At 27.7% G+C, this 57,671-nt stretch carries 48 protein-coding genes; 39 read left to right on the top strand and 9 right to left on the bottom strand.

Features of this window, described 5'->3' with window-relative positions; genetic code table 4:
* Positions 1–259 precede the first annotated feature (259 nt).
* A complete protein-coding gene (locus ACW95P_RS00855) occupies positions 260–439 on the bottom strand; it encodes a hypothetical protein (RefSeq protein ID WP_457961337.1) in 180 nt (59 codons plus the stop codon).
* Positions 440–631: 192 nt separating this feature from the next.
* On the opposite strand from ACW95P_RS00855, the gene ACW95P_RS00850 reads away from it, so the two are divergent.
* The 14 genes from ACW95P_RS00850 (at position 632) to ACW95P_RS00785 (ending at position 23,903) form a co-directional block, all read left to right on the top strand.
* Positions 632–2,056 carry a hypothetical protein gene (locus tag ACW95P_RS00850; protein WP_457961336.1) on the top strand — a complete coding sequence of 475 codons (1,425 nt, stop codon included), beginning with the start codon at positions 632–634 and terminating at the stop codon, positions 2,054–2,056.
* Between the two features lie 312 nt (positions 2,057–2,368).
* A complete protein-coding gene (locus tag ACW95P_RS00845; RefSeq protein ID WP_457961335.1) occupies positions 2,369–3,064 on the top strand; it encodes a hypothetical protein in 696 nt (231 codons plus the stop codon).
* A gap of 116 nt (positions 3,065–3,180) precedes the next feature.
* Positions 3,181–4,461, top strand: a complete 1,281-nt coding sequence (locus ACW95P_RS00840; RefSeq protein WP_457961334.1) for an amidohydrolase — start codon at positions 3,181–3,183, stop codon at positions 4,459–4,461.
* Between the two features lie 224 nt (positions 4,462–4,685).
* Positions 4,686–5,099 carry a 30S ribosomal protein S12 gene (gene rpsL, locus ACW95P_RS00835; protein WP_457961333.1) on the top strand — a complete coding sequence of 138 codons (414 nt, stop codon included), beginning with the start codon at positions 4,686–4,688 and terminating at the stop codon, positions 5,097–5,099.
* Positions 5,100–5,149: 50 nt separating this feature from the next.
* Positions 5,150–5,620, top strand: coding sequence for a 30S ribosomal protein S7 (gene rpsG / locus ACW95P_RS00830; RefSeq protein ID WP_457961332.1), 471 nt, complete (start codon positions 5,150–5,152; stop codon positions 5,618–5,620).
* A gap of 3 nt (positions 5,621–5,623) precedes the next feature.
* The gene (gene fusA / locus ACW95P_RS00825; protein ID WP_457961331.1) at positions 5,624–7,717 is read left to right on the top strand and encodes an elongation factor G; all 2,094 of its coding nucleotides are present in this window, start codon (positions 5,624–5,626) and stop codon (positions 7,715–7,717) included.
* A gap of 166 nt (positions 7,718–7,883) precedes the next feature.
* Complete coding sequence (locus ACW95P_RS00820) at positions 7,884–8,534, top strand: LemA family protein (protein WP_457961330.1); 651 nt, start codon at positions 7,884–7,886, stop codon at positions 8,532–8,534.
* A gap of 98 nt (positions 8,535–8,632) precedes the next feature.
* A complete protein-coding gene (locus tag ACW95P_RS00815) occupies positions 8,633–9,652 on the top strand; it encodes a DUF3137 domain-containing protein (RefSeq protein ID WP_457961329.1) in 1,020 nt (339 codons plus the stop codon).
* Positions 9,653–10,395: 743 nt separating this feature from the next.
* Positions 10,396–15,807, top strand: coding sequence for a PDxFFG protein (locus ACW95P_RS00810; RefSeq protein WP_457961328.1), 5,412 nt, complete (start codon positions 10,396–10,398; stop codon positions 15,805–15,807).
* Positions 15,808–15,819: 12 nt separating this feature from the next.
* On the top strand, positions 15,820–19,230 hold the full coding sequence (locus ACW95P_RS00805; protein ID WP_457961327.1) for an ABC transporter substrate-binding protein: 3,411 nt from the start codon (positions 15,820–15,822) through the stop codon (positions 19,228–19,230).
* 3 nt (positions 19,231–19,233) lie between these two features.
* Positions 19,234–20,277 (top strand): ABC transporter permease, encoded by a 1,044-nt coding sequence (locus ACW95P_RS00800; protein WP_457961326.1) that lies wholly within the window; start codon positions 19,234–19,236, stop codon positions 20,275–20,277.
* 4 nt (positions 20,278–20,281) lie between these two features.
* Positions 20,282–21,328: an ABC transporter permease gene (locus ACW95P_RS00795; RefSeq protein ID WP_457961325.1), complete on the top strand. Its 1,047-nt coding sequence runs from the start codon at positions 20,282–20,284 to the stop codon at positions 21,326–21,328.
* A 45-nt stretch (positions 21,329–21,373) separates the two neighbouring features.
* Positions 21,374–22,528 carry an ABC transporter ATP-binding protein gene (locus ACW95P_RS00790; RefSeq protein ID WP_457961324.1) on the top strand — a complete coding sequence of 385 codons (1,155 nt, stop codon included), beginning with the start codon at positions 21,374–21,376 and terminating at the stop codon, positions 22,526–22,528.
* Positions 22,518–23,903 carry an ABC transporter ATP-binding protein gene (locus ACW95P_RS00785; RefSeq protein ID WP_457961323.1) on the top strand — a complete coding sequence of 462 codons (1,386 nt, stop codon included), beginning with the start codon at positions 22,518–22,520 and terminating at the stop codon, positions 23,901–23,903. Before ACW95P_RS00790 ends, ACW95P_RS00785 begins: the two co-directional genes overlap by 11 nt.
* A gap of 56 nt (positions 23,904–23,959) precedes the next feature.
* On the opposite strand, the gene ACW95P_RS00780 is transcribed toward ACW95P_RS00785, so the two are convergent.
* On the bottom strand, positions 23,960–24,331 hold the full coding sequence (locus tag ACW95P_RS00780; RefSeq protein WP_457961322.1) for a YigZ family protein: 372 nt from the start codon (positions 24,329–24,331) through the stop codon (positions 23,960–23,962).
* A 238-nt stretch (positions 24,332–24,569) separates the two neighbouring features.
* Here ACW95P_RS00780 and ACW95P_RS00775 point away from each other — a divergent pair, with 238 nt between their 5' ends.
* The 3 genes from ACW95P_RS00775 to ACW95P_RS00765 are packed head-to-tail and all read left to right on the top strand — an operon-like array spanning position 24,570 to position 26,992.
* Entirely contained in the window at positions 24,570–26,090 is a 1,521-nt protein-coding gene (locus ACW95P_RS00775; RefSeq protein ID WP_457961321.1) for a phospho-sugar mutase, read from the top strand.
* 34 nt (positions 26,091–26,124) lie between these two features.
* Positions 26,125–26,541: a hypothetical protein gene (locus ACW95P_RS00770; protein WP_457961320.1), complete on the top strand. Its 417-nt coding sequence runs from the start codon at positions 26,125–26,127 to the stop codon at positions 26,539–26,541.
* Positions 26,531–26,992 carry a hypothetical protein gene (locus tag ACW95P_RS00765; RefSeq protein WP_457961319.1) on the top strand — a complete coding sequence of 154 codons (462 nt, stop codon included), beginning with the start codon at positions 26,531–26,533 and terminating at the stop codon, positions 26,990–26,992. Before ACW95P_RS00770 ends, ACW95P_RS00765 begins: the two co-directional genes overlap by 11 nt.
* Positions 26,993–27,036: 44 nt before the next feature.
* On the opposite strand, the gene ptsP is transcribed toward ACW95P_RS00765, so the two are convergent.
* Positions 27,037–28,758, bottom strand: a complete 1,722-nt coding sequence (gene ptsP, locus ACW95P_RS00760) for a phosphoenolpyruvate--protein phosphotransferase (protein WP_457961318.1) — start codon at positions 28,756–28,758, stop codon at positions 27,037–27,039.
* A 137-nt stretch (positions 28,759–28,895) separates the two neighbouring features.
* Complete coding sequence (locus tag ACW95P_RS00755; protein WP_457961317.1) at positions 28,896–29,165, bottom strand: HPr family phosphocarrier protein; 270 nt, start codon at positions 29,163–29,165, stop codon at positions 28,896–28,898.
* Between the two features lie 222 nt (positions 29,166–29,387).
* Between ACW95P_RS00755 and hpt the strand changes: the two genes are divergently transcribed.
* The 15 genes from hpt to gap all read left to right on the top strand — a co-directional run bounded on the left by hpt (position 29,388) and on the right by gap (position 46,911).
* Positions 29,388–29,954, top strand: coding sequence for a hypoxanthine phosphoribosyltransferase (gene hpt, locus ACW95P_RS00750; protein ID WP_457961316.1), 567 nt, complete (start codon positions 29,388–29,390; stop codon positions 29,952–29,954).
* A 7-nt stretch (positions 29,955–29,961) separates the two neighbouring features.
* A complete protein-coding gene (gene truB, locus ACW95P_RS00745; RefSeq protein WP_457961315.1) occupies positions 29,962–30,834 on the top strand; it encodes a tRNA pseudouridine(55) synthase TruB in 873 nt (290 codons plus the stop codon).
* A gap of 10 nt (positions 30,835–30,844) precedes the next feature.
* Positions 30,845–31,660 (top strand): YcsE-related riboflavin metabolism phosphatase, encoded by an 816-nt coding sequence (locus ACW95P_RS00740; protein ID WP_457961314.1) that lies wholly within the window; start codon positions 30,845–30,847, stop codon positions 31,658–31,660.
* Positions 31,660–32,514, top strand: a complete 855-nt coding sequence (locus tag ACW95P_RS00735) for an FAD synthase (RefSeq protein WP_457961313.1) — start codon at positions 31,660–31,662, stop codon at positions 32,512–32,514. The genes ACW95P_RS00740 and ACW95P_RS00735 overlap by 1 nt, the downstream gene beginning before the upstream one ends.
* Before the next feature lie 164 nt (positions 32,515–32,678).
* Positions 32,679–32,945 carry a 30S ribosomal protein S15 gene (gene rpsO, locus ACW95P_RS00730; protein ID WP_457961312.1) on the top strand — a complete coding sequence of 89 codons (267 nt, stop codon included), beginning with the start codon at positions 32,679–32,681 and terminating at the stop codon, positions 32,943–32,945.
* Between the two features lie 110 nt (positions 32,946–33,055).
* Positions 33,056–34,156 carry a YitT family protein gene (locus tag ACW95P_RS00725; protein WP_457961311.1) on the top strand — a complete coding sequence of 367 codons (1,101 nt, stop codon included), beginning with the start codon at positions 33,056–33,058 and terminating at the stop codon, positions 34,154–34,156.
* Between the two features lie 161 nt (positions 34,157–34,317).
* Positions 34,318–37,809, top strand: coding sequence for a hypothetical protein (locus ACW95P_RS00720; protein WP_457961310.1), 3,492 nt, complete (start codon positions 34,318–34,320; stop codon positions 37,807–37,809).
* Between the two features lie 240 nt (positions 37,810–38,049).
* On the top strand, positions 38,050–41,100 hold the full coding sequence (locus tag ACW95P_RS00715; protein WP_457961309.1) for a hypothetical protein: 3,051 nt from the start codon (positions 38,050–38,052) through the stop codon (positions 41,098–41,100).
* A 148-nt stretch (positions 41,101–41,248) separates the two neighbouring features.
* Positions 41,249–41,794 (top strand): 16S rRNA (guanine(966)-N(2))-methyltransferase RsmD, encoded by a 546-nt coding sequence (gene rsmD / locus ACW95P_RS00710; RefSeq protein ID WP_457961308.1) that lies wholly within the window; start codon positions 41,249–41,251, stop codon positions 41,792–41,794.
* 34 nt (positions 41,795–41,828) lie between these two features.
* Entirely contained in the window at positions 41,829–42,416 is a 588-nt protein-coding gene (gmk, locus tag ACW95P_RS00705; protein ID WP_457961307.1) for a guanylate kinase, read from the top strand.
* Positions 42,416–43,153 (top strand): PP2C family protein-serine/threonine phosphatase, encoded by a 738-nt coding sequence (locus tag ACW95P_RS00700; RefSeq protein WP_457961306.1) that lies wholly within the window; start codon positions 42,416–42,418, stop codon positions 43,151–43,153. The genes gmk and ACW95P_RS00700 overlap by 1 nt, the downstream gene beginning before the upstream one ends.
* Positions 43,153–44,151, top strand: coding sequence for a serine/threonine-protein kinase (locus tag ACW95P_RS00695; RefSeq protein WP_457961305.1), 999 nt, complete (start codon positions 43,153–43,155; stop codon positions 44,149–44,151). The genes ACW95P_RS00700 and ACW95P_RS00695 overlap by 1 nt, the downstream gene beginning before the upstream one ends.
* The gene (rsgA, locus tag ACW95P_RS00690; RefSeq protein WP_457961304.1) at positions 44,151–44,990 is read left to right on the top strand and encodes a ribosome small subunit-dependent GTPase A; all 840 of its coding nucleotides are present in this window, start codon (positions 44,151–44,153) and stop codon (positions 44,988–44,990) included. The genes ACW95P_RS00695 and rsgA overlap by 1 nt, the downstream gene beginning before the upstream one ends.
* A complete protein-coding gene (locus ACW95P_RS00685) occupies positions 44,990–45,664 on the top strand; it encodes a ribulose-phosphate 3-epimerase (RefSeq protein ID WP_457961303.1) in 675 nt (224 codons plus the stop codon). The genes rsgA and ACW95P_RS00685 overlap by 1 nt, the downstream gene beginning before the upstream one ends.
* Before the next feature lie 245 nt (positions 45,665–45,909).
* Positions 45,910–46,911 (top strand): type I glyceraldehyde-3-phosphate dehydrogenase, encoded by a 1,002-nt coding sequence (gene gap / locus ACW95P_RS00680; RefSeq protein WP_457961301.1) that lies wholly within the window; start codon positions 45,910–45,912, stop codon positions 46,909–46,911.
* 262 nt (positions 46,912–47,173) lie between these two features.
* On the opposite strand, the gene ACW95P_RS00675 is transcribed toward gap, so the two are convergent.
* From ACW95P_RS00675 to ACW95P_RS00665, 3 genes are all read right to left on the bottom strand, one after another.
* Positions 47,174–47,491, bottom strand: a complete 318-nt coding sequence (locus ACW95P_RS00675) for a hypothetical protein (RefSeq protein ID WP_457961300.1) — start codon at positions 47,489–47,491, stop codon at positions 47,174–47,176.
* Positions 47,492–47,659: 168 nt separating this feature from the next.
* Positions 47,660–47,962 carry a hypothetical protein gene (locus ACW95P_RS00670; RefSeq protein ID WP_457961299.1) on the bottom strand — a complete coding sequence of 101 codons (303 nt, stop codon included), beginning with the start codon at positions 47,960–47,962 and terminating at the stop codon, positions 47,660–47,662.
* A 111-nt stretch (positions 47,963–48,073) separates the two neighbouring features.
* Positions 48,074–48,238: a hypothetical protein gene (locus ACW95P_RS00665; protein ID WP_457961298.1), complete on the bottom strand. Its 165-nt coding sequence runs from the start codon at positions 48,236–48,238 to the stop codon at positions 48,074–48,076.
* Between the two features lie 1,395 nt (positions 48,239–49,633).
* On the opposite strand from ACW95P_RS00665, the gene ACW95P_RS00660 reads away from it, so the two are divergent.
* From ACW95P_RS00660 to mnmE, 4 genes are all read left to right on the top strand, one after another.
* Positions 49,634–49,954 (top strand): hypothetical protein, encoded by a 321-nt coding sequence (locus tag ACW95P_RS00660; RefSeq protein WP_457961297.1) that lies wholly within the window; start codon positions 49,634–49,636, stop codon positions 49,952–49,954.
* A 210-nt stretch (positions 49,955–50,164) separates the two neighbouring features.
* The gene (locus ACW95P_RS00655) at positions 50,165–50,791 is read left to right on the top strand and encodes a coiled-coil domain-containing protein (RefSeq protein ID WP_457961296.1); all 627 of its coding nucleotides are present in this window, start codon (positions 50,165–50,167) and stop codon (positions 50,789–50,791) included.
* 326 nt (positions 50,792–51,117) lie between these two features.
* On the top strand, positions 51,118–51,324 hold the full coding sequence (locus ACW95P_RS00650) for a cold-shock protein (RefSeq protein ID WP_457961295.1): 207 nt from the start codon (positions 51,118–51,120) through the stop codon (positions 51,322–51,324).
* Positions 51,325–51,439: 115 nt separating this feature from the next.
* On the top strand, positions 51,440–52,771 hold the full coding sequence (gene mnmE / locus ACW95P_RS00645) for a tRNA uridine-5-carboxymethylaminomethyl(34) synthesis GTPase MnmE (protein WP_457961294.1): 1,332 nt from the start codon (positions 51,440–51,442) through the stop codon (positions 52,769–52,771).
* A gap of 21 nt (positions 52,772–52,792) precedes the next feature.
* Here the strand turns inward: mnmE and ACW95P_RS00640 are convergent, their stop codons facing one another.
* Both ACW95P_RS00640 and ACW95P_RS00635 read right to left on the bottom strand, forming a co-directional pair.
* A complete protein-coding gene (locus ACW95P_RS00640) occupies positions 52,793–53,479 on the bottom strand; it encodes a TIGR01906 family membrane protein (RefSeq protein WP_457961293.1) in 687 nt (228 codons plus the stop codon).
* A 2-nt stretch (positions 53,480–53,481) separates the two neighbouring features.
* Complete coding sequence (locus ACW95P_RS00635; RefSeq protein ID WP_457961292.1) at positions 53,482–54,354, bottom strand: DegV family protein; 873 nt, start codon at positions 54,352–54,354, stop codon at positions 53,482–53,484.
* Positions 54,355–54,499: 145 nt separating this feature from the next.
* On the opposite strand from ACW95P_RS00635, the gene tyrS reads away from it, so the two are divergent.
* From tyrS to holA, 3 genes are read left to right on the top strand one after another with little or no spacing between them, the layout of a single operon-like run.
* On the top strand, positions 54,500–55,738 hold the full coding sequence (gene tyrS, locus ACW95P_RS00630; RefSeq protein WP_457961291.1) for a tyrosine--tRNA ligase: 1,239 nt from the start codon (positions 54,500–54,502) through the stop codon (positions 55,736–55,738).
* 21 nt (positions 55,739–55,759) lie between these two features.
* The gene (locus tag ACW95P_RS00625; protein ID WP_457961290.1) at positions 55,760–56,656 is read left to right on the top strand and encodes a UTP--glucose-1-phosphate uridylyltransferase; all 897 of its coding nucleotides are present in this window, start codon (positions 55,760–55,762) and stop codon (positions 56,654–56,656) included.
* A gap of 23 nt (positions 56,657–56,679) precedes the next feature.
* Positions 56,680–57,612, top strand: a complete 933-nt coding sequence (gene holA, locus ACW95P_RS00620) for a DNA polymerase III subunit delta (RefSeq protein ID WP_457961289.1) — start codon at positions 56,680–56,682, stop codon at positions 57,610–57,612.
* Positions 57,613–57,671: the final 59 nt, after the last annotated feature.

Raw genomic sequence — 57,671 nt, 5'->3', positions numbered from 1 at the left:
GCGAGTATTTAATTATTTGCTTTGTTTCTTTTTCTTTTGAGTTTTTTAGTTTTTGTCTTCTTTTTTGAACAAAAAATTATTGTTCTCAATCATTCTGGACCTACCTCTTTTTTTAGTTACTAAATTATAACGATTTTCTATATAAGATCTAACTCAATTAGAAATAAGAGATGAAAATTTTAGACCACATTTATCAGCAACATCAACAAAATTTAAATTTTGCAGTAAAACTTTATTAATTGCTTTTAATTTAATTTCATTAGAATATTTTTAGTTTTTTTACTTTGTCAAAAGCATTTAAACCTTTTTTGTTTTTCAGATTTATTAAATTACTAATCATTTGTTTGTTAACTTTATATTCTTTTGCTAGAGCTGCGGATAATGCTTTTTTCGATTTTTTAAAAATTTCGATTTTTTGTTCTGTTGTTAATTTAGACATAAAAATGCATCTCTTAGTTTTTTTGTCCAACTTTTAGGGTGCACTGCATTTTTAAATTTTTATTAAACTATTTGAAATTTATTTTTTATAATTATTATGTTTGTTAATGTTTTTAGCTAACAAGTTTTAAAAAAATACTTTAATTTAACAATAAGGAGACAGCAATGAAATACAAAAACTTAGTTTTTTAATATGGGTGATGCTTTAAATTTTGCCGGAATTATAAACCCAATTAATCAATCTATTCAATTGGTTAATTTAAATTTTGAACATCCATCATATAAAAATTTAGATCAAACAAAAAATGATATTTCAGAGGCATTAAAAAAAGTTAATGATTTGTTAGTAAATCAAAATTTACATGAAGGAAACCTTGATGAGAATTTAAAATCTAATATAATTAATATATTAAGTGAAAAAGTTTTAAAAAATGAAAATCAAAAAATAATTTTTAAAGAAAAATTAAATTATTTTTTACAAGAAAAAAATAATGATTTAGTTGATAAAAAAATTGAAATTTTAAAAAATTTAATTAATGATACTAATGATGTGCAATTGGAACAAAATTTACAAGAACAGTTAGTGAATTTAATAAATATTAAAAACATTAATTTTGCAAAAAAACAAGAAAAACTAAATGATATTTCACTTAGTTCAAATGAAAAAAAACCTAAAAAAGCTGCAAAAAAAATCATTTTAAAAAGAACTAAAAACAAAAATTTATTATCTAGAAATTTTTCTTCTAAATCTTCTCATTTCAATAGAAGTTATAGTCTAAATTCTTATGATCAAAATGTATCTTTAATTAAAAACTTCACAGGTAATAGTGAAGATGCTGAAAAATATAATGAAAATATTAAAAAGTTAAGAAAAAGTGTAGATATACATAAAATTCAAAGATCTAGAGATATACTTAAAGACTATTTGCGTGATGTCAAAATTTTTAACGGTATAAATGCAGGTTTAACTGCCGTTGCTTGAGGTCTTGTTGCAACTTATACAGCAGCAGCTTTCTGAACTTTCGGAGGTACTATTCCAAATGCCATTGCTGCAGGAGTTCAGGCTGGCATAACAACATATTTTTTAAATGAATCCTTTAATATGCAGTATTCTTTGGAGGAAACTCTTTCTGATTTAAATAAAATTTTAGATAGTGAAGAAATAGTTATTGTAGAAAAATTAATGGGTATGTCTTATAATGATTTTTTAAATGAAATTAAAAAGCCAAACACTCCTTTTCACCACTTGGGAAAAAGCGAAATTTTAACTATTGTCGATCTAACAACAAAATTTTCTGCTATAAGATTGCTAGGTACTATGACAATTGAAGCATTAATTAAAAAAATAATTGAAAAAGTTGGTTTAAATATAGGAAATGATTTGCTTATTAAAAATAATATAGCTTTTTCGCTTTCTAAATTTACGGACTATATTGAAAATAAAGTATTTAAAAATATCACTTCCAGAATTACTGCTTTTGCTAGTAAAATAGCTGGTAAAAGAGCTGCTCTTTTAGCAACATCATGAGCTTCTCCGATAGGTGCTGTTCTTAGTATTGTCGAAACAATAGTTTCTGTTTCTTCAATAATAAACACACTTAGATATAAAAAAATGTAATTTTTAAGATAGTGGAATATTATGGAAAATCAACAATCAGAAAATAAATATTCAAACCAAGAAAAATTGTTTATGTTTTTCAATTCTAAAATAGCATCTAAAAAGCATAAGTTTATTTTAGTTTTGTCTATCTTAGTATTAATTATTTATTTTTGTGTTTCAATAAATTTACTTTTTTTAATTAAGTATAATAATTTGAACAATACATTCAGTATCACAATATCTTTGTTGAGTTTAATTTTATTTGGTTTTTTTGTTTTTATTTTATTTTTTTTATACAAAAAAAATAAAATATATAACCAATATCGAATTTTGCTTTTTAAAATTTTTTCAAAAGATTACAATGATGATTATGAGTTAATGAATATTTTGCTTAAATATAAATTTATTAATACAGAAGAAGAATTTAGAACTATTTTAAAAAGGGAAATTATAAATTATATTACTAATCCAAAAAAAGAATATGTTGAATTTATGTTTACATGAAGAATCATATGATTAATAATAAAAATATTAGAAAGAAAAATATGGGATAAAAAAAATTTAAAAAACACACTTTTAATTACTTCTAAACAAAATTTAAAATTTAATTTAGAAACCCAAGAAGAAAAAACGAAATTTACTTTAACTTATTTTTATTTTGAAAAAACTCAAAAATTTAAAAATGTTCTTTGGTTTATTTCTTATTGGATTTCTGTAAATTTTTTATTAGGTTTTTCTTATTTAATTTTTAAAAGTGATTTTTATTTTATTAGTTCAAAAATTGTAGATTATATTTTTCTTTTAGCTCAATTTCATATATATTTTGGATTAGCATTGTTATTTTACGTTATTTTTATTCAATCTTTTTTGGTTATAATTTTTTCTGATATAAGCTATACACTTTTTAACCAAAAAGGCTTTGAAATAATTAATTCAATTAATTCAGATGAAAAAGATTCAAAAGCTAATAACAAAAAGGTGGATAAAGCTTTTAACTATTTAAAAAAGCATAATATTGATTTATAAATTTAAAAACATAATTTTGTTTTTGAGTCACTATTATTTAGTGATTTTTTTATTTTTTTTAAGTCATTTTAAAACTGAATTTAATATAATATAACGATATAAAAAATGAGGTATATATGGATATTTGAATTAAAAATGCAACAATTGCAACATTAAATGAAAATAATGAAGTACTAAAAAATTCTAACCTTTATATTAAAGGAAATCGAATTTTTCATATTGGTCATGAGTTATCTGATTTTAAAGCTGAACGAATTATTTATGCTAATAATAATTTAATTATGCCTGGTTTAATTAATGGTCATACGCACATTGGAATGAGTGCCTTTCGTAATTATGGAAATGATGTTGATTTAGAAACTTGACTAAATGAATACATTTGGCCAAAAGAAAAATTGATGAAACCCGAAGATGTTTATTATAGTTCGAAATTATCATTAGCAGAAATGATGTCAACAGGAACAACATCATTTGTTGACATGTACTTTTTTTCAGAAGAAGTAGCTCGCGCAACAAAAGAAATTGGTTTACGTGCAATTATTACTCGCGGTTTAACCGATCCTAGTGATGAACAGCTACGGGAACAAGTTGAGTTTTTTAACAAATGAAATAATGCCGCTAACGGAAGAATTAAAGTAAAATTAGCTCCACATGCAGTTTACACAAATAGTAAAAAAAGTTTGTTAAAAATTAAAGCTTTAAATGATAAATTAAAATGCGGAATTAACATTCACTTAAATGAAAGTTTAAAAGAAGTTCAAGATTGCATTAATAAAACTGGAATGCCGCCACTTGAATATGTTAATAGCTTAGGTTTAATTGACAACAAAACAATTGCAGCACACTGCACCTGGCTTTCAGATCATGAAATTGAAATTGTTAAAAACAAGAATGTCACAGTTGTGCATAATCCTATTTCTAATTTAAAATTAGCTAGTGGAATTTTAGATACTCAAAGATTATTAGAAGCCGGAATTAATGTTGCGCTAGGAACTGATAGTTCTTCTTCCAATAACACTCTAGATATGTTTCAGGAAATGAAGTTTGCCTCACTTTTAGCAAAAGGTACAAAATTAAATCCAGCTGTTTTAGATGCCTTAACTACTTTAAAAATGGCGACAATTAATGGTGCTAAATTATTTGAACAAGAGCATGAATTAGGAAGATTAAAAGTAGGATATTTAGCAGATATTATTTTAGTAAATATTAGTAATATTAATCACAGCCCAACTAACTCAGATTTAATTTCTTCACTTGTTTATTCAACGATTGGAAAAGATGTTTTAACAACAATTGTTGACGGAAAAATTGTTTACGAAAACAAGCAATTCATTAATTTGGATATCAAAGAAATTTTAGAAAAAGTTAATAAAACTTTTAATCGTGATATTGAATAAATATAAAAATCAAAGTAGAAATTTTTTTGTTTTTGCTTTGATTTTTAAATTTATTTTTAGGAATAAAAGATAGTTAACAAAAAAAGTTCAAAATTTTATGATACACAGGCTATGTTGTTGTATAATTACAATACTTTTTTAATCTTTTCAGAATTTAAAAAAGTTAAAACTAGATAAATTTAATAATAATTACATTAAATAAAAAAGAAAGGAAACTTAATTTAATGCCTACTATTAGCCAATTGGTTAGTCACGGCCGTAAAGCAAAAGTTTTTAAATCAAAATCTCCTGCTTTAATTGTCGGATATAACTCATTAAAGAAAAAAGAAACTTCTTTACCTTCACCTTTTAAACGTGGAGTATGTACAAGGGTTGCAACAATGACTCCTAAAAAACCTAACTCCGCGTTACGTAAATATGCAAGGGTTAAGTTATCTAATGGAATGGAAGTTACTGCTTATATTCCTGGAGAAGGACATAACTTACAAGAACACTCTGTTGTTTTAATTCGTGGGGGAAAAGTAAAAGACTTACCTGGGGTTAGATACCACATTATTCGGGGGACACAAGATGCTTCTGGTGTTAACAACCGTAATCAAGGTCGTTCAAAATACGGTACAAAAAGACCTAAAAAATAATTTAGTATTATCAAATTCAATTTATTCAAACAATTTAGAAAGGAAATCATATGTCAAGAAAGCGTCAAGCACCTATTCGTGAAGTTTTAGCTGATCCAATTTTTAACTCAAAAGTTGTGACTAAGCTAATTAACACAATTATGTTAGATGGTAAAAAATCAACTGCACAAAATATTTTATATTCTGCATTTGAAATTGTAAAAGAAAAAACCGGAAGAGAACCATTGGAAGTGTTCCAAGAAGCTTTGGCAAACGTTACTCCACAAATTGAAGTACGTTCAAGAAGAGTCGGAGGAACAAACTACCAAGTTCCAATGGATGTTTCACGTCGTAGACAAGAATCATTATCATTAAGATGAATTATTAATTATGCAAGACTACGTTCAGAAAAAACTATGGATGTGAGATTGGCAAACGAAATTATTGATGCATCAAACAAAACTGGAGCCTCAGTTAAGAAAAAAGAAGACACCCATAAAATGGCTGAAGCTAATAAAGCTTTTGCACACTTTAGGTGATAATTTATGGCTAGAAAATATGATTTAAAAGATTACCGTAACATTGGGATTATGGCTCATATCGATGCCGGTAAGACTACTACAACCGAAAGAATTTTATACCACACAGGAAAAATTCATAAAATTGGTGAAACCCATGATGGGGGATCACAAATGGACTGAATGGAGCAAGAAAAAGAACGTGGAATTACCATTACTTCAGCTGCGACTTCGGCTTTTTGAAAAGATAAAAGAATTAATATTATTGATACTCCTGGACACGTTGACTTTACTGTTGAAGTGGAACGTTCTCTACGTGTATTAGATGGAGCAGTTGCTGTTTTAGATGCGCAATCAGGTGTTGAACCACAGACAGAAACAGTTTGAAGACAAGCAACAAACTACCGTGTTCCGAGAATTGTTTTTGTTAACAAAATGGATAAAGCTGGAGCTGACTTTGAAGCTTCAATTCGTTCAGTACACGAAAGACTAGGTGGAAATGCTCATGCAATCCAATTAAATATTGGCGCAGAGTCAGATTACATTGGATTAATTGATTTAGTAGAAATGAAAGCTTTCACTTATGATGGTGGAGCTGATGAAAATGAAGTGGAAATTGCGATTCCTGAAAGCTTAAAAGCAAAAGCAGAACAAATGCGTGAGCAACTAATTGATGCTGTCGCTAACTTTGATGAAGATTTATTAATGCTAGCACTAAATGGTGAGACAATCGATGCCGAAACATTGCGTGCAGCAATTCGTAAAGCGACATTAACTTCAGAATTTTTCCCAGTAGTTTGTGGAACAGCCTTTAAAAACAAAGGTGTGAAAAAAATGATTGATGCTGTAGTTGATTATTTACCTTCACCACTTGATGTGCCACCAATGAAAGGTTATTTAGTATCGAATGAAGAACAAATCGAAGTGCCAGCTTCTGACGATTTTGATTTTTCAGCATTAGCTTTTAAAATTATGAATGACCCTTATGTTGGAACGCTAACTTTTTTCAGAGTTTATTCTGGAGTTTTAGGTAAAGGTTCATATGTTTACAACTCAACAAAAGGTAAAAAAGAAAGAATTGGTCGGATTTTAGAGATGCATGCTAACTCTCGTGAAGAAATTGATGAAGTTCGTGCTGGAGATATTGCTGCTGCCGTTGGATTGAAAGACACTATTACAGGTGATACTTTAATTGGTGAAAAAGCAAAAGAATTTATTCTTGAAAAAATGGTTTTCCCAGAACCAGTTATTTCTCAAGCATTAGAACCAGCTTCAAAAGCTGCGACTGAAAAATTGTCTCTAGGATTACAAAAATTAGCAAATGAAGACCCAACTTTTAGAACTTGAACTGATGATGAAACTGGACAAACAATTATTGCTGGTATGGGTGAGTTACACTTAGAAATTATTGTTGACCGTTTAAAACGTGAATTTGGTGTTGAAGCTAATGTTGGAGCGCCACAAGTTTCGTACCGTGAAACAATTACTAAAAAAGCTGATGTTGAAGGTAAATACATTAAACAATCTGGTGGTAAAGGTCAATACGGGCACGTATGAATTACATTCGAGCCAAATCCTGACAAAGGTTTTGAGTTTGTTGACAAGATTGTTGGTGGAAAAATTCCGAAAGAATACATCAAATCAATTCAAAAAGGACTGGAAGACAAAATGGCGACTGGTATTTTAGCTGGTTACCCAATGATTGATATTAAAGCTACCTTATTTGATGGATCATACCATGATGTCGATTCATCTGAGATGGCTTATAAAATCGCTGCTTCCAAAGCCTTAACTAAAGCTAAAGATTTAGTTTCAACTGTTTTACTTGAACCGATTATGGATGTTTCGGTGGTTGTACCTGCTGATTATTCTGGTGATGTTATGGGAGACTTATCTCGTCGTCGTGGGCAAGTTAAAGAACAAGAAACTCGTTCAGATGGAGCAAATGTGATTAAAGCAGATGTGCCATTGAGTGAAATGTTTGGATACTCAACCCAATTACGTTCAATGACTTCAGGTCGTGGAACATACCAAATGCAATTTGATCATTATGAAGTGACTCCAAAACAAATTGCTGATGTAATTATTAAAAAACGTGCAATTAAAAATGATGATGAATAATCATTTGAATAATTAAATTTATTGTTTTACTTTTTTAGACCAAGTACTAGACACTTGGTTTTTTTATTAATTGCAATATTTTGAATAAAATTTCATATTTTATCATGTTTATAGCTATAATTTAGATATAAAATTTATTTAAAACTAATCTCAAAAGGAATTTAAAATGCCAAACATTTACGACAACCAAAACCCACATCATGATGCAAAAGGATTTGAACCATTATCAGATAATCGTCCAGTTTTAGCTCAAGCTGGAGCTTTAGCAAAAACAACGGCCGTAATTGCTTCCATTTTATCTTTAGGAATTATGCCACTTATGATTCGTAATAATTTGTTAAAGATGCAGACTACAATCAATCAAGCAGCTGCAACAATTGATGTATTTTTGGCACAAAGATTCGAAACTTTAACCAAATTAATGCAATCTGTTAAATCTTACAAAGAATTTGAAAAAGACATTTTAACTCAAGTAACTGAATTACGTTCATTAATTGGTCAAAACCGGGTAGCTGAAAATTCGCGAGAAATTGAGGCATTAAATAATTCAGTTTTAGGACGTTTAATTGCTATTTCTGAAAATTATCCAGATTTAAAATCTTCAAAGCTATATGCAGATTTAATGGAACAAGTAAGCTATCAAGCTCGTGAAATTGCAGCTTCAAGACGTTTATACAATAATTATGTAAATGAATTTAATACTAGCTTATTAGTGTGACCAACAAGTGCAATTGCAAGTTTTATGAAACTTCAAAGTAAACCGCTTTACCAAGCTTCACAGCAAGAACGTCAAGACGTTTCATTTGAAAATTTATAATTGATTTAAAATAATGCTTTTTGAATTAAAGTTACTTTAATTCATGGCATTTTTTTATTAAAATTATTTAATTACATTAATTTTTAAAAGGTAATTTTATGAAAACAGCAAAAGAATATATTACATTCAGTGAATTTAAAAATAAAACTAGTGAAAAATTAAGGCAAGAAATTAATCATGTTGTAAACAATGCTACTAAAAATTTAAATTTGCAACAAATTAAAAATATTAAAGTTGCTATGTTTGTAGCGGCTGGTTTAACTGTGTTGGCTGCTATTTTAGTTTTAGTAGGATTTTTTGCACATTCTTTCACAACCTCAATTACTTTTTTAATTATTGGAACAATTACACTTTTTATAGCATTAGGTTTATGGTTTAGTTTGAAAAGTAAAATAAAATATGTACAAAATAAAATTCAAGCAGCATTAGATATTCATGCTATATATCGTGAAGCGCTTGCTCTAGTTAATCCTAAATTTGAATATTTAGGTTTTGCCCAAGATTTTGATAATCAAATTTCTAGCGTTGAATTAGAACATTATCGTTTATCTTCAATTCCTTCCGATGCTTGATTATCAACTATTAAAAGTAAAAAAAGTATGTTAATTGACCAAAAATTTCCTTTAACAATGGCTAATGTAGTTTGAAAATATACAAGGGGTAGCGGTAAAAGTCGTCAAGTTCACACAGTTTATTCAGGGATTATCAAAATTGATACTTCATATTTAGGATCAAAACAATTTTACTTTTCAATTTTTCGTAAAGGTTGATTTGGTAAAACTGTTAAATTAGAAAATCATGAATTTAATAAGAAATTTCAACTTGACAGCAAAGAGGAATTACAAATTCGCAAAGCTTTTACACCGCTTGTGCAAGAATTATATTTAAAGCGTTATAAAGACACCTATGGTGTATTAACTAAAAAATTCGAAATGGTTAGTCAAGGTAACTCTATTTATTTAATTTTTGCTGCTCCTTTAGGATTTATGGAATTAGATATTCCTTCAACCTTGGATTTTGAAAAAATGAAAAATAAAATCTATGAAGATATCGTTGAAGATGTTTATTCGATTTATTATTTATTATACTTTGCTTACTTACCATTTTATTTAGATTAAAATCTTAAAAATTATTATTCTTTAAAAGATTTCTTAAAAAGTTATATAAAAATTTTATTATTTAAGGCTAAATAAAAAAAGTGAACTTCAAAAACATAAAACCGCTTCAACATTGCTGTGTTCAAGACTTAGGTGTTTATTTTTATTATAGCGAAACATTTAAAACCACTAGAATGTTTAAGTTTCATCGGCATTTTAAAACCGCCTTTTATAGTTTAAAAGCAAAAAATTAAAGCATATATAAATTGATATAAAATGAGCGAATTCAATCAATTTTAGATTTTAAAAACCTCCTTAAGAATCTTGAGTGGCTCACAATATTTAAAAGGTTACTTTTTTGTACGGGTTTAAACCTGAGTTTGTTTTAATGTTATAAATAACAAAAAATTAAAAAATTTTAATTAAAAAACAATATTTTTAACATTTTTAATAAAAAATATGCTAAAATAATTTCATAATAAAAAATTGAAAAGAAAGGAAGCAACAAATGCGTTCATTAATTAATTTAATTAAACTTACAAATATTAACACCGATTGAGCTAATGACAACGCGCCTCAATTTATTTTTGTTGCTAAAATTTTTCAAACAATTCTCATTTCTTAAATATTATTAAAATACAATTAAGATTAAAAATTATTAATTTATAAATTATAAAAAGACTTGTTTAAAAGATTTAGCAACTAAATCAAAAACAAGTCTTTTTATATTTTTAAAAATAAAAAAACAAAACAATGGAGTTTTTATGAAAATAAAAAGAAAATTAACATTATGACAAAAATCATTAATAGCAATTACAACATTAGCTGTTGGTGCAGCAACAACAATTGCAGCAGTTTTTGCTTATGCAGCTAATTCTGATGAAGTTAAAGGTTTTGAATATCCCAAACCAGGAATTTCATTATCAAATGATTACAATAAAATTTACAATGCAAATGGTGAATTAGTTCCTTTTGTTGCGATTTTAACTCCAAATAAAGATCAAGAAATTGCACAAATGACTGATGATGGCAAACAATATTGATGAAATTCTGATTCAAAAAGAAAAATGGATTTTGAGCAATTTTTTAACGAATATTTTAGTCGCTATAATGAAGGGTTTATTCAACAAGTAGCTTATGGATCATTTAGTTTTTATAATGAATATGTTTTAGCAGTAGCGCCAGAAAAATTTTTAGAATTTACTAAATGATTTATTAAAGAAGTGGCTTGAGGTCCTGATTTAATAAGTTTAGATAGTTTTAGAATTGTCCCTGGAGTTGAAGTTAAAGGTAATTCAGTTACCTTAGGTAACCACCATTCACTTTATAAAGAGGAAACAGAAATTAAATTTTTCCCTGATGCTTTTTTTGGTTCATTACCGATTTTTTCAAATTTATCAGGAAATAATAATATTAATGACAAGCTATCATTGCAAAGTTTTTCAAGAAATGTTCCTAAAAATGGTGCTGATGATTATTTAAAAAATATCCCATTAGCAACAACTTTGAAAAACTTAACATTATCTGGGAAATTAAAAAATTTTCAAACAGTTTCTTTTAAAGGAATTTTGATACCAGGAAAATTAATTAATTCAAAAATAAAAATATATCAAGATCCAAAATTTCTTAGTTCTAATGCATTGAATAATTCAGATCATCGTTTATCAGGAATGGCAAATCATGTAATGTTACCTTATGATGTTACCGAATCCGAATTTCAAGAATATAAAAAAGCTTTTATCGATATTTATCCTGATTTAAAATTAAGTGATTTTACTAATATTGTAATTCAAAATGCTTTTACAAGTAATAATCCAGAAAGTAATGATCTTGAATTTTTAAAAATATCATTTATTGCTGAAAATGAAATTAATACTCAAAATTATAAAAATCAATTTTTATTTCAAAGCTCTGAAATATTTACAAATTTAACTAATCAAAATAATCGAATTTTAGCTAATGAAGTTAATAAAAAATTAGTACATTTTTTAGATTTTTATGATATTGAATCATATTTAAATACTAATTTTGAAGTTTATGAAAATGCCGAAAATATTAAATTTTTTAAATCAAAATTGTCAGCCTTAAATGATTGACCAGAACTTGATAAATCTAAATTTAAAAGCTATAAATTTATTAAATTTGAGAAAACACCATCTGGCTTAAAAGTTTATGCTAAAAACAACAAAACACAAGAGCAACAAATTTTTGAGTTTTCAACTAATTTAGATACAGTTGAAAAACGTCGTTTGTTTAGAGAATTTAAATATGCTATTAATTATCTTGGTGCAGTAACGCCGATAGCGTTATTTGCAACTCCGGAAGATAATTCGCTAACAAATGAAAAAAACAAGTCTTTAAAAGGTTTAGATGCACGACAATATCAAATTTTTGTTGAAAAATATAGCGGTTTAATCGAAAGTGTTTTAGATGCTTTCCCTAGTTTAAAGAAAAAAAGATTTGGTCCTCATATCGCCAAAAAAATCAATAATCAAGGATTTTATGAGTATGAAGTTGTTGAAGGTGAATATGAAGGTCTTTCTTATGATGATAGAATTGGATTACCACTAATTTTAAAAGCATTAGACCCAAATTGAGGAGGGATTTCAACAGATTTTCTAAAATATGTTGGTGCGCATGAATATGGTCATCACTACACATTAGAAAAAACTCAAGCATTAAATAACCGGGATAATTCAGTGATTGTTGGTGGTATTGATGTTAGATCAGGGACATCTTCAGCGTCTTTTTACTCATGAAAAGCATTACAAAATTACCTAAAAGCTCGCACTAATTTGGAAGTAAGAAAAGTTAATGCAAATGGTGAGCCAAGCGAATTTGGTACTTTTACACAGTTTGGATTTATTGGAAAAAATGGTGAATTTCAAGGTTGAGAATCTAATGATGATATTTGAGGTTCAGTTGATAAAAATGATGTTTTTGAAACTGTTAGAAACCCAAGAAGAAGATTTTTGCAAACTTATGAAAGTTTTTTAAAAGCTGCTGAATTGCGAAATGTTAATATTAGTGACTTATTTATTGCTAATTCCTTAGATACAGAAAGTGGAACATTAAACCCTAGAATTGAAGGAAAGCCAAGATTAGTTTACACAGATAAAAATGGTAAAAAAGAATTTAAACTACTATCATTTGGTGAATTTTATTCCCAGTTGAAAGATGGAATGGGTAATCATCTTGTTTTAGAATCAGGAACTGATGAAGTAAAAGTTATTGACTACATTAAATCTAAAAAAGGTAATTACAAAATCACAAAAATTTATATTTATAACAAAAACAATACGCCTGTTGTTCAGGTTCCTTTAGATAAATGAATAAGCCCAAAAGAATATCGAGAAGTAGAAAAAAAAGTTAATCAGGTAAAATGAAATATTAAAAAATTATTTTTTAATTGAAATGTTGAATCTGGTTGAAATAAAAACTCAACACAAATTTTTCCAAAAGAAGGGTTTAATATTGTAAATGCTTTAACTAATGAAGATTTTTCTTTTAAAAATATTTTTTTAGAAAATTCTTTACTTTATAGAAATGAAGAAATAGAAACTAATCCAAAATATAATGGATTTAACGCCTTAATGAATACTAGCGATTTAAAAAGAAAAGCTTTTCATTATTTTGCACTAAATAGTAATGATAATGATGATGCTTTAAGATCTATTAAAAATTCAACAATTAGATTTAATATTAAAAATAATTCACAAAATCCACAGTCCAAAGATGAACACAATCATAATGACGAAGAACTTGCGCCAAATCTTGAACCATATCCAAATTATGACGCTAGATTAAATGCTTTTTATTATGTAGATAAAGCAATCGTATTTAAAAACGGGTCTAAAACAACTGGAAATTATTTTATCCCCTACTCAAAAGATAAAATGAATATTTTTTCGCGTTTGGCTTATGACGCCGAAAAAAACCATACAAATTTTTTTAAAAAGCATTTAAATACTGAAAATCAATTCCAAAACACAGCAGCTTTTACATTAGCTAGAGCTTTTGGAATTGTTGATAATTTAAATAACCTAACTAATGGTTTTATATCTAATAAAGATTTTATTCTTACTGCATTAGATACAATGGATCAAGAAGTGGTTTTTAAAAGCAATCAAGATTTTAATCATTTAAAACAAAAAATTTCAGGCTTTACTTTTAATGCTTTTAATAACGAAGTTTTAGAAGCATCAAGAAAATTTTATCTTGCTTTCAATACAAAATTTGTAAGAAGAACATTAAAATCTAATAATAAAGAAACTAAATGATGAAGTCCCCTTTTTAAAAACTTAGAAGAATTAATGGAGTGGGGATCAATCGACTATTCAAAAGCTAAAAAAGTAATTAAAAAAAATGGTTTAGTAACTTGATGATGAGATATTAATTATGTTAAGTCTAAATTTAATTTCAATAAATTTAAACAAGGTTTAATTAAATATGAATCAAATTTGTGATCACGAGAAAAAATTAATGATAATCAATTTGTAGCTAATTTATTAATGTTTAGATTTCGAAAATCACCATTTTTTTTAGTGGTTAAAAATTTTAATCCTGCCACAGAATTAGTGCAAAATGAAGCAATTTTATCGCCAGTTTTTGGAATTGGATATTTAAATGAAAAAAACATTAGTCGCTATGTGCAAAATCCTGAAAATAAAAAAACTGATGCTGATTTTACAGTAGAAGATTACCAAAAAATTATGCATAGTTTTGCTTCTAGATATGGAAAAAAAGCGATTGAAAATATGGATGGAGTAGATTTTTCGTTTGCTATGGGCAATTTTGGATTTTTAAAAAATCGAGATGTAAAATATACATTTAGTGTTTTATATGATTATGTAGTAGCTAAAATTATTGGGAATAGTATTTCAAGTGATGTTTATTCATATAATGGATCAAGAAATGAACCTCTAATAGCTGATAAATTTACTGATTATATTTATACTATTTCTGAAACTTTAACTCGTGATTTTGTGCAAACTACATTTTTAGCTTCATCACAAGATTTAAATAATTTACCAAGCTATTTAACAAATGTAACTACACAGAATTCAGGCATGAATTTTATTCTTGACACAACTAAATTAAATCTTTATAAAGATTTTAATTTAAATGATGAAAATTTAAACCAAGCTTATACAAAAATTTCTAAATATAGTTATAGATCACAAACTGATTTATCAAATAAAATTGCATTAGAATATCAAAAATACTCTGATGCTTTATCAATATTAAATAAACAAATCATTCAAGCATTAACAGATCTGATTGATTCTGAAAAAAAAGATTTAAGAGAAACAAATAAAATATTACTTTCTCGTTATGAGACAAGAAAAAAAGAAATAGTAGATAAAATTGATGAAGCTATTAAAGATTATAAAAAACAATATCATTGAGACTTCACGGCTGAGGAAATATATTTAAATGAAGTTCGAATATCTTCAAACTACTTTGGAAATATTAATTCTTCAAGTAATGGATTTATGGCTGATAGATGACAAAAAAATAAAATTGGCATGGAATTATATGATCCAAATACTGGTGAAGAAATTCACAAAAATAGTATCAGATTAAAAGATTGAGATGGAAATAAAATTACATCTGTTCCAAAAGCATTTTTTATTTCACAATTATTAAATTATGGTGTTGGTAGTCAAACATTAAGTAGCTTAATTAGAAACAAAAAAAATGATACAGTTGCCATGTATGGGTTTGTAAATAACGAGGCCGCTAATGAAATTAAGCAATTAAAATTCACAAATACATTAACTGGAGAAGTTGTTTATGCGCCAATAAACATTAATAAAACGAATAATATTTTTTATTATAAAAATCAATTAGATCCAAGTTCAAAAGTTACATTACATGATATTGGTTATAGTAGTTGAATTAGCGATAGTTTAATTCTTGGTAAGTATCGACAAGCACTAATGCGCGAAAATACAACTTATTATGTTGATTTCGCTGATTATGAAGGGAATACATTATTTGATAAAGAAGGAAATCATTTGTTTGCATTAGGTAATGAAAGTAATATTTCTGAAAACGGAAAATTAATTGAACAATCAGCAATAGTGGTTGAAAACAAAGAAGTTAAAATAAAAGATAAGCAAATAAAAAGAGCAGTTATTAAAATACAAAATCAATTTCCAACTAAAAATTAAGGAGTAATTTAAATGAAAAAAAGTAAGAAAAAACGGTATTTTTATTTTGCATTGAGTTTACTGTACACTTCTGCAGTTGCAACATTAATTGCTTGCGCCCCCACTCAAACTAAAGGTTCTAGTCTTATTGATACTAGTTTCAAAACATATGATTTGGGTTTGGCAACAGAACCAATTAATACATTAAATTACATTAAATACAAATCATTAGATAAAATTATTCCTTCGCTTGTGACGCCTTACATTTCCGCCGGTCCTGATGGAGAATTAAAATCAATTATTCGTAGCAAAAATTACAAAATGGTGTTACTATCAACAAATCTTTCGGATCAACAACTAACTTCTAATTTTAATAATTTTTTTACAATTAAAAAAACAAAATTGCAAACATCAAATGGTGAAGTAAGTAATAACTTTTATAATTTAAATAATTTTTCAATGATTGGTGGATTATCTAGAGCAAGTGATGGTGGTGAATTAGGCGAAGAATCAACAATATTAATTTTTCCAAATCCCAAAAATGCTAACACATATATGGCAGCAACAGGTCGGGTAAATATTAATAAAAATTATTGGTCTAATGGCGATGTAATCACAGCTCAAGACCTAAGGGATTATTTAGAATATATTTATGATTTATCAACAACTTCACAACACTTTGATAAACTATTGAAATGAGGAATTAGAGGAGTTGATGAATTTATTAATGCTCAAAAAGAATATATTCGCAAATTTAATAGAGCTTATTCAAATCCTTGAGGTAGAAGAAATTATATTATTGCACCATGAAGCAAAGAAAATAGTCCAATTTATATTCAAAATCCAGAACAATCAATTTGAGACTCTCAAACTAAAGATGAAAATGGTGGAGCTTTAGACACCTTAGAAGTTGCTAAAATTAAAGAAACTGCATTAAACATGGGTTTTTACACTGGGCAACTATTTCTTGATTACACAAATGATGAAATAGCTGCAGAATTAAAAAATCCTAAAAATATTTCATTTAATATTAATGCAGATAAACAAGACTTTTATATCACCAAAGAAAACAAAGAATACAAAATTACTTTATTAAAAAATCCATATCGTAATCCATATCAAGTTTTTGATAAAAAAACACTAAAATCAAAAATTATTTCTACAGCTCGTGATAGGAATGAATTTACAATAATTTTTGATGAAAACAAAAACCCTTCAATGAGCTTTTTAACAAATATTTTAACAACCTTATATCCAGCAAACCGTAAATACATTGAAACAAAAGCTGGGGGAATTGATAAATATGGTTCTGATACAAGCTTATTTTTAACAACTGGTCCTTTCAAAATTAAAGATCCAAAAAATAATATTCTTTTAGGACCTCAAGGCTATATAAATATTGTTAAAAATGAAGACTATTTTGAAGCTGAAAATACAATTCCTAATACAATTAAAATATACTTTTCAAATAATCCGCAAACAAATAGAACAATGTTTGAAGATAATTTAATTGCTCAAGCATTTATATCTTCAACAAATATTTTACAATACTGAACTGATGCCAAATACAAATCATTTTTGAAAAAAAATACTGGTTTTGGAACCATTGCTTTTGCTTTTAATTTAGATCGTCAATCTAACGGGCACAATTATTTACAAGATGCCAATTTAAGAAAAGCAATTTATTATTTAATTGATCGTGAAGCAGTTTTAAAAACAGTAGGTTGAGATTTTTCTTTTCCTGTAACCACGTTTACAGCATCTGGTCAGTACAAAGAAAATAATGGAAAAGAAATTGATTTTTACTTTGATAATGAACAAACAGTAACTGAAAATGGAATAATATTGCCATTGCAAAACTACCCATATATTTTAAAAACTGCAAAAATTTTTAATTTTGAAAATACAAATCGTAAAGACACAATCAATAATTTAGAAGCTGCTAAATATTATCTAGATTTATTTAAAAAAGCTCACCCCCATTTAAAGCAAGTTCATTTAACATTTTTACATAACACTTCTAATGAACAGCGTGAAGCTGGTGGTTATTTACAGGCGGCATTGAACCAAACAGAAGGATTTAAAGATTTTGTTATATTGGAAAGTAAAGGTGTACCCGAAAATATTTTTGTTTCTTTTGTAGAACAAGGAAACTACGATATTATTTACCAAAATTTTGACCGAATTGGTGGTAATCTAGCTTCTGATTATATTCAAACATTCTTTTTGCCTGATGAATTAGATTTGATTGACTTAAAAACAATTGCATTTAAGCAAAACCCGGCTGGTTCATTTACTTATGCTGATTATTTTAGTCAAATTTCACTAAAACAAATCAATAATTTAGTAGCTACTGGCCAAGCTGTCAATTTTGTTAATATTTTAAAGCCTTATTTTGATGTAACTCAATTAGCTATTGAGCAAATTCCTGACTTTAATGCAGAATTTAATTCAATGCTAAATGAATCTCAAATAGGTTTATTAGGTAAAAAAAGTAAAATTTTAGCTCAAAGATTGGCGCTTCATTTAAAATTAAAATATGGCAATGATAAAAAATACTTTGTTGAAGTTTTTAATGAAAGTTTTCTAGAAAATATTTTACAAAATCTTGCATTAGTAGCATTATCAAAAGCAACTAATAATGTAGATATCCAACGTAAATATTCTAATTTAGCCCAATCTCGGATTAATAAATTACAAAATTTTATTACTTATATTTATTTTAATAATTCTAAGTCAAATTTATCATTAGGAACCGAATGATATGACATAATGCAAAACAAAAAGGAAGTAATTAATTTTGCGGACAAAATTGCTTTAAATAGTTTTGAATTTGCTAAAAAACATAAATTTACTTTTGATCCTTTTCCCGAAATTAACGAAGCTAAAAAATACGCTTTTAAGGTTTTGGATCTACTAAGTAAATTATCAGAAGGTGATAAAAAAAATTTTATCAAAAGGATTAATGAAGCCAAAGATGTACACTGATATGAAAAAAGCTTAGTTGATAAATCACAAACAATTTATACAATTATAGAAGAAGCCACTGCAAAAAATAATGATGCAGTAACTGCATTGAAAATTCAAGTAGATATCAAAATGCGACAATTAATGTTATATAGAAAGGCAATTGAGCTATCTTATTTTAAAAACAATGAAAATTTAATTGATTACAATTCACGTTTAAATTCTTTTTTTAGCGGAAATTTTAGTCTTCATGAAGCTTTGATGGGTTGGACTCAGTCAAAAGTTTTTCAATTGATTGCATTATTTGAAAAAATTATTCGTGATACAGCTCCAGTGATTCCATTGATGGAAGTAGATACTAACTGAGAATTAACACGAATTGGAGGAATTAAAAGTATTTATACCTATCATTTACAATATGCTTATGATTATACTAACCCCCCAAGACCAGGATTACCAAGAAAGCGAGCAACATAGAATATGGAATCGAGGAAAAAACACAAAAAATACCAAGAAAACTCAGCTAATGTAGTTTTTAGCAACAAACGTTCTGAAAACTACACTATTTTTCAAAAACTAACAAATGTTAATTCGCCTTTTTTTCGAATTGTGTTACGTTTGTTATCAATTACTGTAAGTTTTTTTGTGATTGCTTTTATTGTTATTACAATTACTTTCTTTTTATTAAATTCAATTCCCGGAAATCCTCTAACAGCAGGAATGGATGATGCCACAAGACAAGCAACAGAAATTAAATATGGGTTAGATCAACCAATTGGAATTCGTTACTTGAATTATTTAAAAGGTTTATTTTCACTAGATTTTGGAGTTTCTTATTCTCTATTCCGAGAACAAAATATTAATGATTTTATTTGAATTCGATTTTTAAAATCATTTTACATCGGAATTTTTAGTGTAGCCTTAACCTTGTTAATTGGAATTCCAATTGGAATTTTAATTGGTAAAAATCCAGGTGGTTTTTTAGATAATGCTTCAACATTATTGATTTCTTTTTTTTCATCTTTTCCAACGATTGTTTTTGGTTTGGTACTAATTTTTTTAGGAAGACTAGTGGGCTTGCCATTTATTTTCAATGAAGCTAATTTTTTAACTTACATTATTCCTGGCTTGACTATTTCTTTAGGTAACATTATTGTTTATATTAAATATATTCGTACAGAATTAAATCGTGAATTAAACTCTGTGCATGCTAAATTTGCCTACTTAAAAGGAGTAACTAAAAATAGCTTTTCTTGAAAACACGCTTTAAAACCAGCATTATTCCCAATTGCAGCTTTTTTACCGGTGGTAATTTTTGGATCATTTTTGGGAAGTTTGTTTGTTGAAAAATTATTCTTTATTCCTGGAGCGGGAGCAACACTAACTGAAGGAATTATGTCTAAAGATTACAATGTTGTTTTGTTCTTAATTATTATTTACTCAGTCATTACAGTTATGTCATTTGCAATTCGTGATGTTTTATACGAACTTTTAGATCCTCGTATTAGAAAAAAAAGGAAGTAGATTTATGTTTAAAAAAATTAAACAAAATTTAGTCAATAAAATTAGTGAATTGCGCAAAAAACAAACTGCAGAATCACAAGCTAATTTAGAATTACTACGCGAAGGTGGTGGGGGACCTAATCTCTTTTTACAACCGTTTAATTATCAAAAATGAAAAATGGTTGGTAATATTATGAGTTACAACGATACTTTGCATATCCCCTCGCAATCAAAAGTTTTTCGAGAATTTGTTAATCGTTTTGCACAAAAAATGGGTGGGGTATTTGGCTTTTTTATTTTGATATCCATTATTATTTTAGCTCTAATTATCCCTCTTACAACTCGTGACCCTAATGTTACCGATATCAATCAGCGTTATTTAACATTTAATAGTGTCGGTGATGATGGGCAATACTACATTTTAGGAACTGATAATTTAGGGCGTGATGTTTGGGCTCGATTATGGCATGGACTACGTTATTCGTTAGCAATTGCTTTTGTAACAACTTTTATTGAAGTATTAATTGGAGTAACTTTCGGAATTATGATGGGTTATTTTTATCGTTTTGATAAAGCTGTAACATTTTTAATTAAAATCTTAAATGTTTTACCAAGTATTTTAATTTTGATTTTAGTTTCAATTGTTGCCAAACCTTCATTTTGAGTTTTAGTATTATCATTTTCACTAACATCATGGACGGGAATGGCCAACCAAATTAGAGCTCAAGTAAAACGGGCAGCTAATTTTGAATGAGTTGCAGCTTCTAAAGTTTTAGGTACACCAACTTATAAAATTTTAAAAAACTTTTTCCCAGTTATTATTCCAATTTTAATTACACAATTAATCTTTACAATTCCTGGAGTTATTTTTGCTGAAACATCATTAAACTTTATTGGTTTAACAATTGAAAATCAGCCAACATTAGGAAGTATGATTTATGCTGGAACCGACAATATTTTTCCAAAATATTTAAGATATGCTTTTATTCCAGCTACATTTTTAGTTTTAATTACTATCTCAATTCAACTAATTGGTTCAAGTGTTCAAGATGCGCTAAGAAGGCAAAGGTAGCATACTATGCAATGAAAATTTTTTAAGCGGATAAAACAAAAGTTCTTGGCAAAAGTTACCCCTTTTAATTGAGATAAATTTTATGAAAATGTTACAACTGAAAAAATAGCTGATGGAACTGAGTTGCGAGTCGCTGCTGAGATTAAAGATATTTACCTAAGTTTTTCTAATCCTTCACGTCCCAAAGAAAAAAATATTGTGCTTCGTGGCCCTTCAATTAAAATTTATGAAGGTAAAATTCACGCCATCATTGGAGAATCAGGATCTGGTAAAAGTGTTTTAACTTCATTACTTTACGGTTTAACTGGTGACAATGCTGTAATTGATTCCGGAGAAATTAAACTTTATAACAATAATGTTGAAAAATTCACTTTTAAAGATTGAGAAAATTCACGTTATCGTGGGCGAGTTGTTTCAGCAGTATTTCAAAATCCAATGTCAACACTAAATCCAACTATGAAAGTTGGTAAGCAAATTATGGAAGGGATGCTTGTTAACAAAGTTGTTAAAAATCGCAAAGAAGCTTACCAAAAAGCATTAGAATTTTTAAGCTTAAGTAAAATTAGTGATCCCCAAGCTGTAATGAAATTATACCCCCATGAAATGTCAGGTGGAATGATTCAACGGGTAGTAATCGCTTCAATTGTAGCGATGCAACCAAAAATTTTAGTCATGGATGAACCAACTACAGCACTTGACCCAAGTGTGCAAGCTTTGGTATTGGAAATTGTTCGTAATTTACAAAAAAAATTGAATTTAGCAATTGTTTTCATTACCCATGATCTAGGTGTTGTAGCTTCAATTAGTGATTATATTTCCATTATGTATGCTGGTCAAATTATTGAAGAGGGAACTACAAAAGAAATTTTGTTAAATCCTCAGCACCCTTATACTTGAGGTTTGATTTCGAGTATGCCTGATGTTAATAAAGGCTCAAGACTTTATACTATTCCTGGATCGGTGCCATCATCATTAAATAAAATTCAGGGTGATGCTTTTGCTGTGCGAAACGATTATGCTCTTGACGTTGATTTTCACCAAGAACCTAATTTTTACAAAATTAGCCCTACTCACCGGGTGAAATCAGCACTGTTAGACAAACGTGCTCCAGAATATCAACCACCAAAATTAATTCAAAAATTATGAAAGGAATATGCTGCTAAAAATTCTAATAGCAAACAATTAAAAAATGTCAAATAAAAAGCTTAAAGATTATTTTTTTACTAAAAAAAGTTTTGCAGCATATCAAAAAGGTGATTATGTTGAAAAACAAACTCGTTTTGGGATTTTCACAAAAACATTTTTACGCCGGCCATTAAAAGGTACAAGTGAAATGCTGGATGCCAATCCTGAAAAAGAAATTTTAGCATCATTACGGCATGTTGATATTACATATGGAACGGGAACTAAAGCGTTTCGTGCGGTGCATGATTTAAATTTAAATATTTATGATGGTGAAGTTTTGGGGTTAGTTGGAGAATCGGGATCAGGGAAATCGACAATTGGACGCACCATTATTGGTCTTGTACCTTATAGTTTTGGGGAAATTAAATTACTAGATAAAACATTACCCAAAAAAAATTATCGCGGCTTTAAAATAGGGAAAGCTTTAAAAGAATTTAAACAGTTAGAAAATTTTTTAGTAAATAAAGTTCAAATTATTTTTCAAGATCCTTCTAACTCATTAAATCCTCATGTCAATGTTGAATCAATCGTTTCTGAAGGTTTAGAAAACACAAAAAATTCACGGGAAATTTATTTTTATGATTTAGATTTACAAATTTTAGATAAAGTTTGACAAGTAATTACTGAATCAAATCGCAAAAATGTATTTACAAAAACATATAATAAAACAATTGTGCAAGCAATTACTGAAAATATTGATTTGAGTACTCAAGCTTTGGAAACTAATTTATTACCACTGCTAAAACAGTATAATGAAACTAAGGCGCTTGCAATTTTAAAACAAGAATTACAAAATCGCTCAGAAGCATTAAAAACCATAACTGAGAAAAAAGCGCAAAAAATTTTAATTCGTGAAATGTTAAAAAATGTAGGATTAGATGAATCAGTTTTGAAGCGTTATCCACTTGAATTTTCAGGTGGACAACAACAAAGAATCGGAATTTCTCGAGCTGTTGTTTTGCGACCGAAGCTGTTAATTGCGGATGAACCCATTTCAGCTTTGGATGTCTCAATTCAAGCTCAAGTTGTTAATATTTTTAATGATTTAAAAGAAAAATTTCAGCTAACAATTTTATTTATTGCCCATGATTTGCGAATGGTAGAATATATTTCTGATCGAATCGCTGTAATGAATAAAGGTACATTACTTGAAGTTGGAAAAACCGAGGCAATTATGGCTAATCCAGTTCACCCTTATACCAAATCATTATTAGATGCAATTCCTTCACTAGATCCAGAACGCAAAAGTTTGATTGGTTATGTTTATGATATTAATATGCATCACTATTCAGAAGCTAATCAGCCACAATGAATCAGAGTTAAAGATGACCATTTTGTGCTAGCTACTCCAGATGAATTTTCGCGTTGAAGTAAGAAAAATTTCAGCTAAAAATTATTTTTGAAACAAAATTCCTAATTTAATTTAGGAATTTTTTTATAAAAAAATTAATTATTTTGCAGATTTTTAATATAGTTTTCAATTGCTAGTGCTGCACTTTCCCGATAAGCGCGACTTAATCCACCCCCACCTAATTTAATGCCGCCAAAGTAGCGGATTACAACAACTAAAACATTATTAAGTTTTTTCAACCTTAATAAATTATAAATTTGCATTCCGGCTGTACCTTTTGGCTCACCAGCATCGTGAAAACCTGCCATTTCATGATTATTTTCATCAAGTAATAAATAAGCATAACAAATGTGATTAGCTTTTTTATATTCAGTATTTAATTTTTCGATAATCAACTTAATTTCTTTTTTATCTTTGATAAGATAAAGATGGCTAATGAAAGTTGATTTTTTTACTATTAATTCCATTTTCATAATTATAAATTAGCAATGCAAGAGATTTAAAAATATAATATTAAAAAATTAGTAAAATTGTTTATTTTTAAAATAAAAAAATATTTTTTTGCAATTTTCTATAATATTATTACATATATTATATGGGGTCATATTTTGGATTGAAAGTTTGTTATTTTATAATTTTTAAATATTTAATTAATAAATCATTAATGCTAATTAATAATTTCAAAAAGAATAGAAAGGGCTTAATATGGCAAAACTAGAATTTGGTACAGCTGGAATTAGAGGTAAATTAGGTCCAGGAGAAGCTAATTTAAATTTAGCGCATATTTACCGCGTTACTGAAGGTTATGCACGTTATCTTTTAAAAAAAATTCCCGAAGCTAAAACTAAAGGGATTGTAATAGGGCGAGATAATCGTCGCCAATCAGCTGAGTTTGCAGCCGCTGCAGCCGCTGTTTTAAAATATCACGGAATTAGAGTGCATTATTCAAAAAATATTTGTCCTACGCCATTTATTTCATTTGCAATTAAAAAATTAGGAGCATTAGGTGGAATTAATATCACAGCTAGTCATAATCCTAAAGAATTTAATGGTTATAAAATTTATAATGGTTTAGGCGCACAGATGCTACCATCTGAAATTGCTGATTTAGTTAAGTTTTTTGAACCGTATGAAAATTATCTAACAGCTAAATTTACAACACAGTTCACAAGCCGAGATTTTATTCAATCGCAAATTTTTGATCAGTATCAGCAAGCAGTCGGTGCTATTGGGGGTCAAAATTTTAATTTAAGTAACTTAAAAATAGCTTTTTCACCCTTACATGGAACTGGAGCGGATATTGGCCAAAAATTATTTAATGATTTAAAGTTAAATGTTTGTTATGCTACTAATGAAATGTCTGAAGATCCTGAATTTAGTTATGTAAAAAACCCCAATCCCGAGTCAATTATTGCTTTTGAAGGTGTAATTAAAGCTTGTGAAAAGCAAAATGTTGATCTTTTTTTAGTTACAGACCCTGATGCGGATCGGTTAGGCGTGATTGTAAATGATGTAGGGGTGAAACGAATTTTAACTGGTAATGACGTTGCAACAATTATTACTTATTATTTAGTTAATCACAAAAATGCAAAAATTTTAAGTAATAGTTATTTAATTTATTCACTAGTTTCAAGTAGTTTGCCAAAAATCATTGCTCAAAAACATCACGTAAAACCAGTTGCAATTAATACAGGATTTAAATGAGTAGCTGAAGCAATAGCAAAAAATCAAGATAAAGAATTTTTATATGCTTTTGAAGAAAGTTATGGTGGCTTATTAAATCCTAAAATTTCTTATGATAAAGATGCATTACAAATTATGATTATGATTTGCAAGATCGCATCGTATTACAAAACAAAAAAACTTAATTTATTTCAATTATTACAGCAAATAAATACTGAGTATGGCTATGCTAAAACCGGAGTTGTTTCAATTGATTTACAAAGCTTAGAACCAGCAATATGGGAGAGGATTAAAACTAAATTAATTAATCACAATTATGGCTTTGCAAAATTAAAAGTAACTGATTTCAATCATGATGTAACAGAAATTGCGCCTGATAATATGATTAAAATTGAATTTGAAAATAATTCTTGAATTATTTTGCGACCTTCTGGCACAGAACCTAAAATAAAAATTTATCTTTTTACTTTTGATCGAGATGAAAATATAGCTCAAAATATGTATGAGTTGTTAATTAAGCAGATAAAAAACGAAATCGAATAATCAATTAAAAGCTTTAAAAATGGAGGCCAATCCAATGCATTTTAAAATTTTAAATATTTTTCGACTTTTAACTTATGAATATGATTTTTTCAAAGAAATTTACGATTTAACATATAAAGAAATTGCAAATCAATTTGAAAAACACGAAGATAACCCAGATTGAAAAATGAGCCCTAATTTTTATCATCCAGATAATAAACAATTAGCAAATGAAATTCAATTTTATGTAGCAGATTATATTTTGTGGTTGTTTGAGCAACCTGAATTTTTGGAACAAATTAAAAATTTTATTTTTCCCAAAAATCCACAGTGAACAGTTAAGCAAAAAACGCAATATATTAAGAAAAAAATGCTTCTAGAAATGCAAAGTTCGCTACCTTATGCTTTTTTTAAAGCGACTATGGTGCATGCTGTTAAATATAATCGGGAAGTGATACGCAATGGAAGATAAGGAATTTTTCGAAACCAAAGTAACTTTTAAAAATTTTATTGAGCAAGATTTTCAACTTTTTATTGAAATCAATCAATTAATTTTAGCTAGTGTTTTTGAATGAAATAAAATTCAGCTTTTAGCGAAAAAAAAATTTAAATTTAAAGCTAATTTTGACATTAACGCAAAAAATGATTTAGTTCGTTATTTAAATAAAAAAATATTTAGTTATATTGATAGTCTAATGCAACAGCCGGATTTTATTAATCAAGTTGATAGAGCTCATTTCGAATTTGAGGAACGAAATCAAAAAAAAGTGCCACGTCAATTAATTTATGATTACTTTGTAAAATTTTTAGATGATGAAATTAGGTATATTATGCCTTTTGGTTATTTTCGAGCTATACAATTACTTGAAGGCGACTTCCCAGTTACAAATTCATATAATAGTTTTGAACCTTATAAAAAATAAAAACTTTCTCACTAATTTGAGAAAGTTTTTTCGTACTTATTTTTCTATAAATTTTTGTTAAAGTTTTCAACTAGTTCATGTACTTGAGCTTCAGTTTCGCATTCTAAAGCTTTAGCTACCAAGATTTTCGCTTTTTCAGTATCAATTTCAGAAATTTGCTTTCTAGCTGCTAAAATCGAAGTTGCCGACATTGAAAATTCATCTAAACCCATTCCCACTAATAATGGGATAGCAGCAGGTTCTCCGGCCATTTCACCACACATTCCAGCTCATTTACCTTGTTTATGAGCCCCATCAATTGTCATTTTAATTAATTTTAAAATTGAAGGGTTTAATGGTTGGTATAAATATGAAACTTTTTGACTCATCCGATCAGCCGCCATTGTATATTGCATTAAATCATTTGTTCCAATTGAAACAAAATCAACATGCTTAGAAAATTGATCAGTCAAAACTGCAGCTGCAGGAACTTCAACCATCATTCCCAATTCTATCTTATCAGCAACTGGGATTTTGTCAGCTTTAACTTCTGCTAAAACTTCTTCATAAAATGCTTTGGCGTCTAAAAACTCTTGTACTGTAGTGATCATCGGAAACATAATCCCTAATTTACCATAAACACTAGCTCTGATTAGTGCTCGTAATTGTGTTCTAAAAATATCTTTTTTATCAAGCGTCATCCGAATTGCACGGTATCCTAAGAAAGGATTCATTTCTTCAGGAAATTGAAAGTATTTCAAAGTTTTGTCTCCACCAATGTCTAAAGTTCTAACAATAACGCTTTTATCAGGAGTTTTTTCTAACACTGCTTTATAGGCTTGAAATTGTTCTTCTTCGCTTGGTCAATTTTCAGCATCCATATATAAAAATTCACTTCTAAACAATCCAATAGCATCATGCCCATATTGTAATGCAGCTTCAGCATCACTTATGGAACCAATATTTGCTGCAATCAATACTTGTTTACCATCTTTAGTAACTGATGGTTTAGTTAAAAATTTTTGCAATTCATTTTTGTATTCTAAATATTTTTGATAAGCTTTTTCAAATTCTGCCTTACTTGTTTCTGAAGGTTTGATAATTCCTTCGCCCTTATCTCCGTTAATAGCTACAATATCACCGTTTTCAACTAGTTCAGTAATATTTTCAAGCCCTAAAATTGCAGGAATTTCTAAGCTTCTTGCCATAATTGCTGAGTGCGAAGTTCTTCCGCCAATATTTGTTAAAAAACCTTTTACATATTGCTTATCCAGTTGTGCAGTTTCTGAAGGAGTTAAATCATGAGCAACGATTATTGTTGGCTCATTAATTGCGGTTAAATCAACAATTTCAATACCTAAAAGATTTTTAATAATTGTTACAGCAACATCTTTAATATCCGCTGCTCTTTCTTTCATGTAATCATCATCCATACTACTAAACATAGTAATGTAATTCTGACTTACTTGATCAACTGCATAAGCAGCATTAAAACTTTTTTGAATCAAACTCAAAACTTCATCTTGCATTGCTGGGTCCGTTGCCACTTGAATGTGAGCATCAAAAACTTCAATTTCTTCATCACTTAATTTTCCATAAGATAGTTTTTTAATGTTTTCAATTCTTTTAATAGCCTTAACCACGGCTGCTTGATATTTTTCAACCTCAGCATTAATGTCTGCAATTTTGTGATCATCAATTTCAAAATGAGTTTCTTTTAGTTTAAAAACCTTAGCAATAGCAACACCACTTGATGCTCCAATCCCTTTAAAATGTTTTTCACTCATAAAATTCTCCTTAATTTTGTCAATTTAAATAGTTTATTTTCTAAATAATATTATATTTGAACATTTTTTAAATAATTTAGATAAAAAAATAGGGTCTACCCTATTTAATTTTTGTTATAAAGCCGTTTTTAAACTGATTATTCTTCAATTAAATTGTTTTCAATCATTGTCTTTTTAATTTCAGCTAGAGCCACATTAGCATCAGCTCCTTCAGCTTCGACTGTAAAACTTTGACCTTGTTTAATTCCTAAAGCCATAATATTCATAATTGATTTTAAATTTCCTACACGGTCGTGAAAGTGAATTTTTAAGTCTGCTTGAAATTTTGCTGCAACTGCAACAATTTTTGAAGCAGGTCTTGCATGTAATCCAATTGGATCCACAACAGTTGCTTTAAAACTTGCCATTTATTCTCCTTGATTTTGTAAATATTAAATTAAATAAAAAAATAATCTCTGTTTTAAATCTCTTAAAACATTGATTGTGATACTTTAAATACTTGGAAATTATAACAAAAACTAAAAGCTTAATAATTAAATTATTCTAAATAATTCATTTTGTTGAATTTTCAGCTTTTTTTATAGTTAATTAATTCATTTTAAACTAAAAGTTGTTAAAATTAACACAATATGCTTGTAAAAAATGTGTTCGATGAAAAATGAGTAACTGAAATTTTGTTTGATGAACAAACAATTTTAAAACGAATTAAAGAATTAGGGGCATGAGTTAATGAAACTTATGCTAATTCGCAGCGTTTAATCCTTGTGGGATTATTAAAAGGATCAATCCCTTTTATTGCTGAATTAATGAAACATATCAAAGTGCCTCACACATTAGATTTTATGATTGCCTCTTCTTATAAAGGGGGATTAGAGGTATCTGATAATTTAAAAATTGTCATGGACTTGGAACAAAATATTAACAGTATGGATGTTTTGGTTGTTGAAGATATTATTGATAGCGGCCGCACTTTAAAAAAAATTTCTGAGATTTTAGAGCAACGCCATCCCCATACATTACGAACAATTACCCTACTAAACAAACCTTCAAAACGAGCTGTTGAATTTTATGTAGATAAAACTGGTTTTGAAGTCGCTGATCAATTTTTAGTCGGTTTTGGTTTAGATGTAAAAGAAAAACTTCGTAATTTACCTTATATTGGGGTATTTGATAAATCAAAAATTGATTTATTGTAACTAAACTATGATTTATTTACTATGAAAAACTAAAGGTCAAAGCTCATTTCAAGCAATTAAAACCTTTGCACGTCAACACAATATTAAAAAAATTGGCCACACCGGAACTTTAGACCCTTTAGCTTCGGGTCTTTTATTGGTTGCTACTAATGAATCTACAACATTAATTCCGTTTTTAGATCAAAAGTATGGCACAAAAACTTATTTAGCAACTTTGGAATTGAGCAAAAGTTCTGATACTTACGACATTGAAGGTAAAGTTATTAATCACACTTGTAATCATCACCATAATGCAGAAGAAATTGCAACAATATTAAAACATCAATTTACAGGATCTTTAAAACAAATGCCACCTATTTTTTCTGCAAAAAAAATTAATGGTAAAAAAGCTTATGAATTAGCTCGCAAAGGTGTTGAAGTAAATTTAAAACCACAAAATATCTTTGTTGAACAAGCTAAACTAATGAATTGAGATAGCATAAACTTAAAAGCAGAAATTTTATTTACAGTTTCAAAAGGGGCATATATCCGAACCTTAATACATGATTTGGGTAAGGCTTTAAAATGTAATGCAATTATGACTGATTTAATTCGTAATCAAATTGGCGAATTAACTTTAGTTCAAGAAGAATTTCAACAATTAAGTTATCAAAAATTATTGCCTTGAAAAAGCTATGAGGTTAGTCAAAGCCAATTAAAAGACTTCTATTATGGTAAAATTAGTATGAAAAATCTTGTTAATCACTCTAGTTGAGAAAGAGTTTGATTAACAACTAATACCAAAATTTTTGGAATTGGAAAAATTGATCCAACCACAAATTTAGTTTTTCCAGAAAAACTTTTTGGAAAAATTGTTTTATCTTTATTAGAAAACTTTTAAAGGATACTTAATGATTAATTTAAATGAAATTAAAATTGTCGCCAGTGATATTGATGGAACAATTTTGCCTTATGCAGATGAATTTGTTTCTTTAGAAACAGAAACAATGTTTGCAGATTTGAAAAAAGCAGGACTAATTACAGTTTTAGCAACTGGTCGCGATATGATCACTTATAATCAAGTGCGAAATTTAAAAAATATTGATTATTTTATTGGTGCCAATGGAACCTTTATTTATGATTTAAATAAAAATGAAAAAATTTGAGAAAAAGCAATTTCATATTCAACATTTTTGCGTTTTAAAACAATTTTAGATCAACATCGTTTACCTTATACTGTCATGACAAATGATGCTGGTTATTATGATTATGATTTCGATTTAAATAGTTGATATTTGGAAAATCACAAACAAGCTTTTAAATCGATTGACCAACTAGAACATGATCAAAACAATATTCATTTAATTACAATCAAATGTGATGATTTAGAATTAACTAATAAAATCAGAGAAATGTTAATTAATGATGATTGAGAGATTGAAGTTAATTCAGTTTGAACTAAAGGCTTTTTTGTAGTGGAAAAAGGAATTAATAAAGCTAAAACTATTAATGTTTTATGCAAAATGTTAAATCCAGATTGAAGCATTGATAAAAATGTCATTAGTTTTGGCGATAGTTCCAATGATTATGAAATGATTAAAGAAGCAGCTATTGGTGTGGCAGTCGGTAATGCCGATGATAAAATTAGAGAAGTGGCTGATTTTGTTTGTGATGATGTTTGAAATAATGGTGTTTATCATTTTTTTAAAAAACAGGAAGTGATTTAGTGCGCATTCATTATAGCTTTGCCAAAATTCGTAATTTAGAAACGCCAACTTTTGTATTAGGGGCTTTTGAATCGGTTCACAAAGGTCATGCAAAATTAATTGAAATGGCAGAATCACTTAAACAACCTTTTATGGTAGTTTTATTTCGTGACCCTTTGAAGTTACCAAAAAGTAATGGGGAAGTTTTTAATCAGTTAGAACTTCGTTTAACCGCCTTATTTGAATTAGGTGTTAAAGATGTTTTTGTGATTGATTTTGATGAGTGGTTTAAAAATTTATCAGCGGAACAATTTGTTGATATTTTGCAACAACAAGGAGCAAAAACAATAGTAGTTGGCAATGATTATCGTTTTGGTCATGGAGCAACAAAAACACCAACAGATTTAAGTAAAATTTTTCCTAATGTTATAGCTGTTGATTTATATACAGTTGGAAACCAAAAAGTTTCTACTACAATGCTAAAGGCGGAGTTAGCAAATGGCAATTTAGAATTAGTTAATGATTATTCAGTCACTAAATATGCAGTTGATATTTATTTTAATGGCAAAGTTAGTCCTAAAACTTGATTATGACCAGAAAATATAGCTAGGATTCACCCCGGAGTTTATATTACAACTTTTTTATTTCAAGAATTGGAATGACACGGATTTGTAAGAGTTGATTTAAATCACCAAATTCATTGACAAATTTTTGACAATAATTTTAGTGGTACAATTCAAGAAATTTTTGTTCGCATTGAATTTTGAAAAACATTACGCTTAATTACTTCATCCATTCAAGATTTAACTAATGATACTGATATTAAACAAGTTAGGAACTTCTGGGTTGAGTTTCAAAAAACAGAATCTAACTAATGAAATATTTATTAAATTAAATAAAATATTATATAATTTGTTTTCTAAATGAATTTTTTATTAAATTCAAGAAGAAATATAAATGCGATTAGTGCTTGGTTTAAATTGTTTGTTCGAATTTATTCTAGGTGTTAATTAAGAAATGCTAAGGAGAAAACTTATTTATGGTTTCTAAAGAACAAAAACAACAATTAGTTGTAAAATTTGGCGGAACAGAAAAAAATTCTGGAGCAGCCCCTGTACAAATAGCGATTTTAACTGCTGAAATTGAAGGTTTGAAAAAACACTTTTTAGATAATAAAAAAGATAAACACTCAATGCGTGGTTTCATTGCTAAAGTTAATAAACGTAAAAAATTATTAGCTTATTTAAAAAAAGTTGATTTTGATAAATATCAAGCAACAATTCAAGAATTAGGAATTAGAAAATAATTACAAATTTGCAAGCATCCAAAAATATTTTGGATGCTTTTTTTTATTATTTTAAAGTTTTTTAAAAAAACAAAATAATTTATAAAAAAATATGCTATTATATGTCGATTATGAAAGATAAAAACTCTAAGTATCGCTTAACTAATGGTTGTAAAAATTTCTGCAATAATTTGAAATTAAATTCAGCTAATTTAGAACGCGTAACATTAAAATATGGCCAAACAGAGAAGTTTAATATTTTTAGATTTATCAAAGATTACCCATTAAGCATTTTAATGATGTTTTTTGCTTCGTTATTATTTAATTTTGGAATTCATTTTTTTGTTGTTCGTGCTGCCACCATTCCTAGTGGAGTAACCTCAATTCCAACTATTTTAACTTATATTTTTGAAGAATTAAAACCTTATTTTTCAATTTTATATTTAGCATTCAACTTACCAATTTTAATTTATTTTTGATTCAAGGTAAAAAAAAGTTTTATTTTTTTGACTGCTTCATGGATGATATTCCAAATTGTTTGGGAACAAATTTTACTAACAGGACCAATCCAACATTTTTTAATGTCAAACACAGAAATTAAATCAGGTTGAAAAATTTCTGATGGGACAGACCAATGATTAGCCTTGTATTACACTTTTGTAGGTGCTGTATTCGCCACAACTGGAATTGGTTTAACATGAAAATTTGGCGGTTCTTCAGGTGGAACTGATGTAATTGTTTACTTCTTTTCAGTTAAAAAACAAAAACCTGTTGGAATGTTTATGTTGTTGGTGTCAATTACAATTACTTTTTTCTCATTTTTAACAATTTATTTAACAGGTAATTTTATTAAAAATCCAGACAATAAAATTGATAAAATTTTAGGTATTAAAACAATTAGTACCATTATTTGAATGTTAATAATTTCTATGGGTGTGAATTTTATTTTTCCAAAGTATAAAAAAGTTTTAGTTTCAATTTATACAACTCCCGAAAAGCAAACAAAAATTATGCAACATTTATTAGCTATTAACTATTGACACTCTTTCAATGCTTGAAAAGGGACTTCAGGTTATACAAATCGTGAAGTAGCTAAAATTGAAACGGCAGCATTAATTTTAGAAGTTAATTTTTTAAAACGAGAAGTTAAAAAAATTGATCCTAACTGTTGAATTATTACTCGTAATATCAATGTCATTTCCGGGAAATTTGACACTACAAAAATTGATTAATTTTTTATCTATAAACGTCAAATAATAAATATGACGTTTTTTTTATTTAATTGGCAATGTTGATATAATTTAATATTTATTTAACTTATTTAAAATTTAAATAATTGTTGTTTTTAAATAATAATAATAATAATAATAATAATTACCTTTGAGGAGTTTCTATGAATAAAAAACTAATTAGACCACTTATAATTGGAAGTGCCGTTGGAGTTGTTGCCATTACTATCGGAGTTGTTGTCGCTGTTACCCTACCAAGTGGTAGTAAAGACAAAAAAACCGTAGTTCAACCTAAAGAAGAACTAACAATCGCTTTTGTTAGCGCTAAAACATCAAGTTTTAAAATTGAAGTTAAAAATTTGGAGGCTTATAAAAAACAAACTTTAACAGTGAAAGTTTATAAAAAAAATTCTAAAGTAACAGATAGTGCAACTAAAACCAAATCAATTGATGTAGCTGAAAAAACATCATCCATTTTAGAATTTACCGGCTTGAGTGCAGCAACTCAATATGTAATTGAAATTTTTAATGATAAAAATGAAGTTATTATAACTTCATCAGCCCAAACTAATCCAATCCCGCCACAAACTAAAACACCACTTGGGATGAAATTCGAAAACATTACAACTACATCAATGAAAGTTGTTTTAGTTGGATTAGATGCTTTTGTTGGTAAAGAAGTTTTTTTACAATATAATCCCAAGCCAACTGCTAATACTACAACAAGTTCAAGCAATGACAAAGTAACTCCGATTGATTCTGCACCAATGAAAGTAACTTATAGTAATAAAAATTCCTTAACATTTAATTTAACTAATTTATCACCTAATACCGAATATTTATTTAATTTATTAGAGAAAAAACAAAATAAATCTAATGAAATAATTATTAATAATGAAGAAGCTAAAACTTATGCTAATTTAGGGGCAAGTGAAATATTACAAACTTCAAATACTATTGCACTTGTTATTGCCGGTTTGGAAAAATATAATAATCAAAATTTAGTTGCTAGATTGTATAACAAAGCTTATGCTGATAAAATGGCGCGAGAAAAAGTAATAACTGAGGCAGCTAAAAAAGAGGAGGAAGAAAAAGCTAAAGTAGCCCCAAAACCTAATGCATCGCCAACATCTAGCTTAAAAATCTCAAGTTTTAATTTACTAGAAGCTCCAGGTGAGGAAGCTACTCCATCAGACCCAGAAACTCCCAGCCCATCTGAGCGAACAAAACCAGTCGCAGAAACCCCAAAAGATTCTGAATCAACCGAATCTTCAACATCTGATTCCACTTCATCTGTTGCAACTCAACCTGATGCTGAAAGCGCAACTACAACAGAAGATTCGAAAGCAAAATCGAATGAAGATAGCGCAGAAGCAAAAGTTACAGACGAAACAGAAACTAAAGCTGAAGAAGTTGCTTCTGAATCAGAAAATAATCCGGATGAGCCAGCACCAGCACTAGAGCCACCAGCACCTAGCGAACCAGCTTCACCAACAGAATCACCAAGCACAGATGAAGATGCTACAAAAGTAGAAGAAGACTCAGAGCCTACAACTGATCCAACATCTTCAGAAACTGATAAAACAAAAGAAGCGACAACTTCAGCAGAAACTAATCCTAATGATGATGGTTCAAAAGATCTGAATCCAGATTCTGCAGAACCAAATCCAGAAAATAAATCACCAACAGCCAAAGAAGAAGAAGAAGAAGAAGAAGAAGGGAAATCTGATTCAAGTGATAAAACAGATGAAGAAATCAATTCTCAGCCTGATACTCAAGATTCTCCAACCGATGATTCTAAAGATTCTGAGGCTGTTGTTCCAAAATCTGAAGTCCCTGAAGAATTATTAGAAACTGTTAAAGTTATTAATGGTGAATTAAAAGTTACTTTTAATAATTTAAAAACAAATACTGAATATGGCTTCCAAATTGTAAAACAAGTTGCTGGTAAAGCAGATGAAGTGATATTTAATCAAGCTCCAGGAAAAGATTTAAAAACTACTAATGAAGTTACTGCTACAGCTACACCAGGTCCAATTAGTAGTCAAATAAATGTTAAAAATTTAGCTTATAGTCAGCCTATTAATCAAAATTCAAAAATTGAATTATTAATTCGATTTGCTGAAAAAACTTCAGAAACAAAAGATTTTGGAAAAATTTTTGCTGGTGATAAAGATTATAGTGAGGCAATCGTTCAAGGTCAAGTATCTGCAACTCATGCCACGGATGGTGTTAATTTTCTTTTAAATAATTTAAAAGCAAATAAATCATATGTTTATCAAATTTATTTAAAAAATTTAGTATCAGCTCCGCTTTTAAAAATTCCAGGAGAATTTACAACTGAAAAACAATTTATCTTAAAACCAGCAGCAGATACAACTCACCCAAATCCGGTGATTGAAAAATCCAAAGCTATTTTAACTTTTACTAATTCAGAATTAAAATATAAAGATAAAACTTTAGAATTGCGTTATACAACAGATTTAACAAAAGGTTTTTTTGCTACAAATACTTTAAAACTTGAATCCACAACAAGTGAAGTGGGGACAGCTGATTCCAAAACTATTGAAGTTACTTTTACATTAAATGGGTTAGAATCACAAACTCAATATTACTATCAGTTATTTATCAAGGGTAATCAAAATCCGTTATTAGCAGAAACTGGAACTTTTACATCGGCCAAAAGTGTCAAAGTTAATATTGAAAGCATCAGCACTTCAAAAATTGTTTTAAGACTTACTGATTTAGATGCTTATGTAGGCAAAACACTAAAATTAATTACTGACGAAATTGAAGCTAAGGACGCAACTGAAAACGGCAATTGAGTAACTAAAACAATTTCAGGTATAACTAATGAGAATGCTAATAATTTACTTGTTGAATTAACAACAACAGAATTACCAAGTGAAAAAATTTATGGCTACAATTTATATTTAGATAATGAAGCAATTGCAGCTAAACCAACAGAAGTAGGATTTAAAACCAATGGTAATGAATTATTTAGTTCAGAAGAACAAGGGATTAAATACCCGTTATTGCAGCTACTTAAAATTGAGCAAAAAACATTATCATATAATCAATTTGTAGTTAAATTAGCTAATTTAAAATCATTAGTTGGTTATACTTTGTCAATTATGTATAAAAAAAATCTTGCAACTGAAAATTATCAACTAGGACAAAAAATTATACTAAATCCAGAAAATAGTAAAACAGAAGTTTTGCTAACATTAAATAATTTAGAAAAAAATACTCCTTATCAATATAAAATAGTTGCTCATAAAACTTTAGATGATAATCAATCAGAACAAGTATTTGATGTTGTGAGTGAAACAAATTTTACAACACTTGCAGAGCCGAAAATTGCTATTGCTAATTTAACAGGGTCAGGAGTTAAATTAACAGCCAATCATTTGGCAGCTTATATTAATAAAGAATTACGAATTCTTTATAAAAAACTTGGTGAGAGCAAGTGAATGAATGCAGGTACTACTGATCAAAAAATAACTGATGCAACAACAAATATTGAAGTTACACTATCGGGGCTAGATTCAGAGACATCATATCAATATAATTTAGCTGTTAAAAATGGTGAAAACTATGAGCCAATTTTCAAAGATTCTTTAAGTTTTCAAACTGAAAAAACAATTGCTAAATAATAGATATTTACTCAAAAAAACATAAAATTTTAAGCAAAAATTAATCAATTTACCTAAATTTTTCTATAAGTAATATTTATATTTAACAAAAGATATTTTTTAAAATTTGGTATAATGTTTTTTAACTAATATTAACAAACTTTAACTTTGTTATTTTTAAGAATGTAATATTTAGTTTTAAGTGTATTTTTAAAAGTGCTTTAAAAATACATTTTGCTATTTATCTAAGAGGTGCAAATTATGAATAAAAAACTATTAATTGGTTTATCTATAGCTGGTGTTGCTGCAGTTTCGGTTGTAGCAATTGCTTTAGGTGTAACCCTTTCGAAAAAAGAAGATAAATTAAATCCTACCGTTAGTTCAGTTAGTGTTCAAAGTAATCAAGCAACAATTAAAGTTACTGATGCTAAATTACAAGGTAAAGATTTTGAAGTTATTTTCACCCCTTCAGGTGCAGACGCAACTGGTTCAGCTGTAAAAAAAACAGTATCAATGGCTAATGATGCTACATGAATGGAAGTTACCCTTACAGGATTAGTGGCTTCTAAAGCATATGCTGTTAGTGTTAAAGTTGGTGAAGAAACTTTCCCAACACAATTAACAGTAACAACCCCTGCTCCGGTTGACACAACTCCACAACCCCCAGTGACCCCTGCAAAAATTACTCCTACAATTGCATTGGTTGAAACTTCATCTACTTCATTAACTTTTGTTGTTAACAAATTAGATGATTATGTAGGAGCAAATGTTTATTTAAGAGCTTTCGAAACAACTGAAACTAACGGAACTAAAACATACACTAGTTCAAGCACAACTTCTACACCCGTTTTAGTAACTGATACAAATAAAAACAATCAATTAAATATCAAAGTTGAGAATTTAAAACCAGGATCTGTTTACACAATTAGTTTAGTAACTTATGCAAAAGATGGAACAATAGCAGAAACAGATATTGCTATACTAGATAAAACAACAAGTCATAAAACACATCACACAACTGGCATAAATGATGTACAAATTACAGCCACCCCCACAGCACTTAGTTTTGATGTTTTAGGATTACAAAATTATGAAGGTGAAACACTAGTTATTGAATTATTAACTAATCCAACTTCAGGAACTGCAACACCTCCAACAACAACAACAACAACAACAACAACAACAACAACAACAACAACAACTCCATCTACAACCCCGCCTACTACATCTACAACCCCATCTAGCGGAAGCGAAACTCCTGCAGCAGCCGCTGCTCCAGCAGATACCTCAGTGACAACAAGCTCAAGTGTATCTCTTTCAGCAGCATCAGAAACATCATCGACCTCAGCTACAGCACCAACAGTTGAATCAGCTGAATTTATAACAACTTATGAAGTTAAAGTTAAAGACGCTAAGATAAATGCTACATTTAATAATTTAGCATCGAACAAAGTATATGGATTATCTCTAACAACAAAAGATAAGTCAATTAATGTTTTACAACTTGCACCAGGAGTAGTTTCAAAATTAAAAACAACAGAAAAAATTACAGCTACTGTTGAAAAAGGGGCTTCATCAGCAGAATTTAAATTAATGAAATTATCATACCCAAATACAGTGACAGCTGATTCTAAATTTAACTTTATTGTACGATATGCAGAAAAAAACTCTGAATATACTGATGAAATGCTTTTAAAAACTAAAGATCAATACAAAGAAGTGAAAATCAGTGTGCCAGCAACTGCAAATTCAGCAACTGAGGGTGTTAAAGTTTTATTAAAAGATTTAGAACCTAACAAAAACTATATTGCACAATTTTATTTAGAAGAATTGCCTGATTCAGCATTATTAGAAACTCCTATTGAATTCAATACACTAAAATATGCTTTCATAAAAAGTGGTTTCCCTCAATTATCTTTAAGTAAAGCTAAATTTGAATTTGAAAACTATGATACAAATTATCAAAGTAAAGAATTAGAACTTCGCGCAATCCCTGTTTCAGAAACAGATTTCCATAGTACAACAGCTAAAGTGGCTGCAGTCACATTAGGTGGATCAAGTGATGATAGTTGAGACAAAAATAAAGAATTCAATCTTACAGGATTAGCATCAGACACTGAATATAAATACCAATTATTTGTTAAGGATCATAAAAATCCTTTATTAGAAATGCCTGGAACATTTAGGTCAGTTAAATCAATCAATGTCGTTGTGACAAAGATTACATCCGAAAAAGTAACATTAACATTAAGTAGTTTAGATGCTTATATTGGTAAAAAACTTGTAGTTGTTACTGATGAACTAGAAGCTGAAGGAGAAACTTCGGCTGGTTCATGACATTCAAAAACTTTAACAGAAACAATTGATGAAACTAATAAAAATAATTTTGTAATTGATTTAACTTCAACTGAACTTTCTGGTGATAAAGAATTTGGATTTAGTGTATATGAAGAAGGAAAAGCGCCAACTGATGCTCCAAGTAATGTTTCACCTAAAGTACGATTAAATAATGAAGAGCTATATACAACTGAATCGCCATTACAATTACCAAAAGTAACAGAAGATAAAACTTCTGACACAATTACTGTTTCATTAGAAAAATTGAGCTCATTTGTTGGTCGTACACTAAAAGTTATATATCAACAAAAGACTGATGGAACATTAAAAGAAGCACTAACTTCTTTATTAGTATCTGAAAGTAATAAAGCGTCTAAAAATGATATAAGAATTAATGGATTAAATCCAGGAACAAATTACCAATACAAAGTAGTTGTTTATAAAACTGAAAATGAAGCTTTAGTAGCTGATTATGATTTAACAGAATTTAAAGATGTAACAACCTGAAAATCACCTACTCCAAAAGTTGAAAATATAACAGCTAATGCAGCTAAAATTTCAGCTAATAATTTACAAGATTACAGTGGTAAAAAATTAATTCTTAGATATAGAAAAGAAAGCGAAACAACTTGAATGGATGCCGGATCAGAAACACAAATTACTTCATCTACCACAACTATTTCACATGATTTAAGTTCATTAACAGCTAGCACAAGATATCTATTTGCTGTATTTGTAAAAGATGGCACAAACTTTACGGCATTAACAGCTACTACTTATGGATTTGATACAACTTCTGCTGATAGCGGTGCTTCTTCCGTAGATGCTAGTGCTCCGTCTGCTAGTGCTCCCGCATCAGAAGACTCCGCTTCTTCTTCTTCTTCTTCTGACTCCTCAGAAGCCGCCGTTGTTACCCCTGCTGCGGATACTACTTCCGGAGAAAGTGATGCAACAGCAGAAGAAACATCAAGTTAGTAATTTTTAAAATTACATTTATTTCAGTAATCACAAGCACATCATAAAAAGATGTGCTTTTATTTTAATATTATTTATTCTAAAAGTTAAAAAAGTTATAAATTTTAACTTTTTTAATTATGTAATTTTGATAAAATTAAATTTAACAATGTTGAGAATAATTGCAGGAAAATATAAAGGCATTAAAATTGATTATCCAGATTTAGAAATAACCCGACCCACGACTGATAAGGTACGCGAGGCAATCTTTTCTAGTATTCAATTTGAAGTTCAAAATAGTATTTGTTTGGATTTATTTTCAGGTTCAGGAGCCATGGCGATTGAAGCAGTTTCGCGCGGGGCAACTAAGGTTATTGCAACTGAAAAAAATCGCAAAGTTTTTCAAGTTTTAAATAAAAATATTAAAAAATTAAATATTAACAATATTGAAATTTTTAATACTGATGCTATCACTTTTTTGGAACATAAAAAAAATATTGAATTTGACTTTATTTTTTTAGACCCTCCTTATGAGCTTTTTGATATTTTAAATCAAAGTTTAGCTTTAATTAAAGCTCATAAACTGCTAAAAAAACATGGGATTATTATTTTAGAAACTAATGATATAGATCAAATTGTTTTACCTAAACATTTTTTAATACAAAAAACCAAAGTCTATAGTAAAACAAAAATTCTTTTCATTACGCAAGCTTAGCAATTTATTAAAAATAAAAAAGGAATTAATTAATATGAAAAAAAACAAAATTATTATTTTTTCAGGTCCATCCGGTGTTGGTAAAGGAACGATTGAAAAATTTCTTTTTAAAAATAAAGATTTACGTTTACGTTTATCACGTTCATTAACAACAAGAAATCCACGTGAAGGTGAAGAAGATGGTGTGCACTACTTTTTTATTTCAAAAGAAGAATTTCAAAATAAAATTGCTAACAAAGAATTAGTAGAATGGAGTGAACACTTCGGGAATTATTATGGAACATTAAATTCAGAAGTGGAAACAATTTTACTTGCTAATCATAACCCTTTTTTAGAAATTGAAACTTGAGGAGCAATTCAAGTTTTAGAATACTATACAAAAATGGGAAAAATTGATGAAGTTATTTCGATTTTTTTATTGCCTCCATCATTGGAAGAATTAGAAGAAAGAATTCGTAAAAGAGGAACTGAAAACGAAGAGCAGATTCATTTACGTTTATTAAAAGCACAAGAAGAATTAACGCATATTCGTCATTTTAAATACTTTATTGTTAATCAAGCAATTGAAAAAGCTGCTCAAGAAATAGCAACTATTATCAAAAAAGAGTTGGATGAGGATTAATGAAATTTTTTGCAGCAACAGATATTGGGACAATTAGAGAACAAAATCAAGATGCTTGAAAAATTTTGGACAACAAAGTTTTTACAATTGGAGTTTTATGTGATGGCATGGGCGGGCATAAGTTTGGAGCTTTGGCATCACGTTTTGCTACTCAAGCATTTGAATGGTTATTTTATAATGTCGCTTTGAAAAAGGATGATGTAAAAAACGTTGAAAAATGGTTTAGCCAAGGTGTAGATCAAGCGCTAAAGCTAATGAAAAAATCAGCTCAAGATGATGTTAATAAGTTAGATATGGGAACTACATTAGTAGCTTTTTTAAAGTTTCACGATAGTAATAAATGTTATTTTTTTAACATCGGAGATTCTCGAGCTTATATATCAAATCTTCAAAAAATTAAACAAGTTACAATTGATCACAATCGTTTAAACTATCAAATTAGATATGAAGGACTAACCTCTGAAGAAGCAACGAAAGATCCTTATAAAGACTTAATCACTTCATCTTTAGGACCTAGTAAAAAACTATTTCCTGAGCTATTTGTCTTACAAAATTCACCACAATATGTTTTTTTAACTACTGATGGAGTACATGATTTTATTACTAATGATGCTGTGCAAATTATTTTAGACAAACGCACATCACTAAAAAATAAAACTAATCAAATTATCAAGTTGGCACTAAGTAATGGGAGTGATGATAATTTGTCAATTTTGTTATTTAGATTGGATAAATAATGTTATTACCGCATTTTAAAACTCTAAATGAAAATTATCATGTGCTGCGCAAAATCGGTGAAGGTGGCATGTCTCGAGTTTATTTAGCCACAAGTAAAAAAAATCATTTGCGCTATGCTGTTAAAATTATGCATTCACCTAAAAATCGTCTTGAAAATAACAAAAAGCGGTTTTGGGATGAAATTAAAATTTTACAAAATTTAAACTCGCCATACATTACTGAAATGCATGATTATTGTTTTGATGAAAGGAATGAGGAATTTTATCTTGTTTTAGAATATGTTGAAGGCGAAATTTTGAAAGATGTTATCGAACGTAACGGCGGTCTCACTAATGATATGGCTTTAAATTATATTCAACAAATTGCTCAAGGTTTGAAAACATTACACGAACAAAATATTATTCATCGTGACATTAAGAGTTCAAATATTATGGTTAATAATGCCAATCAAGTTAAAATTATTGATTTCGGAATTGCAACTTACCGTTATACTGAAAATATTATTAAAAATAATAAAATTGTAGGCTCAGCTCATTATTTACCACCAGAAATTTTAAAAACTAACATTTTAATTAGAGAATCTTTTGATATCTATTCATTTGGAATTTTAATGTATGAAATGCTAATTGGTGAAACGCCTTTTTATAGCGATGAAAGTCAATTACCGCAAGAAATTTTAAATAAACAGGTGCAAGAAAAAATTTTATCACTATCTAAATTAAAAAATACAATTCCTCAAGCTTTAAGTCAAATTGTTGCAAAAGCAACACATAAGGACTGAAAGCAACGTTATCAAAGCTTAGATGAATTGATTCAAGATGTTGAAAATTTTATTAAACAAGAACAACACGGAAATAACAAACATAAAGAAGGCAAAAATTTTTGAAATTGGAAACATTTTAGTTTAAAAACAATTTTAATTTGACTTTCACTAGTGGCAATATTTTTACTAATTTTAGTTGTTGTTTTGGGTGTTTTATTTTGAGGTAATAATTAATGCGGGGTAAGGTAATTAGAATTAATGCTGGATTCTATGATATTTTTGATCAAGAAACGGAACAAGAATATCGTACACGGGGTAGCGGTAAATTGCGCAATTTAGAAACAAGTCCATTAGTTGGTGACTATGTTGAATTTGAGCCAAATGGATTTTTAACTAAAATTTATCCACGTCGCAATTATTTTACACGTCCTAAAATTGCCAACATAGACCAAGCTATTATTGTTATTTCACTTAAGGAACCTAAATTCTCGAGTTTATTACTTGATAAATTTTTGATGATTGTAGAGGCTAAAAAAATTCACCCAGTAATCATTTTTACAAAATATGACTTAAATCCAGACGATTCAATAGTGCAAAGTTATGAACAATTAAATTATCACTGTTTTCGTTTTTCCAAAACATCTGACCAAAATTTGGAAGCCTTACGTAAAATTTTTAAAAATAAAACTAGTGTTTTTATGGGTCAAAGCGGGGTAGGGAAAACAACAGCAATTAATTTATTATCCAACAATGATTTTGCTACACAAGCAATTTCAAAAGCATTAAATCGTGGTAAACACACTACAAGAGTAGTGCAAATCATTGCGTGAAATCAAGGCGAATTAATTGATACCCCCGGTTTTTCAAGTATTGAATTAGAATTAACACCACTTGAAAAAGCGCACTCATACCAAATGTTTGCTGAAGCTTCAAAGCGGTGTAAATACAAAACTTGCATTCATTTTAATGAACCGGAAAATGACTGTAATGTCAAAACTCTTGTAAAAGCAGAAATCATTCCACAGTGAAGATATGAAAATTACTTAAAATTACTTAATGAGGTAAAAATATAATGTTTAAAAAATTAGTTGCTCCTTCTATTTTAAATGTTGCTCCTGAAAATAGAATTTTTACAATTAAAAAGCTATTAGCTTTTGGAATTAAATGAATTCATTATGATATTATGGACGGTATTTTCGTTAATAATAATGCTATTTCAGTTGAAGAAATAACTGAATTTAAAAGGCATTGCCCTAAACATTTCAAAGATGCTCATTTAATGGTAATAAACCCATTAGATTATGTTATGCAATTAAAAAATAAAGTTGATTTAGTTACAGCACATTTTGAAGCTTTTAAAAATACTGCTGAAATCGAACATTTCATTAGCTTAACTTCTTCACTAAATTTACAATGTGGTTTAGCAATTAAACCAGACACTAATATTAAAGCGATTATTCCTTTTTTGCCAAACTTGAATGTGGTTTTAGTTATGAGTGTAGAACCTGGAGCTGGAGGACAACAATTTCAACCACAAGCACTTGAAAAAATTCGTGATTTAGTTCGTATTCGAAATAATCATGCATTAAAGTTTTTGATTCAAGTTGATGGTGGCATCAATGCCATTACTGGTCCTGAGGTATTTTTGAATGGCGCAGACGTTGCTGTTGCAGGAACATATTTAATTTCAGATATCAGTAAGGCTCGAATTGCAAGCATTTTAGCAACTCAAAAGCAAGATTTATAAAAGTATTTTAAATTTAAATAGAACTTTTTTGATGAAAAAAAGACATTTTTGGCTATTTATTAACTATAAAGACATTTTCATAAAAAAGTATTTTTTTTGTAAGAAAACTTTTGAAAACTTCGCCTTTATTGCTATATAATAGAGAAGATTAAAATACACATTTTGAATAAATAAAGACATTTAATTATCAATTATTTATTTTAGAATTTTAATTTTTTATTTTGAAAGGATCATAAATAAATAACATGAAAAAAATTGCTATTAATGGATTCGGTAGAATTGGTCGTTTAGTTTTTAGAACACTTTTAAAAACAGCAGCAAATGAAGTTGAAGTTGTTGCTATTAATGACTTAACAAGTCCAAAAATTTTGGCACACTTATTAAAATACGATTCAGCACATGGACGTTTTGATGGAACGGTTGAATCAACAGATACATCTTTAATTGTTAACGGAAAAGAAATTAAAGTTTATGCTGAAAGAGATCCGGAAAACTTACCTTGAGGACAATTGGGTGTTGATGTTGTCGTTGAAGCAACAGGGTTCTTTACATCAAAAGAAGGATCAGAAAAACACTTAAAAGCTGGAGCTAAAAAAGTTTTAATTTCTGCACCAGCTTCAGGTGATTTGAAAACAGTTGTTTTCAACGTTAACCACGAAATTTTAACTCCAAGTGATCAAATTGTTTCAGCTGCTTCATGTACTACAAATGCTTTGGCACCATTAGTACACTTCATGGATAAAAAATGAGGAATTGAAAAAGGATACATGACAACAATTCATGCTTATACAGCTGACCAAAGATTACAAGATGCACCACACAACGACTTGAGAAGAGCACGTGCTGCAGCATTCAACCTTGTTCCTTCAACAACCGGAGCAGCAAAAGCAATTGGTTTAGTAGTGCCTTCATTAAATGGAAAACTAGATGGAATTGCTTTAAGAGTTCCAGTTATCACAGGATCATTTGTTGACCTTGTTTTAGAACTAAAACACGATGCAACTGAAGCTGAAATTAATGCTTACATGAAAGAAAATGTTTCAGAATCATTTGGGTATACAGATGAACCAATTGTTTCAGCTGATATCATTGGTGAAACACATGGATCAATTTTTGATGCTACATTAACAAAAGTTATGGAAGTAAATGGTAAAAGACTTTACAAACTTTACACATGATATGACAATGAATTGTCATATGTAAATCAATATGTAAGAGTTTTAAGATACTTCGCTAAATTGGTTTAATTAGCATTAACACATATAAAAAAACAAATTCTGCCCAGAGAATTTGTTTTTTTATTATATTTTTTTAAAAGCAATTCTAGCTTTAAATTTTTTAATTTTATAACCATTTATAAAATTGTTATAACCAACTAAAATATTGTTTTTTAAATTGTTGCTTTTGAATTCAAAAGTAACTTTTATTATAATTTTTTTATTTAAAACTAAGTTTTATTAATTATTTTTAAAAAAATGAAAAACAGGCTATTCAACCTACTTTTTTAAATTATTCTAGCTCAATAAATTCTGATTCAATGGTTTGATTTTTTGATTTAAAGATTATACCTATCGGAACTTTTTTTCTATATTTTTTATATTGATTATATCTTTCTAATCTATTAACAATATTTTGTTGAATTTTGGCACTATTAGTTTTAGGGATTATTGCGAAATATGTTAAAGGTTCATCAATGGCTGCTTTTGCTGCTATAATCGGAAATCCTTTTTCTATTTCGAATGCAATAGCACCATAATTAACAATATTTAAATAAATATTATTGTTTTGAATTACAATAGAATCTAATGTTCTTTTTCCATAAATCATTGTTTGAGTTTCAAAAAAATAAACTAAATCAAATTTTTCAAAAAATTTATCATTAATTTTTTTTCATAGAAATTCAAAAAATTATTTAAAAATCCTGTTTTTTCTTCATATTCTTTATTAGATTTGTTATCTTCTAAAATGATTTTCTTTAATTTATTACTAAATTTTTTAAACTCAGAAAAATCACTTGCAACCATAAAGTGATCCAAAATATTGAAAATCAAATTTAGTTTTTATAATACTTGGTTTTTCGTATAATTTTTCATTTTTTTCAAAATCAAAATCAATATATTTATTTATATTAACTTTTTTACCAGTTGGTTTTTCATCTTTGGAATTCATTTTACCCTTGTTTTCTATTTCATTATTTTTTTCTTTTGTAAAAAGTAAATAAGGTATTAAAACTATTGGAATTACAAGTACAGAAAATATAGAAAAAATAATTAAAAATTTCTTTTTATTTTTTAACATATGTTACAGCTAAAACATCATCAATAAAATTATTTAAAATGAAATCCTTATATTTTTTAGAAAGTAAACTTACATCTTTGTAAATATTTTTATTATTTTTAAATTGGTATTTTAAAAGTAATTTAATTCTATATGTTCTGTATTGTTTTGGACAATTTCACCATTTTGGTTTAAATAATGATTAACATTTTGAAATTCTGATCTTTTAATTAATTTATCTTTTAATAAATCTGAATAATTATTTATATCTTCTTTATTATTAAGGGAATAGCTCATAGTTGATGAAACAAATATTGCAGTAGTCTCTAAAAATGAACTAGGTAAAATTAAATAATTTTTTGTTTTTTGTTTTTCATAATTAAAACTCCTTTTTTAAATAATAAATAAATATTATTTTTAAAAATTACTTAAATTAAAATTAGAAATATTAAATATTTTAATTATTTTAAAAAACCTTCCTTATAAAAGAATTATAAAATAAATAAAAATTAACTTTATAAAAATGTAAAATTTTTACTTTATATTTAAAATAATGCAAATTTTTATTAAAATTTATTTTTAAATAATTTAAAATTTACATTACTTGAAAAAGTTTTTTTGATATTTTTTGTATTTTAAAATAACCATTATTTTCTATAATGAAATCATTCAATTCTTTGTTATTTAACTTAATAAAAGATTCAACTAGTTTTTTATTTTCATTACTTCTTTTAAATAATATTTGATCTATTAAATTGTTAATTTTTTACTGTTTTTCTTTATTAGAGTACTTTTTTTCTATTTAATTTATTGCAATACTATTTTCAAAAAAGATGAAAAAACCATAACTTTTTTCATAAATTTCAAAAGATTCTAATCATTTTAATGGTTTTAAATATCTTGCCATAATAAAAAAATTAATCTTCAAGTTTGAATGTCTTAATATTGGATCAAAGTTAATTTTGTGGTTCGCTTTTTTGCCCTAGTTTATTGAATAACTAAAATATTGTTTTTTAAATTATTGTTTTTGAATCCAAAAGCAGCTTTATTATAGTTTTTTATTTAAAACTAAATTTTATTATCTATTTTCAGCTAAAATTTTAGCTTTTTACTAGTTTTTAAAAATTTAACTTTTATTAAAAAGTATTATTTTACTTATTTTTTTAATTAGAAATAGATTTTTTTTAAAAAATGTAAAAAATTTTTTATTAAAAATGATTGTTTTTAGCGATATATAAATGAGTAAGAAATTAAACTCAATTAAAAATAGCTAATGTTTTCATTAGCGCAAAATGTATTTTAAAAATACTATTTTAATAAAGTGAGGAATCATGCAAAATTACTATCAAAATGCAATAAGTGTTTTAAATTTAAGTTTTTTCGACCCAATGGGAGAAAGTTTTTGAAAAAATATTAATACTAAATGCTGATGTGAAACATTAGTTATTAATGAAATAAGTTTTCAAGCATATAAAAATGATTCTTTAAGAGTGGAAAAAGAGTGATAAACCCACTTTAAAGAAATCTTTTCTATTTTTAAACAGATGATGTGCTTATTTTCTATAGGTTTTTTTGTCTAAAAATAAAAAATATTTAAATATTTTTAAAAAACTTTTTCACATTTTTAAAAATTTTGCTTATTTTAAAACATTTTATTTAATTTTATAAACTAATTAAATACCGAGGAAAAAAATGAAAAATTATTATTATGAAAAACTTAATTCAACTGATTTGAATTTAATTCCAAATACTAATCAACAACTTGTAAATAGAACGAATCAAAATTCCCAATTTACATTAAACAAAAATTATCTAAATAATTTTGACATAAATTACAAACCAAATGATTTAGATAATTATTTTGATTATCAAAAGCTTAATGAACAAAATATTCAGCTTGCTTTTGATGAACAAGATTATGAAGGTTTAGACTGAGATGATGATGATTGTGAATGTATTCATGTTATTGATGAAACATCAAATAACTTAAAAAGAGGCAATAATGAAAAATAATGAGTCTACTTATAGAAAAATTTTTGCTTTGCTATGAAAAATTATTTACTTAACACTCCGTAGAGTTTTTTTAGAAATACGTTATAGAATTTTATTATTTACGTTCTGATTTAGAAAAGCTTTAATAAATTGATTTACAGGCAACCTTTAATTACATTATTTAATAAAAAAGCTTATTAGTTAATCATTATTTATTATAAAGGAGAAAAAATGTCAAAAAAACCTTTTGATTTGTCAAATGTTGTTCCAAATTTTGAATATAATTTAAATAAATCATACTTTATAAAACTATTAACTCATTCTGATGTTGTTAAAATCATGATAAAATTTTTAAATGATGATAGTGCTCAATTCAGTGGGGTAATTCAAGGAGTTAAAGATATGAAAAAACAGCCAAGACCAAGTATAAATAGTCGATTTGATAATCTGGAAAAAATAGTGCACGAGTTATACGGAATGGTTAGTTCTAACACTAATAAAATTAATGAACTAGCAAGTATTATTGGTGGAATTTCAACTACTGTTACTACACTTGTTAATACAGTTAATGGAATTGTTACAACTCTTAATAATTTAGCTCAAAGAGTAGATGATTTAACGACACGTGTAGATGATTTAACAATACGTGTAGATAATTTAACGAGACGTGTAGATGATTTAACAATACGTGTAAATGATTTAACTGTAACTGTTAGTGAAATAAAATCAAAACAAGAAGATTTGGAACGAAGATTTGTTGAAAAAGATGCGAGAGATCAGCAAAACTTTACTGAAATTAAAGCTGAAATAGTTGATATTAAGCAAAGAGTGACTATTTTAGAAAGTTACCACCAATAATTGTTTTTAAATTCATTTAACAATAATTTTAATAAATAAAATTTTTAAAATCAAATAACTAGCAAAATAATTTATTAGCTAGTTATTTTTTCAATTATTATAAAAAAATAAGTTTTGAAGCTAATAATTTGCTTTATGCTTGGATTAGTTATGTTAATGTGTATAATCTATTTAGCTTGTTTTATGGTTATTGCTTTTGATTTGTAAAGTTTTTAAACAATATATAAAAAGAGAAGATTAATTAATATAAGATAAGTATCAAAATTTATAAAATAACTTTATAAATATCTTTTTGATATTTTTAAAGTTAATAGAAGGACTGAAATATGAAATTACAAGGTAAAGTTAAATGATTCAACGAAACTAAAGGATATGGTTTTGTTGTGGCAGATAACAATCAAGACTACTTTTTCCACTACTCTTCATTACCTGGAGATCGTGGGTTTAAAACTATCGAAAATGACGAAAGAGTTGAATTCGAAGTTGAAGACAAACAAGGTAAAAAACAAGCAGTAAGAATTACTGTTTTATAAAAAAAGTTTTTTAAAACTATTTATTGCTATTAGGAGTTAAAACCTAATAGTTTTTTTTATTATTTTTTCGGTAAAAAAATAATTTTTTAGTAATTTGCATTAAAATTATTAAACTATGTTTGATACAATTGCGGCTATTGCTTCAGGAAATTTAGTTAATCAAGCGATTTCAATTATTAGGGTTTCAGGTCCTGATAGTTTTTGCATTCTAAAAAAAATTTTTAAAGGAACAATCGGAACTAATAAAACTATTACTTATGGCAAGATATACGATGGTGAAACACTAATTGATGAAGTATTAGTGAATTGGTTTGAAGCTCCTAATACTTTTACCGGGGAAAATATAGTAGAAATTAATGCCCATGGCGGAATTGTTAATACTAATATGATTTTGAAATTATTATTATCACATGGTTGCCGACTAGCTGAACCCGGGGAATTTTCACGTCGTTCATTTTTAAATGGCAAAATGGATTTAGTTAAAGCTGAAGCAATTAATGATTTAATTCATGCTAAAACCCAAAAACAAGCATTAACTTCAGCAACAAAATTTTCTAATGCTACTTCAGATTTAATTGATCAAATGTTGCAAGAAATTTTGCTATTAATTGGTCATTGTGAAACTAACATTGATTATCCAGAAATTGATGATATTGAAGAATTAACTAGTCAAACACTATTACCAAAAATTTTGCAGCTTTTAAATCGTTTAGAAAACATCATTATTCAATCAGAAAAAGCACAATTAATTTTTCAGGGGATTAATGTTGCAATTGTAGGCCAACCAAATGTTGGTAAATCTTCATTATTAAACGCTTTATTAAAAGAAGAAAAAGCGATTGTAACTGATTTAGCTGGAACAACCCGCGATATTGTTGAGGGACAATGACAAATGCAAGGTATTTTATTTAATATCAAAGATACTGCTGGAATTCGCAAAAGCGATAATGTTGTTGAAAATATTGGGATCAAAAAATCATTAGCTGCCATTGATCATGCTGATATAGTAATTCATTTAATTGATACAACGAATTATTTTAGCGATTTCGATGAATTAATTGCGCAAAAATCACATAATAAAATTTATTTACAAGTTATTAATAAAAAAGATTTATTAACAAACAAAGTATTTGACCCGCAAAAAATTTATATTTCTGCTAAAAATAATGATTTAGTTCAGTTAGAAGAAAGCATTTTTCAACACTTACCAAATTTAACTGATCTAAATGACTATGAAATTGTTAACAACACAAGACAATTAGCATTAATTAAGAAAACAAAAATAGCATTAGAAAATGCTATTCAAGGTTTAGAATTAGGATTCGGGCCAGATGTTGTGATTGTTGATTTGCACAATGCATGAGCCAATTTAGCTACTATTGTCGGCAAGGCAGATACAGATAATTTATTAGATTCCATGTTTACAAATTTTTGCTTAGGAAAATAATTATTATAATGATTATTGGTCTTAACTAATAATCATTTTTTGTTGTTTTTTATGTTGTAGTTTTTTAAATCGAATTCGATTGATTTTTCATCCAATAATTGTTACTAAAAATTGACCAGTAAGCCAAAAAGCTAAAATAAATAAAAGACTATTTCTAAAAAATTTTCAAGGTAAAATTTTGATGTAATCATCAGTATTTGGATCAAAAATTCAATAATTATTGCCAAAAAATATTTTGTGCAATTTTTCAAATAAATTACCAAAATCAGCAAAAACAATAATTCCAATTACAACTAAGATAAATCCAAAATAAGAAATGTTTCAAATTCAGTAATATTTAATTTTAAAAATGAAGCAAATAATAGTTAAAAATAAAACTAAAATTAAAGAAATAATGGTAGTAATTCCAATTATGCTCATTATGTTTTTAACTTCTTCAAAATGAATTTTTGCTGTTTCAGAAATTTTAAAAGTAGATTGTGTTAAATCACCATTTTTAAAATAATCCAAATAATCTATCAAAATATTATAATTTTGAATTATTTCAGGTCGTTTAAAACCACTTGTTGCTGGAATATCTAAATAATCAACTTGTCAATAATAAAATCAGCGCGAATAAAAGAATCCAACAATAACAATGCCTAATAATGTATAAATTATTAAACTTGATAAAATTACATTAAGTAAAAAAGAAATAAATTTTTTCATAATTACTTTTTATTAGTTATCTCCATTAATTCTTGAAAAGTTTGATCATTAATATCTAAAACACCAAAAGCAACAGCTTCAATTCCGGTGTGAACTGAAATTACTCCAGGAATTGGGAATAAAGGAACATCATTTACTTTAACATCAGTAACATTCTTAAAATGTTCAACAAATTCATCAATATTTTTATTGCGTGAATGCACAATTAATCTTTTATAATTTGGAAATTCACTCGCAACTTCGTTAAAATATTTAGTTACAGTTTTAGAAAAAATTCTTCCCTTACCAGCACTTTCTAATTTTCCATTACGCAATTCAATTACTGGTACAATTTTTAATAATTTTGCAATTGCTGCAGCTGCCGGAGTTAAACGTCCTCCTTTAACAAGAAAATCATTAAATTTAGGAATTAGAATAAAACGACCATGTAAATCTTTCTCCATTTTAGCAAATGCCTGCTCATATGCAACACCATTTTTTAAATCATTTTCAAAATTAATTAAATCAATTAAAGTTAACACTGAAACCTTGTTAGATTTTACAACATTAACTTGAGGGTATTGTTCTAAAACTTTTGTTAAATTGTTATATTGGGATGATAATCCAGCACTAATTGGATAAATAACAATTTTGTCATACTGTTCTGCAATCAATTTCTCAACCAATTCTACAGCTTGCCCTAATGGGGTTGAAGAAGTTGAACAAGTTGACTCCGGTGTTAAAAAATTAAATAACGTTTCTGATTGGATGTCAATTCCATCTTTATATTCAATAGAATCGATTGTAAAATAAAGCGGCAAAAAAAATCATTTTTTTCTTGCGGCCTGAGCTTGCGTTAAACCACAAGCTGAATCAACAATAATTGCAACTTTCATAAGTCTTATTATACTTTAATTATTAAAATGCAAAAACTCTAGTAGTTTCTATCTTTTAAAAATTTTTAAATTATGTAAAATTTAAATACTTTAAATAATAATTTATTGGTAAATTAATCTCTTAACTTAATAAAGGGTCAAAAATATGATAAATGTAATTCAAGATTTAAAACAACGTGGTATTTTAAAAGATGTTACTAATTGGGATAAGTTAGCTAAAATGGATTTAAATTCTGGTGTTTACATCGGTTTTGATCCTACAGCCGAATCATTGCATTTAGGTAATTATGTTCAAATTATAGTTTTAAAACATTTTGCTAATGCTAATCAACCAGTAGTTGCAATTTTGGGTGGTGCAACAGGAATGATTGGCGACCCTTCATTTAAAGCGGGAGAACGAGCGTTATTATCACAGAAGACTTTATTAAATAACAAAGCCCAAATTCAAAAACAATTAGAATCTTTTGGTTTGGAAGTATTTGATAACTTAAAAATTTATGAAAATATGAATGTTTTAACATTTTTACGTGAAGTGGGTAAAACTACTAATATTTCAACAATGTTAAATCGTGAATCTGTTTCAGCGCGAATTGAAAACGGGCTTTCTTTTACTGAATTTTCATACCAATTAATTCAAGGGTGAGACTTTAAGTACTTATATCAGCATAAAAATGTTATGTTGCAGGTTGGTGGCTCAGATCAATGAGGCAATATTGTTTCGGGAATTGATATCATCCGTAAAACTTTGGGTGATGATAATTTAGCTGTTGGAGTAACAATTAATTTACTAACTGATGCTCAAGGTAATAAATTTGGTAAGTCAACTGGCGGGGGTTCATTGTGATTGGATCCACAAAAAACTTCGCCATTTGCAATGTACCAATTTTTAATTAACCAGTCAGATTCTGAAGTTGAAAAATTATTAAAATGATTAACTTTTTTACCGCTTGTAGAGATTGAAAAACTTTTAGAATCGCATAAAACTGCTCCATTTAAGCGTGAAGCTCAGAAAGTTTTAGGTTTTGAAATAGTCAAAGATATTCACGGGATTACAGCAGCTAATAATGCCATTGCAATTACTGAAAAATTATTTAGTCAAGCAAATGATTTATCAGCACTTTCAGAAACTGATTTTGAACAACTTACTACAGCTTTGCCATTTTTAGAATTAACGGCCGAAACAACATTAGAAGCTGCAGTTTTGGCTATTGCGGCAGCAAATTCAAAGCGAGAATTAAATGAATTTAAAGCTCAAAATACATTTGAGTTAAATGGTTCAAAAATAATTGATTGAACTAGTAAATTGGGGTCAAATTTATTTAAAGCTAACTTTGCAATTTTAAGAAAGGGTAAAAAACAATATTTTATTTTTAAAATAAAATAAAAATTTTGTTTTTAATTAAAAATGGAAAATCAAACTAAAGTAAAAAAACTTGTAATTCCAGCGGCAGGATGAGGAACTAGGTTTTTACCAATTACAAAAGTTGTTCATAAAGAGCTAATACCAATTTTAAATCGCCCTATTATTGAATTATTAGTTGAAGAAGCTTTAGCAGCAGGGATTGAAGAAATTATTTTAGTAATTTCACCACGAAAACTAGAAATCAATAGCTATTTTTTAATTAATGAGGAATTGGAAAAAGAATTATCAGAAAAAGCTAAACAAGAATTATTAACAACATTGAAAAAAACTAATATTTCCGAACACATTACAGTTGCTTATCAAACACAACAATTGGGATTAGGACACGCAATTGCTAAAGCGGCTAAGTATATAAATAATGAACCCTTTGCTGTAATTTTAGGAGATGATTTAATAGATGCTGATGTTCCGGCAATTCAACAATTAATTGAACAATTTAATAAATTAAATAGTTCAATTGTAGGTGTGCAAACTGTTGAATATCGTAATTTATCAAAGTATGGTATTGTTAAGCCAAAATATGATGCTGAAAAAAATAAACAACTTTTTGAAATTGTTGATGCAGTTGAAAAACCTCAACCAGACCAAGCTCCAAGCCAAAAAGCAATTTTAGGACGTTATGTTTTCACTCCAGAAATTTTAAAAATTTTAAGTAAACAAAAACCTACATTAGGCGGAGAGGTTCAATTGGTTGATGCTTTTGACGAGTTAATGCAAACTCAAAAAATCTATGCCTTTGAATTTGAAGGAAAACGTTATGATTTAGGAGCTGTTGAAGATTTTGTTAAAGCAAATGTTGATTATGCATTAAAAGATCCGAATTTAAAAACTCAAATTGAAGATTTTATTATTCAAAAAGCAGCAGTAATTAAAAAATAAATGTTGTAAAACAAAAGGAGCTTATGTATTTAGTAAATGGTGAAGATGATTTTTTAGTTCAAAAAACTGTAGAAAAAATTTTAAAGCAAAAATATGCAAATCATAATTTAATTATTTTTACAGCTGAAACTAATATTGAACAAATTATTAATGAACTTTTAAGTTTTGGTGTTTTTAGCGAAGCTAAAATTATTTGGTGAAAAAATTCACCATTTTTAAAAACTAATGCAAAAAATGATGAATTTTTTAAAGATTTATTAGCGATTTTAAATACCAAAAATCACCAACCCATTATTTTTAGTACTATAGAAAAATTGGAACCATTAAAAAATCAACTTGTAAGTTTTATTATGCAACACGGCAAGCTCCAAAAAGTACCTAAATTAACACCTGAATCTAAATTTGAATATGTTAAAAAAATGGTTAATAGTTTAGGCGGCGAAATTGAAGATGCTGACTTGGTGTTATTAGCTGAAAAATTGCCATTAGATTTTTCGGCGATCCACAACACAATTACAACAATGGTTTTAAAAAATCCAAAATTATCTTTTAATGATGTTGAAAATCTAGAAAATTTACAAACTCAATATGATCCATTTGAATTTGTAAATACATTTGCGGATTTTCATGAATTAGCAATTTTACAAAGTTATCAAAATGAAATTAAAAATGGCACAGAAGTGCCGGCAGTCATTGCTAAGCTTGCTAATTTTTTAATTTTAGCATCACAGGTTTATTCTTATAAACAGAATAGCTTTGAGGGACAAGCAATTGCTAATATTTTAAAAATTCACCCTTTTCGAATTAAAGTTGCCGAACGATTTTTAAAAAAAGTGAGCGCTCAAAAATTAGCAGATTTAATTAATCATTTAGCAGACCTAGATAAAAAAATTAAATGTGGTCAAGTTAACGCCAGCGCTGGTTTTTATCATTATATTTTTAGAGCAACAAAATAATCATGCTTTTAATTGTATTTGCAAATGACATTGTATTAAACAATGTTTTGCAAAAATAT

The organism is Mycoplasma pogonae (assembly GCF_054170725.1).
Note: the sequence above shows the minus strand (reverse complement) of the source record. Positions and strands in the feature narration are given on the sequence as shown.